General features: G+C 51.6%; 51 protein-coding genes and 4 pseudogenes (2 of these 55 running past the window's edge). 48 read left to right on the top strand and 7 right to left on the bottom strand.

Translation table 11 applies throughout. From position 1 onward, the window contains the following. The 18 genes from ACQKPA_RS19405 to spoVM form a co-directional block, all read left to right on the top strand. On the top strand, positions 1–2,232 hold the 3' portion of the coding sequence (locus ACQKPA_RS19405) for a calcium-translocating P-type ATPase, SERCA-type (RefSeq protein WP_427494161.1). Its footprint begins 564 nt before the window's first position; only the last 2,232 of its 2,796 coding nucleotides appear in the window; its start codon lies beyond the left edge, outside the window; its stop codon occupies positions 2,230–2,232. A 75-nt stretch (positions 2,233–2,307) separates the two neighbouring features. After that, the gene (gene dapF, locus ACQKPA_RS19410; protein WP_427494364.1) at positions 2,308–3,141 is read left to right on the top strand and encodes a diaminopimelate epimerase; all 834 of its coding nucleotides are present in this window, start codon (positions 2,308–2,310) and stop codon (positions 3,139–3,141) included. 185 nt (positions 3,142–3,326) lie between these two features. Further along, positions 3,327–5,198, top strand: a complete 1,872-nt coding sequence (locus ACQKPA_RS19415; protein ID WP_427494162.1) for a bifunctional homocysteine S-methyltransferase/methylenetetrahydrofolate reductase — start codon at positions 3,327–3,329, stop codon at positions 5,196–5,198. Between the two features lie 38 nt (positions 5,199–5,236). Continuing rightward, on the top strand, positions 5,237–6,124 hold the full coding sequence (locus ACQKPA_RS19420) for a YicC/YloC family endoribonuclease (RefSeq protein WP_194541748.1): 888 nt from the start codon (positions 5,237–5,239) through the stop codon (positions 6,122–6,124). Positions 6,125–6,177: 53 nt separating this feature from the next. Then, positions 6,178–6,438: an extracellular matrix/biofilm regulator RemA gene (gene remA / locus ACQKPA_RS19425; protein ID WP_006209218.1), complete on the top strand. Its 261-nt coding sequence runs from the start codon at positions 6,178–6,180 to the stop codon at positions 6,436–6,438. 13 nt (positions 6,439–6,451) lie between these two features. After that, entirely contained in the window at positions 6,452–7,024 is a 573-nt protein-coding gene (gmk, locus tag ACQKPA_RS19430) for a guanylate kinase (RefSeq protein ID WP_071223696.1), read from the top strand. Between the two features lie 58 nt (positions 7,025–7,082). Then, positions 7,083–7,283 (top strand): DNA-directed RNA polymerase subunit omega, encoded by a 201-nt coding sequence (gene rpoZ, locus ACQKPA_RS19435; RefSeq protein ID WP_076320729.1) that lies wholly within the window; start codon positions 7,083–7,085, stop codon positions 7,281–7,283. A 122-nt stretch (positions 7,284–7,405) separates the two neighbouring features. Then, a complete protein-coding gene (gene coaBC / locus ACQKPA_RS19440; protein ID WP_427494163.1) occupies positions 7,406–8,659 on the top strand; it encodes a bifunctional phosphopantothenoylcysteine decarboxylase/phosphopantothenate--cysteine ligase CoaBC in 1,254 nt (417 codons plus the stop codon). Continuing rightward, positions 8,659–11,187 (top strand): primosomal protein N', encoded by a 2,529-nt coding sequence (gene priA, locus ACQKPA_RS19445; protein ID WP_427494165.1) that lies wholly within the window; start codon positions 8,659–8,661, stop codon positions 11,185–11,187. The genes coaBC and priA overlap by 1 nt, the downstream gene beginning before the upstream one ends. Positions 11,188–11,230: 43 nt before the next feature. After that, positions 11,231–11,725 carry a peptide deformylase gene (gene def, locus ACQKPA_RS19450; protein ID WP_427494167.1) on the top strand — a complete coding sequence of 165 codons (495 nt, stop codon included), beginning with the start codon at positions 11,231–11,233 and terminating at the stop codon, positions 11,723–11,725. Beyond that, the gene (gene fmt, locus ACQKPA_RS19455; RefSeq protein ID WP_427494168.1) at positions 11,722–12,663 is read left to right on the top strand and encodes a methionyl-tRNA formyltransferase; all 942 of its coding nucleotides are present in this window, start codon (positions 11,722–11,724) and stop codon (positions 12,661–12,663) included. Before def ends, fmt begins: the two co-directional genes overlap by 4 nt. Positions 12,664–12,713: 50 nt before the next feature. After that, positions 12,714–14,042 carry a 16S rRNA (cytosine(967)-C(5))-methyltransferase RsmB gene (rsmB, locus tag ACQKPA_RS19460; RefSeq protein WP_427494366.1) on the top strand — a complete coding sequence of 443 codons (1,329 nt, stop codon included), beginning with the start codon at positions 12,714–12,716 and terminating at the stop codon, positions 14,040–14,042. A gap of 180 nt (positions 14,043–14,222) precedes the next feature. Next, positions 14,223–15,263, top strand: a complete 1,041-nt coding sequence (gene rlmN, locus ACQKPA_RS19465; RefSeq protein ID WP_427494169.1) for a 23S rRNA (adenine(2503)-C(2))-methyltransferase RlmN — start codon at positions 14,223–14,225, stop codon at positions 15,261–15,263. 6 nt (positions 15,264–15,269) lie between these two features. Beyond that, positions 15,270–16,046 (top strand): Stp1/IreP family PP2C-type Ser/Thr phosphatase, encoded by a 777-nt coding sequence (locus ACQKPA_RS19470; protein ID WP_071223703.1) that lies wholly within the window; start codon positions 15,270–15,272, stop codon positions 16,044–16,046. After that, entirely contained in the window at positions 16,043–18,178 is a 2,136-nt protein-coding gene (pknB, locus tag ACQKPA_RS19475) for a Stk1 family PASTA domain-containing Ser/Thr kinase (protein ID WP_427494170.1), read from the top strand. Before ACQKPA_RS19470 ends, pknB begins: the two co-directional genes overlap by 4 nt. A gap of 51 nt (positions 18,179–18,229) precedes the next feature. Then, the gene (gene rsgA / locus ACQKPA_RS19480) at positions 18,230–19,138 is read left to right on the top strand and encodes a ribosome small subunit-dependent GTPase A (protein ID WP_427494171.1); all 909 of its coding nucleotides are present in this window, start codon (positions 18,230–18,232) and stop codon (positions 19,136–19,138) included. Positions 19,139–19,141: 3 nt separating this feature from the next. Further along, complete coding sequence (gene rpe / locus ACQKPA_RS19485) at positions 19,142–19,801, top strand: ribulose-phosphate 3-epimerase (RefSeq protein WP_427494367.1); 660 nt, start codon at positions 19,142–19,144, stop codon at positions 19,799–19,801. A gap of 160 nt (positions 19,802–19,961) precedes the next feature. Continuing rightward, on the top strand, positions 19,962–20,042 hold the full coding sequence (spoVM, locus tag ACQKPA_RS19490; protein ID WP_034273235.1) for a stage V sporulation protein SpoVM: 81 nt from the start codon (positions 19,962–19,964) through the stop codon (positions 20,040–20,042). A gap of 443 nt (positions 20,043–20,485) precedes the next feature. Here the strand turns inward: spoVM and rpmB are convergent, their stop codons facing one another. Then, positions 20,486–20,674, bottom strand: a complete 189-nt coding sequence (gene rpmB / locus ACQKPA_RS19495) for a 50S ribosomal protein L28 (protein WP_006209230.1) — start codon at positions 20,672–20,674, stop codon at positions 20,486–20,488. Positions 20,675–21,039: 365 nt separating this feature from the next. On the opposite strand from rpmB, the gene ACQKPA_RS19500 reads away from it, so the two are divergent. From ACQKPA_RS19500 to ACQKPA_RS19515, 4 genes are all read left to right on the top strand, one after another. Next, positions 21,040–22,818 carry a DAK2 domain-containing protein gene (locus ACQKPA_RS19500; protein ID WP_427494172.1) on the top strand — a complete coding sequence of 593 codons (1,779 nt, stop codon included), beginning with the start codon at positions 21,040–21,042 and terminating at the stop codon, positions 22,816–22,818. Between the two features lie 49 nt (positions 22,819–22,867). Then, the gene (locus ACQKPA_RS19505; protein WP_071223707.1) at positions 22,868–23,725 is read left to right on the top strand and encodes a DegV family protein; all 858 of its coding nucleotides are present in this window, start codon (positions 22,868–22,870) and stop codon (positions 23,723–23,725) included. Between the two features lie 14 nt (positions 23,726–23,739). Next, positions 23,740–25,791: an ATP-dependent DNA helicase RecG gene (gene recG / locus ACQKPA_RS19510; RefSeq protein WP_113057117.1), complete on the top strand. Its 2,052-nt coding sequence runs from the start codon at positions 23,740–23,742 to the stop codon at positions 25,789–25,791. 86 nt (positions 25,792–25,877) lie between these two features. Next, complete coding sequence (locus ACQKPA_RS19515) at positions 25,878–26,165, top strand: stage VI sporulation protein F (protein ID WP_113057116.1); 288 nt, start codon at positions 25,878–25,880, stop codon at positions 26,163–26,165. A 224-nt stretch (positions 26,166–26,389) separates the two neighbouring features. Here the strand turns inward: ACQKPA_RS19515 and ACQKPA_RS19520 are convergent, their stop codons facing one another. Further along, positions 26,390–27,097, bottom strand: coding sequence for an SOS response-associated peptidase (locus tag ACQKPA_RS19520; protein ID WP_427494173.1), 708 nt, complete (start codon positions 27,095–27,097; stop codon positions 26,390–26,392). Between the two features lie 195 nt (positions 27,098–27,292). On the opposite strand from ACQKPA_RS19520, the gene ACQKPA_RS19525 reads away from it, so the two are divergent. After that, the gene (locus tag ACQKPA_RS19525; protein WP_071223711.1) at positions 27,293–28,594 is read left to right on the top strand and encodes an NCS2 family permease; all 1,302 of its coding nucleotides are present in this window, start codon (positions 27,293–27,295) and stop codon (positions 28,592–28,594) included. A gap of 242 nt (positions 28,595–28,836) precedes the next feature. Here ACQKPA_RS19525 and ACQKPA_RS19530 read toward each other — a convergent pair whose 3' ends face one another. After that, positions 28,837–29,457, bottom strand: coding sequence for a putative glycolipid-binding domain-containing protein (locus tag ACQKPA_RS19530; RefSeq protein WP_427494175.1), 621 nt, complete (start codon positions 29,455–29,457; stop codon positions 28,837–28,839). A gap of 229 nt (positions 29,458–29,686) precedes the next feature. Between ACQKPA_RS19530 and ACQKPA_RS19535 the strand changes: the two genes are divergently transcribed. The 4 genes from ACQKPA_RS19535 (at position 29,687) to arsC (ending at position 33,699) form a co-directional block, all read left to right on the top strand. Beyond that, positions 29,687–31,276 (top strand): sensor domain-containing diguanylate cyclase, encoded by a 1,590-nt coding sequence (locus ACQKPA_RS19535; protein WP_427494176.1) that lies wholly within the window; start codon positions 29,687–29,689, stop codon positions 31,274–31,276. A 215-nt stretch (positions 31,277–31,491) separates the two neighbouring features. Continuing rightward, entirely contained in the window at positions 31,492–31,815 is a 324-nt protein-coding gene (locus tag ACQKPA_RS19540) for an ArsR/SmtB family transcription factor (RefSeq protein WP_427494177.1), read from the top strand. A 144-nt stretch (positions 31,816–31,959) separates the two neighbouring features. Beyond that, positions 31,960–33,252, top strand: coding sequence for an arsenic transporter (locus ACQKPA_RS19545; protein ID WP_427494178.1), 1,293 nt, complete (start codon positions 31,960–31,962; stop codon positions 33,250–33,252). 27 nt (positions 33,253–33,279) lie between these two features. Next, a complete protein-coding gene (arsC, locus tag ACQKPA_RS19550; protein ID WP_427494180.1) occupies positions 33,280–33,699 on the top strand; it encodes an arsenate reductase (thioredoxin) in 420 nt (139 codons plus the stop codon). Positions 33,700–33,766: 67 nt separating this feature from the next. On the opposite strand, the pseudogene ACQKPA_RS19555 reads toward arsC, so the two are convergent. After that, positions 33,767–34,168, bottom strand: a pseudogene (locus ACQKPA_RS19555) (helix-turn-helix transcriptional regulator); the annotation flags it as partial. On the opposite strand from ACQKPA_RS19555, the pseudogene ACQKPA_RS19560 reads away from it, so the two are divergent. Further along, positions 34,162–34,401: pseudogene (locus tag ACQKPA_RS19560) on the top strand (EamA family transporter); the annotation flags it as partial. The pseudogenes ACQKPA_RS19555 and ACQKPA_RS19560 sit on opposite strands and share 7 nt — an antisense overlap. Before the next feature lie 4 nt (positions 34,402–34,405). Here ACQKPA_RS19560 and ACQKPA_RS19565 read toward each other — a convergent pair. Next, positions 34,406–35,842, bottom strand: coding sequence for a PLP-dependent aminotransferase family protein (locus ACQKPA_RS19565; RefSeq protein WP_427494181.1), 1,437 nt, complete (start codon positions 35,840–35,842; stop codon positions 34,406–34,408). 293 nt (positions 35,843–36,135) lie between these two features. Here ACQKPA_RS19565 and rpmG point away from each other — a divergent pair, with 293 nt between their 5' ends. From rpmG to ACQKPA_RS19665, 20 genes and pseudogenes are all read left to right on the top strand, one after another. Beyond that, positions 36,136–36,285 carry a 50S ribosomal protein L33 gene (gene rpmG / locus ACQKPA_RS19570; RefSeq protein WP_427494183.1) on the top strand — a complete coding sequence of 50 codons (150 nt, stop codon included), beginning with the start codon at positions 36,136–36,138 and terminating at the stop codon, positions 36,283–36,285. 112 nt (positions 36,286–36,397) lie between these two features. After that, positions 36,398–36,871, top strand: a complete 474-nt coding sequence (locus tag ACQKPA_RS19575; RefSeq protein WP_427494184.1) for a hypothetical protein — start codon at positions 36,398–36,400, stop codon at positions 36,869–36,871. 327 nt (positions 36,872–37,198) lie between these two features. Continuing rightward, positions 37,199–38,101 carry an alpha/beta hydrolase fold domain-containing protein gene (locus tag ACQKPA_RS19580; protein ID WP_427494185.1) on the top strand — a complete coding sequence of 301 codons (903 nt, stop codon included), beginning with the start codon at positions 37,199–37,201 and terminating at the stop codon, positions 38,099–38,101. A 187-nt stretch (positions 38,102–38,288) separates the two neighbouring features. Continuing rightward, positions 38,289–38,477 carry a hypothetical protein gene (locus ACQKPA_RS19585; RefSeq protein ID WP_427494368.1) on the top strand — a complete coding sequence of 63 codons (189 nt, stop codon included), beginning with the start codon at positions 38,289–38,291 and terminating at the stop codon, positions 38,475–38,477. A 177-nt stretch (positions 38,478–38,654) separates the two neighbouring features. After that, positions 38,655–39,149: pseudogene (locus tag ACQKPA_RS19590) on the top strand (response regulator transcription factor); the annotation flags it as partial. A gap of 44 nt (positions 39,150–39,193) precedes the next feature. Continuing rightward, positions 39,194–39,676 (top strand): hypothetical protein, encoded by a 483-nt coding sequence (locus ACQKPA_RS19595; protein ID WP_427494186.1) that lies wholly within the window; start codon positions 39,194–39,196, stop codon positions 39,674–39,676. A gap of 315 nt (positions 39,677–39,991) precedes the next feature. After that, the gene (locus ACQKPA_RS19600) at positions 39,992–40,819 is read left to right on the top strand and encodes a sensor histidine kinase (RefSeq protein ID WP_427494369.1); all 828 of its coding nucleotides are present in this window, start codon (positions 39,992–39,994) and stop codon (positions 40,817–40,819) included. Next, positions 40,785–40,904 (top strand): annotated as a pseudogene (locus tag ACQKPA_RS19605) (hypothetical protein); the annotation flags it as partial. The gene ACQKPA_RS19600 and the pseudogene ACQKPA_RS19605, both read left to right, overlap by 35 nt. Then, entirely contained in the window at positions 40,897–41,502 is a 606-nt protein-coding gene (locus tag ACQKPA_RS19610) for a hypothetical protein (protein ID WP_427494187.1), read from the top strand. The pseudogene ACQKPA_RS19605 and the gene ACQKPA_RS19610, both read left to right, overlap by 8 nt. Positions 41,503–41,802: 300 nt before the next feature. Continuing rightward, positions 41,803–42,777, top strand: coding sequence for a Gfo/Idh/MocA family protein (locus tag ACQKPA_RS19615; RefSeq protein WP_427494188.1), 975 nt, complete (start codon positions 41,803–41,805; stop codon positions 42,775–42,777). Positions 42,778–43,120: 343 nt separating this feature from the next. Then, entirely contained in the window at positions 43,121–46,795 is a 3,675-nt protein-coding gene (locus ACQKPA_RS19620) for a nitrate reductase subunit alpha (protein WP_427494189.1), read from the top strand. Next, positions 46,785–48,320, top strand: a complete 1,536-nt coding sequence (gene narH / locus ACQKPA_RS19625) for a nitrate reductase subunit beta (protein ID WP_427494190.1) — start codon at positions 46,785–46,787, stop codon at positions 48,318–48,320. Before ACQKPA_RS19620 ends, narH begins: the two co-directional genes overlap by 11 nt. Beyond that, positions 48,313–48,891, top strand: coding sequence for a nitrate reductase molybdenum cofactor assembly chaperone (gene narJ / locus ACQKPA_RS19630; protein WP_427494191.1), 579 nt, complete (start codon positions 48,313–48,315; stop codon positions 48,889–48,891). Before narH ends, narJ begins: the two co-directional genes overlap by 8 nt. Beyond that, positions 48,878–49,570, top strand: coding sequence for a respiratory nitrate reductase subunit gamma (gene narI / locus ACQKPA_RS19635; protein WP_194541777.1), 693 nt, complete (start codon positions 48,878–48,880; stop codon positions 49,568–49,570). The genes narJ and narI overlap by 14 nt, the downstream gene beginning before the upstream one ends. 51 nt (positions 49,571–49,621) lie before the next feature. Continuing rightward, positions 49,622–50,086, top strand: coding sequence for a GAF domain-containing protein (locus tag ACQKPA_RS19640; RefSeq protein ID WP_427494192.1), 465 nt, complete (start codon positions 49,622–49,624; stop codon positions 50,084–50,086). Then, positions 50,083–51,165 carry an ATP-binding protein gene (locus tag ACQKPA_RS19645; protein WP_427494193.1) on the top strand — a complete coding sequence of 361 codons (1,083 nt, stop codon included), beginning with the start codon at positions 50,083–50,085 and terminating at the stop codon, positions 51,163–51,165. The genes ACQKPA_RS19640 and ACQKPA_RS19645 overlap by 4 nt, the downstream gene beginning before the upstream one ends. Next, on the top strand, positions 51,162–51,809 hold the full coding sequence (locus ACQKPA_RS19650) for a response regulator transcription factor (RefSeq protein ID WP_427494194.1): 648 nt from the start codon (positions 51,162–51,164) through the stop codon (positions 51,807–51,809). The genes ACQKPA_RS19645 and ACQKPA_RS19650 overlap by 4 nt, the downstream gene beginning before the upstream one ends. Before the next feature lie 169 nt (positions 51,810–51,978). Continuing rightward, a complete protein-coding gene (locus tag ACQKPA_RS19655; protein ID WP_427494195.1) occupies positions 51,979–53,493 on the top strand; it encodes a nitrate/nitrite transporter in 1,515 nt (504 codons plus the stop codon). Positions 53,494–53,544: 51 nt separating this feature from the next. Continuing rightward, entirely contained in the window at positions 53,545–54,270 is a 726-nt protein-coding gene (locus tag ACQKPA_RS19660) for a YwiC-like family protein (protein WP_427494196.1), read from the top strand. 80 nt (positions 54,271–54,350) lie between these two features. Then, entirely contained in the window at positions 54,351–54,587 is a 237-nt protein-coding gene (locus ACQKPA_RS19665) for a DUF6953 family protein (RefSeq protein WP_076320777.1), read from the top strand. A gap of 108 nt (positions 54,588–54,695) precedes the next feature. On the opposite strand, the gene ACQKPA_RS19670 is transcribed toward ACQKPA_RS19665, so the two are convergent. Then, a complete protein-coding gene (locus ACQKPA_RS19670) occupies positions 54,696–57,185 on the bottom strand; it encodes a glycoside hydrolase (protein ID WP_427494197.1) in 2,490 nt (829 codons plus the stop codon). A 24-nt stretch (positions 57,186–57,209) separates the two neighbouring features. Beyond that, a protein-coding gene (locus tag ACQKPA_RS19675) for an ROK family protein (RefSeq protein ID WP_427494198.1) crosses the window boundary here: on the bottom strand, positions 57,210–57,671 show its 3' end. 543 nt of this gene lie beyond the right edge of the window; 462 of the gene's 1,005 nt are visible here — the last part of the coding sequence; the start codon falls outside the window, past its right edge — the gene reads right to left on this strand; it ends in the stop codon at positions 57,210–57,212.

Genomic DNA, 57,671 nt, shown 5'->3' on the forward strand with positions numbered 1-57,671 from the left:
CTGGGCGACCGCAAAAACATCGGCTTTATGGGCACGATGGTGGCTCGCGGTACGGGAAAAGGCGTTGTCATCCGAACCGGCATGGATACGGAGATGGGCAAGATCGCCGATTTGATCCAGAACACGGAGTCCCAGGAGACGCCGCTGCAGCATCGTCTGGAACAGCTGGGTAAAATCCTGATCGCCGTTTCACTGGGGCTTACGATTCTGGTTGTCGTAGCAGGCATTCTGCATGGACAGCCTGCCGCAGGCATGTTCCTCGCTGGAGTCAGCCTTGCGGTTGCGGCCATCCCTGAAGGGCTTCCGGCCATCGTTACGATTGCGCTCGCCCTCGGCGTGCAGCGCATGATTAAGCGCAAAGCGATCGTACGCAAGCTGCCTTCCGTGGAGACGCTGGGCTGTGCATCCGTAATCTGTTCGGACAAAACCGGAACGCTCACGCAGAATAAAATGACCGTAACCCAAGTTTGGCTGGGTGGTCGCTCATTGGAAGTGACCGGGCAGGGGTATGACCCGACGGGTCAGATCCTTCATAGGGGCAAACCCGTCGAGCTCCGGTCCGACCAGGGACTGCGCAGATTACTGCAAATCAGCGGGCTGTGTAACAATGCCGAAATCTATGAGAACGTGCAGGAAGAAACGCGCAGCAAGCGCAAGAGCAAGGAAGAACCGGCAGCTGCTGCCTGGGAACTAAAAGGGGACCCGACGGAAGGAGCGCTGCTGACGCTATCGTCCAAGATGGGATTGACAAAGGGTAGCCTGAACTCCATCTATCAGAGAGACAAGGAGTTTCCGTTTGATTCGGAGCGAAAGCTGATGTCCGTCATCGTCAGCCATCAGGGCGGGCGCTTGCTCTGCACAAAAGGCGCGCCGGATGTCCTGCTGGAAGCATGCACTTATGTGATGTGGGACGGAAACGTTGTGCCGCTTACCGCCACGCTCCGCCAGAAGGTGCTGGCCGCCAATGAAGGCATGGCTTCCGATGCGCTGCGCGTGCTTGGTTTGGCTTATCGGGATCTGCGTTCCTATGACAAGCCGGAAACGGAGAAAGAGGCCGAGAGCCAGCTTATCTTTGTCGGGCTGGCGGGGATGATCGATCCGCCGCGCCGTGAAGTGCGCGAAGCGATTGCAACATGCCGCCGCGCGGGCATCAAGACCGTCATGATCACGGGCGATCACCGGACGACGGCGGAAGCGATCGCCGCCCAGCTGGGCATCCTGCCAAGGAACGGTCTGTCGTTATCGGGCCAGGAGTTATCCCGGATGGATGACAAAGAGCTGGATGCGAGAGTGGATCAGACCTTTGTTTATGCCCGCGTATCACCTGAGCATAAGCTCCGCATCGTGAAGTCGCTTCAGCGTAAGGGGCATGTGGTTGCCATGACGGGGGATGGCGTGAACGACGCCCCAGCCATTAAAGCGGCGGATATCGGAATTGCCATGGGGATTACCGGTACAGACGTAACGAAGGAAGCTTCGTCGCTGGTGCTCAGTGACGATAACTTCTCCACGATTGTTTCGGCAATTGAGGAGGGGCGGAGCATCTATGAAAACATTCGCAAGTTTATCCGCTATTTGCTGGCTTCCAATGTCGGCGAAATTCTGACGATGTTTTTCGCGATGATGATGGGTTTGCCGCTCCCGCTCGTTCCGATCCAGATTCTGTGGGTGAACCTTGTTACGGATGGGCTCCCGGCCATGGCGCTCGGGGTGGATCAGCCGGAGAAGGATCTGATGGAGCACAAGCCGCGCGGAGCCAAGGAAAATATTTTTGCCAGACGTCTTGGCTGGAAAATCATCAGCCGCGGCATATTAATCGGCCTGTGTACACTTGGCGCATTTTGGATTACGCTTCGCATCGCACCGAATGATCCGGGCCAGCTGGCCAAGGCACAGTCCGTTGCTTTTGCCACACTCGTTATGGCGCAGCTGATCCATGTGTTTGACTGCCGCAGCTCGCGTTCGATTTTCCACCGCAATCCGCTTCAGAACAAAGCGTTGGTGCTTGCTGTGCTGTCCTCAGTATTGCTGATGCTCGGCGTCATGTATATCGAGGCGTTTCAGCCGATCTTTAAGACCGTTCCATTGGATTTGAAAGAATGGGCACTGACACTCGTGGCCGCCGGCATACCTACCTTCCTGATGGGAGCGGGGAGCGTGTGGGGAGGCAGACGGAACCGCAACCGGAACCGCCGCAACATGATGACGAAGAGTGCAAATATTTCGGCATAAATTGAATGGATAGCCCATCACCTCTGCGATATGCTAAGCACGAGCATAGCAATTGCAGAGGAGATGGGTTTTATGATGGAATTTACGAAAATGCATGGACTTGGCAACGACTTCGTTGTCGTATACGGCGAACAAGAACTTCCATCCAATGCATCCGAACGGGCCGTGAAGCTGTGCAATCGCTTTTTCGGCATCGGTGCAGACGGACTTGTATATATTTTGCCTTCCACGAAGGCTGACTTTATGATGCGCATCATGAACTCAGACGGTTCCGAAGCCGAACAATGCGGCAACGCCATTCGTTGTGTCGCGAAGTATGTGTATGATCACGGTCATATTGACCGAGAGGAGATTACCATTGAAACCATCGGCGCCGGAGTACAGCAAGTGCGCCTTACGGTACAGGACGGTCGAGTAAGCAGCGTGCGGGTCGATATGGGTGAACCGGTCCTGAATGGACTGAGCGTGCCTACATTGATCGATCTCCATCCGGTGGTGAATCATCCCATTGAAGTGGACGGGCGGGAATTCCGCTTCACCGGGGTATCCATGGGGAATCCGCACTGCGTCATTTATGTGGACGACGCCATTAACTTCGATCTCGGCGTATGGGGGCCCAAGCTTGAGGTGCATCCGCTCTTCCCGAGAAAGATTAACGTGGAGTTTGCGACGGTGAACTCACGGGGGCAAGTAGATATGCGGGTATGGGAGCGCGGTGCAGGGCCAACCTTGGCCTGCGGCACCGGCGCCTGCGCAACGTTGGTATCCTCGGTGCTGAACGGATTGACAGATCGCAGCGCAACCATCTCTCTTAAAGGCGGGGACTTGTTCATCGAGTGGGAGGAGTCCGACAATCATGTGTACATGACAGGGCCGGCCGAGGTCGTGTACGCAGGAACGCTCGCCTGATAGAAGATCCGCCAGCCATGGTAATCCCCACCCGCAAAAGAAAAAAACAGTATGTTGTAAAGTTTGTCCTGTAGGGGTGGACACGGTAGGGAGGCCTTCAGAAGGCCTCCCTTTTGTCTCTTTATCTTTAGAGAGGTTTTATGATACATTAGTTGAAAATAAACGTCGGGTGGAGGAGAAACGCGATGAAACCGAATCTTCGGCAGGCATGGGAGAATCAGGTACTGGTCGGTGACGGCGCGATGGGTACGTATTTATATCAAAAAGGATTTCCTGTGGGCATATCATATGAAGAACTGAATTTAACCTCCCCGGAGGTCATCGGGAACGTTCATCGCCAGTATGTTGAGGCTGGTGCGCAGGTTATTGAGACGAACACGTTCTCTGCCAATTATGACAAGCTGTCCAAATACGGCTTGGAGGCGAAGGTAGGAGAGATTAACCGCGCAGGCGTAAGAATTGCGCGTGAAGCCGCCGGCGATAAAGGATATGTAGTGGGTGCGGTAGGCTCCATTCGCGCGGGCAAAAGAAGCAACATTTCCACGAGCGAGCTCAAGCGGTATTTCGAAGAGCAGCTGTCGGTACTCATATCGGAAGGCGTTGACGGCATTCTGCTCGAAACGTTCTATGACGTGGATGAAATTCAATTGGCTTTGGCGCAGGCTCGGATGCTAAGCGACTTGCCGGTGATCTGCCAGTTTGCGGTGGAGGATATTGCCCGCACGCTGGACGGCTTCACGATGCCGGATGCTTACCGGATCCTGAGTCAAGAAGGCGCGGACGTGATCGGCTTTAACTGCCGGACAGGTCCAAACGGCATCATGCGCGCGCTGGAAACCTTGAACGGTATTATGAATCTTCCGGCTTCGGTTTATCCGAATGCAGGGATCGCCGACTATGTGGACGGGGAATACCGGTATGGCGCGAGTCCCGAGTATTTCGGAAAGACGGCACTGGAGTTTGCGGATCGTGGCGCCCGCATTATCGGCGGCTGCTGCGGAACGACGCCGGAGCATATTGCTGAAATTTCATCGGCGTTGTCCGGTTACGTGCCTGCGCCGCTTCCGATCGTCGAGGAGGCTGAAGTCAACCGGATTGTGATTCACGAGACGGCCCAAGAGCAATTTTACGAGCGCAGCGGGGAGCCGACGATTGTCGATATCGTGAAGGAACGTCATACCGTTATCGTTGAGCTGGATCCTCCAAGGGATCTGGATATCACCAAGTTCATGAAGGGTGCGGAAGCTTTGAAAAAAGCGGGAGCCGATGCGCTGACCCTTGCGGATAACTCGCTGGCCGTAACCCGTATGAGCAACATGGCGCTCGGCCATCTTGTACAAGCAAGGACCGGACTGCGGCCGTTGATCCACATCGCTTGCCGCGACCGAAACCTGATCGGCACGCAGTCGCATATGATGGGCTTTGATGCGCTCGGCATCGACCATGTCCTTGCGGTGACCGGGGATCCGGCACGCTTTGGGGATTTGCCGGACTCCAGCTCGGTTTACGACATGACCTCATTTGAAATCATCCGCATGATCAAACAGCTGAACGACGGCATTGCTTTTTCCGGAAAGCCGCTGAAGCAGAAGGCCAAATTCGTTGTCGGCGCAGCGTTCAATCCCAATGTAAGGCATCTGGACAAGGCGGTTGCCCGCTTGGAGAAGAAGATTGCCTCCGGTGCGGATTATGTGATGACGCAGCCCGTGTACGATCCCGAGTTAATGGTTAGGCTGAGGGAAGCGACGGCACATCTGGATATCCCGATCTTTATCGGCATCATGCCGCTGGCAAGCGGACGGAACGCGGAGTATCTGCATAACGAGGTGCCGGGCATTCAGCTCTCGGACGAAGTCCGCAGCCGCATGGCCGGGCTTGAAGGCGAAGCGGGCCGGGCAATGGGTGTCAAGATCGGCAAGGAGCTGTTGGATGTTGCAACAGAGCATTTTAACGGCATATATTTGATGACGCCGTTTATGTTCTATGAAATGAGCGTACAATTAATGGAGTATGTCTGGGAGAAATCGGGCCGCCGATTGACCCCCTTGTTTCATTAATAATTATCAATTACAATAGTGTAATGGATGTGATTCCGATGTCATTGAGCATGACCGGATATGGGCAATCCGTTGTCGATTTTCAAGGTTACAGTATCTCTTTCGAAGTGAAGTCGGTCAATCATCGGTATTGTGAAATCGTCTTTCGTATGCCCCGTGAATGGGCCTGCTTCGAGGATTCACTTCGACGGACGGTACAGAGCCGGATCGGACGCGGACGGATTGATGTTTATATTAACAAGGAAAACAACGGCGAGTCCCAGGGTGCCGTGCTGAACCACACCATGGTTCAGGCGTATTTACAGGCAGCCGAGGATTTGAAGTCATATGGAATCAAGGGAGATCTGGCGGTGCGGGATATTTTGTCGCTGCCAGATGTTCTTGTTAGTCCGAGCGGACTTCCCATGGATGAAGCGCAGCAGAAGTTATGGAATGATGCGCTTCTTCAAGGTCTCGAACAAGCGCTGGAGGGTCTGATCCAGATGCGCAGCAGGGAAGGTTCTTTTCTCGTGAAGGATATCGAGCAGAGGCTTGACCGATTACAGCTGCTTCACCGAGAAATGACCGAACTTGCTCCTGAAGTTCCGGAAGAGTACCGGAAGCGTCTGAGGCAGCGCATAGAATCTCTTGATGACGGGTCGCTAGCTGTTGATGAACATATATTCGGAATGGAAGTTGCTCTGTTTGCTGAACGTTCCAATGTGGACGAGGAGTTGATTCGTCTTCACAGTCATTTGGAACAATGCAGAGAGCTGCTTCATCAGAAAAGCCCTGTAGGCCGTAAACTGGATTTTCTGATTCAGGAAATGAACAGAGAAGTCAATACGATTGGATCGAAAGCCAATCATCTGACTCTGGTAAACCGTGTTGTCGAAATGAAAGCGGAACTGGAGAAGATTCGTGAACAAGCCGCTAATGTGGAATGACCGCAGCTTCATCGGCAAGTAAGAGTCAAATGTATAGGGGGAGCAACCGCACTATGGCAATCAAACTTATTAATATTGGCTTCGGAAACATCGTATCGGCCAATCGGATCATCTCAATCGTGAGTCCTGAATCGGCTCCGATTAAGAGGATCATTCAAGAAGCACGGGACCGTCATATGCTGATTGATGCTACATATGGCCGAAGGACACGGGCTGTTATCATTACGGATAGCGATCACGTGATTTTATCGGCTGTGCAGCCAGAAACGGTGGCTCACCGTCTGTCCAGCAAAGATGACGACAACGACGAATAAGATGAGGAGTACTATGTCTAGAGGATTATTGATTGTATTGTCCGGTCCTTCCGGGGTGGGTAAGGGAACCGTCTGTACGGCACTTCGCAGTCGGGTTCCGGAGCTGGTGTATTCGGTGTCGGCTACGACGCGTTCGCCACGGCTCGGTGAGGTACATGGTGTGAACTATTTTTTCAAAAGTCGGGAACAATTCATGGATATGATTGAGAACGACCAGCTTCTCGAATATGCGGAATACGTCGGGAACTATTATGGAACCCCGCGTGATTTTGTGGAAGAAACTTTAGCCTCCGGTAAGGATATTATACTGGAGATCGAAGTGCAGGGCGCATTGAAGGTCAAGGAGAAGTTTCCGGAGGGTATCTTTGTGTTTCTGATGCCGCCGTCGCTGGATGAACTGAAGGATCGGATCCAGGGCCGGGGAACAGAGAGTCAAGCGACCATCGACCACCGCATGTCCGTAGCGGTTGACGAAATCAATTTACTGCAGCATTATGATTATGCGGTAGTGAACGATGAAATCAATCTCGCTTGTGAGAGAATACAATCTATCATTATTGCCGAACATTGTAAGGTGAGAAAGTAAGCTGTCTTTTCATAGACGGTGCTAACTTTCAAGTAAAAGAAGAAGAGGTGCTTCGACCGTGTTATATCCATCCATTGATGAAATGATGAATAAAGTAGACAGTAAATATTCTCTTGTGGTTGCGGCTTCCCGCCGTGCACGCCAATTGCGTGAAGGCGGAGTCAGCGAGTTGAAAAATCCGAAATCCCATAAGTTTGTCGGTGTCGCTCTGGAAGAAATCTATGGCGATTACGTGAAAATCGAGCGGGGACAGGACTAAGTCTTTTTTCAATATTTGAATAACATGCGTTAGCGCGCGAAAATGTGACAACCGAAAGGTTGTTATTTTTTTGAGAAGATATGAGAATGTAGCCTTTACACAATGGAAAGCGGGGGATTGTCATGTTGAACGGAAAAGTCATTGTGCTTGGCGTTACAGGTGGCATTGCCGCGTATAAAGCAGCGACTTTATGCAGCAGGCTTGTCCAGAGGGGAGCGGATGTGCATGTCATTATGACGGAATCCGCGAAGCAGTTCATTCCGGAATTAACGCTTCAAACGCTTACCAAAAACCCGGTTTATAGCGATACCTTTGATGAACGGGAACCCTCGGTCGTCTCGCATATCCACTTGGCCGATCTGGCCGATTTGGTATTGATCGCTCCGGCCACAGCCAATGTTATCGGCAAGATGGCACATGGCCTGGCGGATGACATGCTGACCACGACGCTGCTCGCGACGACGGCACCCGTCATGATCTCGCCGGCAATGAACGTGCATATGTACACGCACCCGGCCGTCATGGCCAATATGGAGACGCTGGTCTCCCGCGGGGTGTCCATGATTGAACCCGGAGAGGGGCTTCTGGCTTGCGGATATGTCGGTAAGGGACGGATGGAAGAGCCTGATACGATTGTTGACGTGGTTGAACGGTTTTTCCGAGATCGCGGGGCACAACCTGTGGCGTTGAATGAGGATAAAGCGAGCAGCTCCACAGGCATATTGCACGGCAAAAAGGTGGTTGTCACGGCCGGCGGCACCATTGAGCGCATTGATCCGGTTCGGTATATAACGAATGATTCTTCCGGGAAAATGGGGTTTGCGATCGCAAAAGCGGCCAAGCAGCTGGGAGCGGATGTTCACCTCATTGCCGCTCATACCGATGAAGCTCCACCTGAGGGAATCCAGGTGGAAAGAGTGGAATCGGCCCAAGATATGTACGACGCGGTGCAACGCGTATTCGAGCATAGTGATATCGTGGTCAAGGCGGCCGCTGTTGCCGATTATCGCCCAGCTGAGGTAGCGACATCAAAGATCAAAAAGCGCGGGGAGACCATGACGCTGGATCTTGTCAAAACAACCGACATTCTGGAGAGCCTGGGACGCCAAAAAACCTCCCAGTTCTTAATCGGATTTGCCGCTGAGACCGATACAGTGGAGCAGTTCGCCAGAGAAAAGCTGAAACGCAAAAATTGCGATCTGATCGTTGCTAACGATGTTACACAGGCAGGAGCGGGCTTCGGCACGGATACGAACAGCGTTCATATCTTTGATGCAGAAGGGCTGGTTCTGCAGCTTCCAGTGATGTCCAAGGAGGAAGTGGCCCAGAGGCTGTTAACGCTGGCGGCTGATCGGTTATACGGGAGGACATCCTGATGGAAATGGCACGAGTGATTGTGGACGTTCCGTCCAAGGATACGGACCGGCCTTTTGATTATTTGATTCCTGAGGAACTTCGGCCCTGGGTCGAGGTAGGCAGCCGGGTCGGCGTGCCATTCGGGCACCGTACGCTCCAGGGATTCGTGGTCTCTCTGCATCCCCGGCCCGAGATGGATGCGGCCAAAATGAAGCCAATTCAGGAAGTCCTTGATGTGATGCCGCCGCTTTCGCCTGAGCTGATTGAGCTTGGCGAATGGATGAAGGAGCGTTACGCATGCCGATATATATCGGTTCTGCAGTCGATGCTGCCTACGGCGCTGAAAGGGAAGGCGGAGCGGTACATTTCCATTGGCGATTCAGACACGTTCCAAACGGATCAAACCGACGGATTATTTGCGCTCCTGCCCGAAAGTGAGTCGGAGCAGGAGATCATCCGCTTTGTCAGTCAGAAAGGCGAGGTTTCGCTCCAGCAGTTAACGCGGGCATTTCCGGATGGAGCTGCTACTATTAAAGCGCTGATCAGCCGAGGACGGCTTAGCGAATACCAGCAAATCAAGGATAAACTACAGAAAAAAACGATAAAAGCAGTAGAGCTTGCCGTATCGAGTGAGGAAGCACATCAGGCGCTGGCTTCTTTTCCGGCCAAGGCTCAGCGTCAGAAGGAAGTGCTCCAGTATATATTGGAGATGGAAGCATTTCTGCCGATATCGCAGAAGGATCTGCTGCAGACGCTGGGTGTTACCGCAGGCACCGTGAAGGGACTGGCTGACAAAGGGCTGATTACCCTTGAGGATATAGAAGTGTTCCGCGATCCGTATCGAGGGCGGCATTTCACGCCTAGCACTCCATTGGCGCTCACACCGGAGCAGCAAGCGGTGTACCGCAGCATCGTGCACAAGCTGGATGAACGCAAGCATGGCGTGTTTCTCCTGCACGGAGTGACGGGCAGCGGTAAGACCGAAATCTACCTGCAGACGATTCAGCGATGCCTCGAACAGGAGCGTCAGGCGATTGTGCTGGTGCCCGAAATATCGTTGACACCGCAAATGGTGGAACGGTTCAAGGCCCGTTTTGGCGATCGTGTGGCTGTTATGCACAGCCGGCTTTCAGATGGAGAGCGTTACGATGAATGGCGGAAAATAAGAGAAGGACGGGCGTCCGTTGTCGTGGGCGCACGATCGGCGGTATTTGCGCCGTTTAACCGTCTGGGATTGATCATTATGGATGAAGAGCATGAAGGCTCTTATAAGCAGGAAGAAACACCGAAGTACCATGCCCGGGATGTTGCGATTCACCGTGCTCAGCTGACCGGTGCAGCCGTTATTTTGGGTTCGGCAACGCCCTCGCTGGAGAGTTACCATGCGGCGAGATCGCAAGCTCAGGATGATTTTGCGCCTCATCTGCTGGAGATGCCGAGCCGTGCGCTGGGCAACAAGCTGCCCGAGGTCCAGGTCGTGGATATGCGGGAGGAGCTTCGTGAAGGAAATCGCTCCATGTTCAGCCGCTCTCTGCATGCCGCGATTTCGGCAAGGCTGGAACGCGGGGAACAGACGGTGCTGCTGCTGAATCGGCGGGGCTACTCCACGTTTGTCATGTGCCGGAGCTGCGGATACGTGGCAGGCTGTCCGGAATGCGACATTTCGCTGACCTATCATCAGAAATCGAATAATTTGCGCTGCCACTATTGCGGTTATGCCGCACAGGCGCCGGAGGTTTGCCCGGATTGCGGAAGCGAGCATATACGTTATTTCGGCACAGGCACACAGCGTGTCGAGGAAGAGTTGGCCAAGCTGTTTCCCGGCATTCGCGTCATTCGAATGGACGTTGATACCACGACCGAAAAGGGCTCTCATGAGAAGCTGCTGAAGCAGTTTCGGGATAAAAAAGGGGATGTGCTGCTAGGCACCCAGATGGTCGCCAAAGGCCTGGATTTCCCCGATGTCACCTTGGTCGGTGTCATTACGGCCGATTCGGCGCTGAACCTGCCCGATTTCCGGGCGGCCGAGAAGACGTTTCAGCTGCTCACTCAGGTTGCCGGAAGAGCAGGCCGCCATCACCTGCCGGGCGAAGTGGTTATTCAATCCTATACGCCTGAGCATTATTCGATTATCCATGCAAGCAGCCATGATTATTTATCCTTCGTTAAGGACGAGCTGAAGCACCGCAAAGCGCTCCATTATCCGCCGTATTGCAGGCTGATCCTGGTGACGCTGTCGCATGAACAGCTGCCGCTGCTGGTAAGAATGGCGGAGAATTTTGCCGCGACCATCAAAAGCGAATCCGACCGTCGGGGATGGTTTGGAAGCCTGGACCGATTCGACGCCAGCGCGCTCGATATATTGGGGCCAGTAGCCTCTCCCATTCCACGGTTGAAAAATAGATACAGATTTCAATGTATGATAAAATGGCGGGGAGCGATGGATGCTGTCTCGCTGGTGCGTTCGGTTGCCGAGAAGCTTCAGGATTCGGCACGGGACAGCAAGCTCCAGATCAGTATTGACGTTGATCCGCAAATGTTAATGTAATACAGCATATAATGATGAAAAGCACAAGGATGGTGTCATAGACATGGCGATTCGTATTATCGTTAAAGAACCGGATGAGGTTCTTCATAAAAAGGCAAAAGAAGTTACCAAAATTACGCCGAACGTTCAAAAGCTCCTGGACGATATGGCCGATACTATGTACGATGCGGAAGGCGTCGGATTGGCTGCGCCGCAGGTCGGCATTTTGAAGCGACTGATCGTGATCGATGCCGGTGACGAGCATGGCTTGATCAAGATGATCAATCCGGAGATCATGGAGAGCGAAGGAGAGCAATTCGGGCCGGAAGGCTGCCTGAGCATTCCAGGATGGAACGGGGATGTGCGCCGTGCGGAGAAAGTGACCGTTAAGGGGCTTGACCGCGAAGGCAAAGAACTTGTCATTACGGGTACCGGGCTGCTTGCGAGAGCGTTTCAGCATGAAATCGATCATCTGAACGGGGTGCTCTTTACGGAAATCGCTGACCGTGTGTATGAGTATGTTCCGGAACAGCCGAGAAAAGAGCTGGAGAATCGATGAATATCGTATTTATGGGCACCCCGGCCTTTGCAGTACCCAGCCTGGAAATGTTGATTGCCGAAGGTTATTCCATAGCTGCCGTTGTCACTCAGCCTGACCGTCCGCAAGGTCGTAAAAAAGTGCTGACCCCAACGCCGGTTAAGGAAGCCGCTCTTCGTCACGGCATCCCTGTTCTGCAGCCGCAGCGCCTGCGGAATCCGGAAGCCGTGGCCGAGCTGGCCGAATATAAGCCTGACTTGATCGTCACGGCCGCCTATGGCCAAATCCTGCCGAAATCGGTGCTGGAGATGCCGGCACTGGGCTGTCTCAATGTCCACGGCTCGCTGCTCCCTGCTTATCGGGGAGGAGCTCCGATTCAGCGCAGCATCATCAACGGAGAATCCGTAACAGGCATCACGCTGATGTATATGGCGGAGGGGCTCGACACGGGTGACATGATCGCCAAGGCCGAGGTTCCGATTGAAGATGACGATACGGCCGGAACCATGTTCGAGAAGCTGAGCCAAGCAGGCGCGGAGCTGCTCTTGCGGGAGCTGCCGCGGCTCGTGAAGGGCAAGGTGGAAGCCGAGCCTCAGGATGAAACGAAAGCAACGTATGCTCCCAATCTGACCCGGGATGACGAGAAGATCGACTGGAATCGCACTTCCCGCGAGATTTACAATCAAATTCGCGGTCTGGTTCCTTATTCCGGCGGATTTACGCTGTGGAACGGAGATGTGTTTAAAGTATGGGCAGCGGCTAAGCCGGACAGCGCTCAGAAGCCGTCTGGCGATGCACAGCCAGGAACCGTGCTAGAGCTCCATGAGAAGGGGATTGTTGTCAAAACAGGCGATGGCACGCTAACGCTGTTAACCGTCCAGCCCAGCGGCAAAAAGGCAATGGATGCAGCGCAATTCGTTCGCGGGACGAGCCTGACGGTCGGGACGGTGTTGACGTGAGCGGGAACCGCAGGCCGAAGGGACGCCTGGACTCTCCTCGGGAGCTGGCGATGGATGTATTGACTCAGGTTGAGCAGGAGGGAGCGTACAGCAATCTCCTGCTCAACGCCGCTCTGCAGAAGTCCTCGCTTGCGAAGAGCGACGCGGGACTTGCCACAGAGCTGATCTATGGCACGATCTCAAGGCTCAACACGCTCGACTATTTTTTGGACAAGTTTGTCAACAAAGGGGTACAGAAGCTTCAGCCGTGGGTAAGAGCACTGCTTCGCATCAGTCTGTATCAGGTCGTATATCTGGATCGGATTCCGGATCACGCGGTTGTCAGCGAGGCCGTTAATCTGGCGAAGCGCCGCGGGCATCAAGGGATCTCCGGCATGGTGAACGGGGTGCTTCGGAATATTTTGCGCCAGAAGGAAAGCTTGGCGATCCCTGAGAATATGCCGCCGGCCCAGCGCATTTCCCTGCAGCATTCCCATCCGTTGTGGCTGGTGGAGCGCTGGATATCCCAATACGGGATCGAGACGGCAGAGGCGATCTGTGCCGCAAACAACGAACCGCCGGCTGTCAGCGTGAGAGTGAACACCACGATGACCAGCCGTGACGACATGCTGAAATTAATGAGCAGCCAAGGTCTCGAAGCTGCCTCATCGCCCCTTAGTCCCTACGGGATTGTCGTAAGGGGAGCGGGCAATATGGCCTTGACCGATTGGTACCGGGATGGAATGATCTCGATCCAGGATGAAAGCTCCATGCTGGTCGCTGAGGCTGTTATGCCTGAGCCGGGAATGCGGGTGCTGGATTGCTGCGCAGCCCCTGGCGGGAAAAGTGCCCACATGGGCGAACTAATGAAGGATGAGGGCAGCATTGTCGCCAACGACATTCATGCTCATAAAGGCAAGCTGATATCGGATCAGGCCGGCCGCTTGGGACTGGACAGCATTTCGATCGTGACCGGGGACGCGCTGGATTTGGTTGACCGCTTCGAGCCTGCGTCTTTTGATCGAATTTTGCTGGATGCTCCGTGCTCGGGCCTTGGCGTCATCCGCCGCAAGCCCGATCTGAAGTGGGGCAAGTCACAGGAGGACATCCATGAAATAGCGGCGCTGCAGCTGAGGCTGCTGGAGTCGGTCTCCACGTTGCTGCGTCCCGGAGGACTCTTGGTGTACAGCACGTGCACGATTGAGCCGCTGGAGAATGAAGGGGTTGTATCTGCTTTTCTGGATAGCCATTCGGGGTTTGAAATCGCGGAAGATGGTCTGGGAGACTTAAGCCGGCTGGAAGGGAAATCCCTTCAGCGGGGAGGCGGGATTCAAATTCTGCCCCAGCACTATCATAGTGACGGCTTTTACATTGCAAGACTCGGCAGACGTCCCTCCTAAGGGCTCCGCCGCCATGACTATAGTCGTATCCCGCCAATGCCGGCGGGTTTTCCTCTTTTACCGTCTCTTTTATTTATGTTAGAATAGGAAGAATGAAAAAAGAGATGCATATGAATGTAATAGGGAGCGTTCGGAAGAATACGGGCTGGACATCCTCTAAATTAGACAGGTGTGGTGAGAATGAAACCTTTTATATATGATTATTCACTGGAAGAGCTTCAAGCATGGGCTCAAGAGAATGGGGAGCCCGCGTTTCGGGGAACTCAGATTTATGACTGGCTGTACGTGAAGCGGGTGAACGACTTCGCGGAAATGACAAATCTGTCCAAGGAGCTTCGGGCCAAGCTGGAGCAGGAATTCAGTTTCGTTACCTTGACGGAAATCACCAAGCTGGAGTCGAAGGACGGAACGGTCAAGTTTCTGTTCGGCCTGCATGATGACCATGCGATCGAGACCGTCATCATGAGGCACAATTACGGCAACAGCATCTGCGTTACAACGCAGGTTGGCTGCCGTATCGGATGTACGTTTTGCGCATCCACACTGGGTGGCCTGAAGCGGAATCTGACCTCCGGCGAAATTGTTGCCCAAGTGGTTCAGGCGCAGAAGATTCTCGATAAGACGGGAGAACGTGTTAGCAGCATCGTGATCATGGGCTCAGGCGAACCGTTTGAGAATTATGAAGCGACCATGAAGTTCCTGCGCACGATGATCCATGAAAAAGGATTGAATATCGGCCAGCGCCACATTACCGTTTCGACGAGTGGCATCGTGCCTAACATCTATAAATTCACGGAAGAGGATACCCAGATTAATCTGGCCATCTCCATTCATGCACCGAACGATAAGCTGCGCTCCAAGCTAATGCCTGTTAACCGCCGGTTCCCGTTTGACGATGTGATTGAGTCGCTTCGTCATTATCAAGCAAAAACCGGACGCCGCATTACGTTTGAATACGCCTTGATCGGCGGCGTAAATGATCAGGTTGAGCATGCCGAAGAGCTTGCGGATGTCATTAAGGATATGAACTGCTTCGTCAATCTGATTCCGGTTAACCATGTGCCGGAACGGAAATATGTTCGCACATCGCGTAACGATATTTTCAAATTTCAACGTGCGTTAGCAGACAAGGGGGTCAATGTGACCATCCGTCGTGAACAAGGCCATGATATCGCTGCCGCTTGCGGTCAGCTGCGGGCCAAGCATATGGAGTTGAGGTGAGAAGATTTGATCAAGACGGTTCATGTAAGCCATGTGGGACGCGTTCGTCCTGTTAATGAAGATTCGGTATTTGTTAGCACACTGGAGCATGGCTATACCTTGGGTGTGGTTGCTGACGGTATGGGAGGTCACCTTGCGGGTGACACCGCCAGCAGGCTTGCGGTAGATACCGTGGCCGAGGATTTGTCCTCTTTGGAGGAGGACATGTCCATGGAAAGTATTCGGGCTGCGCTTGGTGATGCCATATTGCATGCCAATGCAGTTATCTATCGGGAAGCCTCGGCTGATGAGCGGCTTCACAATATGGGCACGACGATTGTAGCGGTGCTGCTGCGAGGTTCCGAAGGTTATATCGGACATATCGGGGACAGCAGGGCTTACAAAGTCGTTCCCGGACAAGTGATTCGACTCACAGATGATCACACATTGGTTAATGAGCTTTTTAAGAGTGGTCAGATTACGGAAGATCAACTGGAAACCCATCCCCGGAAAAACGTATTAAGCCGGGCGCTTGGAACGGATGTGGATGTGACGGTTGAGCTCACACCGGTTACGATCGGAGAAGGCGAAGTGCTGCTGCTCTGCAGCGACGGGCTCAGCAACCGGGTCAGCCGCGAGCTGATCGGACAAATTTCCGGTTCACTTGACCTTCCTCTGGAAGAAAGAGCGGATCGCCTGCTTCAACTGGCACTTCTTGCTGGCGGTGAGGACAACATCACGGTCGCAATGTTTGAACATCAAGAAGAAGTTGTCGGGCAACGTATAAAGGGGTGGGATTCATGATCGGACATGAATTGGCTGGTCGTTATAAAATTATAGAACGCATCGGTGGCGGTGGCATGGCGCTGGTCTACAAGGCTCAGGATATTTTGCTGAACCGGAATGTAGCAATCAAAGTGCTGCGCCAGCAGTTTGTGCACGACGAGGAATTTATCCGCCGTTTCCGGCGTGAGGCACAATCAGCGGCTTCGTTGTCGCATTCCAACGTGGTCAGCATCTATGATGTGGGCCAAGAGGAAGATGTGCATTACATCGTCATGGAATATATCGAAGGTCAGAACCTGAATGAAATCATAAAAGAACGGGCACCGCTGCAGGTGGAAGAAGCTGTGCGGATTGCTACCCAGATTTGCGATGCGCTGGGACACGCTCATCATAACCAGATCATTCACCGGGATATTAAACCGCATAATATTCTGATTGGCCGTAATGGGAGGGTCAAAGTAACGGACTTTGGCATTGCCAGGGCGGTCACGTCGACAACCATTACGCAGACAGGCTCCGTTGTGGGCTCTGTGCATTATTTTTCCCCGGAGCACGCCAAGGGCGTCGTTACGGGCGAAAAATCGGATTTATACTCCCTTGGTATTGTGTTATATCAAATGCTCACGGCCCGTCTTCCTTTTCTGGGCGAGAGCCCGATTAGTGTTGCTCTGAAGCATCTCCAGGAGGAATTTGATGAGCCTAGAGAAGTGAACCCGCTCATTCCTCAAAGCGTGGAGAACATCATCCTGAAGTCCATGCGCAAAAACCCGGAGGAGCGTTATCAGTCCGCGGAAGAGATGATGGACGATCTTGAGACGTGCTTGATGCCGATGCGACTCAACGAACCGAAGATGGAGTTCGAGGACGATGCCGATTCTACACTGGTCATGCCGGCCCTCAAAACGATGCAGCGCAGCAGTCAGCATCATGACGATGACGACGACTCGGATGACGATGATTTTGAGGAGAAGCCGACCGGTAAACCGAAGAAAAAATGGGTCAAGCCGACCATCATCATCGGTTCGGTGCTCCTGTTCCTCGGCATCATGTTCGGTGTCGTCATGTATGTGAACAACATGCTGGAGGTACCAGAGGTTAAGGTGCCCCAAGTTGTAGGTATGACGGAAGAGGAAGCGATCCGCGAGCTTGAGGCCAAAGGCTTGACGGTGAATGAGGAAGTCATTCGTGAATATAAACCGAATGTGGATGAAGGCATTGTGTTTGCCCAGGACAAGGAACCAGAGAGCATGCTGAGGGAGGGGGCTCCGGTTCAATTGTCGGTTGGGGATGCGAAGCCGCTTCCGGAAATGCCGGACCTTAATGGAAAGACGTTTGATGAGGCTGTTGCTGCATTAAAAGAAATTGGCGTTAAGGAAACCTCCATTAAACGATCGTCCGAAAAAAATGATGAAGTTCCTCAAGGCAAGATTTTTAAACAAAGTCCAGAAGCCACTACAAAAATCGATCCGGAAACGGAAGTAATCAGCGTAACGGTAAGCGAGGGCAAGAATTTTGTCCCTATGCCGGGCGTGGTTGGCTTAGAGCAGGAGAATGCTGTCAATATATTGGAGTCCAATGGCTTTAAGGTTGAGGCAATCAAAGAGAGATCCAGTTATGAAGTGAAGAAGGGCATCGTAGTAGAGCAGTGGCCGCATGAGGCCAATGAACAGGTTGCTCCAGGCTCCAAAATCACGCTGTTCGTCAGCTCCGGCTATCCTTCGGACGCGCTTGAGTATAATTACAGCGTACCTGTGTCGCCGAGCGTCGAAGGCCAAGAAAGCAAAATCCGGGTCGTTTTCACGGACGCGCTGGGAGAAAACCAGGAAGCCGTGAATAAGACCATTACGACCTCGGAAATGGTACCTGTTAAGCTGCTGCTGGCTCCCGACAAGCATGCAACGGTCATGATCTTTCGTGACGGTCGTCAGGTGGATACGTACAGTGTAAGTTACAGCGATGTCAAGAACGGTACTGTGCCGCAGCCGACCTTTGAACAACCGCCCGTTGAACCTGATGTACCGGTGGACACTAATCCGGATGAAGGAAATGGCGAGGAAGGTTCGAATGAGGAAGATGATGCTGCTTACCACTGGGACTCCGGGAACAATGGAAACGGCAAGGGCAATGGCAAAGGTAATGATAACGATTAGAAACAAGTCGTGAGAATACTAAATTTCAACAAGAAAGGTGAGGCCTATTATATGCTAGAGGGACTGATCGTGAAGGCACTAAGCGGATATTATTATGTCAAACCAATGCAGGATGGCAACATTATATCCGGGGAGGACCCAGCGGTTCAATGCAGAGCCCGCGGCATTTTCAAAAAGAAAGGCATCTCTCCGCTCGTTGGAGATCACGTTATGTATTCATTGACTGAAAATGGGGAAGGGACCGTGGACGAAATTCTTCCACGGTCTTCCCAATTAATTCGCCCGCCTGTCGCGAACGTCGACTTGGCGGTGCTGTTGTTTTCGGTCAAAGAACCGGATCTGAGCCTGCATCTGCTGGACAAGTTTCTGGTACATATAGAGCATGAGGGCCTTGAGGCATTGATCTGTCTGACAAAGCAGGATCTTGTGGACGCCTCCGACGATGTGCTGGAGCAGGTGAAGCGTCAGTATGAAGAGATTGGTTACGAAGTGCTGATTACCAGCTCTCTGCAAGGGATCGGGACCGAAGAGGTGAAGAAACGGCTGGCTGGTCGAATCAGTGTCTTCTCCGGTCAATCCGGTGTCGGGAAATCATCCCTGCTGAATGCGTTAATGCCAGGCCTCTCGCTGGAGACGAGCGAAATCAGCCTGCGCCTTGGCCGCGGTCGGCATACGACACGCCATGTAGAGCTGATTGAGCTTGATAACGGGGGGTATGTCGCCGATACCCCCGGTTTTAGCCAGCTGGATTTTCTGGAGCTGGGTGTCGAGGAGTTATCGACCTGTTTCAGAGAATTTGCTCCTTATGCTGCCGAATGCAAATTCAGAGGCTGCAGTCATCTGCATGAGCCGGGCTGCCGGGTGATCCATGCCAAAGAGGATGGAATCATCCTGGCTAGCCGTTATGAGCATTATGTGGAGTTTTATACGGAGATGAAAGACAAGAAACGGAGGTACTGAATGATGATGAAAATTGCCCCATCTATATTGTCAGCGGATTTTGCGAAGCTGGGACAAGAAATTAAGGAAGCCGAGGCCGGCGGAGCCGATTGGATTCATGTGGACGTCATGGACGGACACTTTGTACCTAATATTACGCTGGGCCCGCCGATCGTCCAAGCCATCAGACCTCATACGAGCCTGACGCTTGACGTGCATCTGATGATTGAACAGCCGGAGCTGTATATTGCGGATTTCGTCAAGGCAGGAGCCGACCTGATCACCGTTCATGCCGAGACCTGCCCGCATCTTCATCGGGTTATCCATCTGATCAAAGAGTTTGGCGTGAAGGCCGGCGTCGCGATCAATCCGGCTACGCCGGCCCATGTCCTTCAGGAAGTGCTCCCCGACTTGGACTTGGTGCTGGTAATGACCGTGAACCCGGGATTTGGCGGACAGGCTTTCATCGAGCGGACCATAAACAAGATCTCGCAGCTGCGTGAATGGATTTCAAACTCTGACAACCCGAACATCCATATTGAAGTGGATGGCGGCATTACAGCGGAGACAGCGCCGCTTGTGGTGGAAGCGGGAGCGGATGTCCTGGTTGCGGGCAGCGCCGTATTCGGCAAGCCGGATCGCGCGGCAGCCATTGCAAAAATCCGCGACAGCGTAACATCTTGACCAGAACGTGAACAACGGGATGCATAGGGCGCGGGTTTCCCGCATAAATATGGTTACATGAGCTGGGTTCTCATGTAGCCTTTTTTGTCTGTGTTCACATCTAAGGGCTTGGTGCATAACATAATCTAGGAAGGCATGAGAATGATGGGGAGGGTGAGACATGAAATTCTATACGTTCAAGCTGCCGAAGTTTTTGGGAGGTTTTGTGAAGGCCATCTTAAATACGTTTCACAAGAGCTGACAGCTTGTCCCGGCGTAACAAAACCTCCGCCTGGGACTGACGCCGCCTAGCCGGTTCTGGGGAAAGAGGCAAGAACACTCCGATAGAGCGCATGGAGGACATACCGCAGCTGCATGCGGAGGTTTTTCTTGCGGTATAAGAAAGCCAAAAATGCGTGATAGTTCTCCTTCGCTTTCTTATATCAAAAGAAGAGTGTCTAGCGACGTACTTATCGAGGACAGACCGCGTTCGACCGGAAGTTTTTCTTGCGATATAAGAAAGCGGAAGTTGTGCTCTTTCATCTTTCTTATATCTAAATAAAAAAAGCACCTGCTAACTGCTCAGGGTGCTTTTTGTTTAGAAGGAGAATATGTATCTAAACGCAAGAAAAACTTCCTTGTCCCGGATCGCCCACAAATGGTGCCTGGAGATTAAGAAGTTTTTCTTCATATAACACAAGATGATTATACGCGAGTCACTTTACCGGATTTCAAAGCGCGAGTGCTGACGTATACACGTTTTGGCTTGCCATCCACCAAAATGCGAACCTTTTGAACGTTGACACCCCAAGAACGCTTGTTGTGATTGTTAGCGTGAGAAACATGGTTACCACTGCTTGGTTTCTTGCCAGTTACATAACATTTGCGAGCCATTCATTACACCTCCTTGTTCCTAACCCTGCATGAAACAATACTTAAATATAATATCACAGTAAAAATTGCTCCGTCAACTGTCCTAAAAACATTTATTTCTCTTTGCCATTATAGTACAATGTTGATTAGTCCATAATATTTCCGAAGAAATAGTTCGTGGGCTGGTCGGCATGGCTCTCAAGAAGCTTGGGAACCGCGCAAAGCGTAGAGGACGAGAGGATAGCCCATCATAGATTTATGATCCATTAATCATGGTAAGTCTTTTATTTAGTGCTTGGGCATTTCGTCAGCTATAGGCTATGAAATAGATATGAAATTTACGACAAGAAGTGTTATGGGTATCAAGCCAGGAAGGGGAATTCTCATTGAGTAAGCGTTCTTTGAATGGAACAGAATTTACCGCGATGGTCCTAGCCGGAGCGGAGCAGCTGCAGCAGCATGCAGAACACGTCAATTCCCTGAATGTGTTCCCGGTGCCAGACGGCGATACGGGGACCAATATGAATTTGACGATGACTGCAGGTGTGGCAGAACTGAAGAGTAAGTACTCGGAGTCCGTCGGGCATAGTGCCGGTGTGCTATCCAAGGGGCTTCTGATGGGAGCCAGAGGGAACTCGGGGGTTATTCTGTCCCAGCTGTTCCGCGGTTTCAGCCGATATGCGGCACCTTATACAGAACTAAATTCTCATCAATTCGCCGCAGCACTGCAGACAGGCGTAGAAGCTGCGTATAAAGCTGTTGTGAAGCCTGTTGAAGGCACCATCCTTACCGTAGCTAAAGAAGCAGCCAAGCATGCGGTCTATTTCTCCCGCCGCAACAACGATATCGTGGAATTGATGGAGCAGGTGTTGGCCAAAGCCAAAGAAACACTTTCCCAGACGCCTGATATGCTCCCTGTTCTGAAGCAGGTTGGCGTCGTGGACTCGGGTGGCCAGGGCCTGGTTTACATTTATGAGGGTTTCTTGCAGGCGCTAAGAAAAGACGCTCCGTCCGGATCGTTTGCTGTTGCGGAAGGACAAGCTGAACAGAGCAACAAGGCACCGGCCTTCCAAGCGGTTCCTGATTTCTCGGCGGTTCAAGCTCCGGCTTCAGCCCAGTCCAGACTGTCCACAGAGGACATTGAATTTTTATATGACATGGAATTCTTTATTAATAGGCAGCTCGGAGAAGGAACGGGCTCAGACTTTGATGAAGATAAGTTCCGGAAAGCGCTTGCAGTGAATGGTGATTCCATCATTGTTATCGCCGATGACGAGACCATCAAAGTTCATGTGCATTCCAAGGCTCCGGGCGAAGTGTTGAACCTGGCACTAATGTATGGAGAAATCACCCAGATTCATATATTGAATATGCGCGAGCAGCACCGTGATTTGCTGACAACGGGAATGGACATCGCACCGATGCCCGAGTTGTTTGCGGATATTCCGGCAGAGACCGTAACACCGGAAGCTCCGGCTGTTCCTCCGGCAGACGAGATCGCACCGTACGGTTTCATTGCAGTATCGTCAGGGGAAGGCATCTCTGACATATTCAAAAGTCTGGGCGTTGACGTCGTTCTCTCGGGAGGACAGACGATGAATCCGAGCACCGAGGATTTTGTTAATGCGATTTCTTCGATCTCGGCTCAGCAGATTTACATTCTGCCGAACAACTCCAACATCGTGCTGGCTGCCCAGCAGGCGAGAGAGCTTCTCGAAGGCGAGCGCAGCGTAACGGTCATTCCGAGCAAGACGATTCCCCAGGGGATCGCGGCAGCATTTGCTTTCCAGGAAGATGAGAATGCGGATATGAATACCGACAACATGCTGGATGCGATCACTCGTGTGCAATCGGGTCAGGTAACCTATGCCGTTCGGGACACAACGATTGATGATCTGGAGATCAAGGCCGGTCAATTCATCGGCATTCGCAATTCCAATATCGTTGCAGCGAACGAGGATTTGATTACGACCTCCCAGGATTTGCTGGGTAAAATGCTGGAGTCCGGCGATGAAATCGTGACTCTGCTTACCGGGGCGGACGCAAGCGAAGAATCGACCAACGCGCTCACGGAGTGGCTTGGCGAGCAGTACCCTAACGCAGAGGTTGAGGTGCATTACGGCGGACAGCCGATCTATTCCTATCTGTTCTCCGTTGAGTCTTGATAAACAACGCTTTGACATTAAGCAAGGTACATTTTTAGGAGGGGTTCCGGTGAATAAGACCGTTATTGTGACAGACAGCACAGCGGATATTCCGGCAGACCTGGCGAAGCAACACAACATTCATATTGTGCCGCTGAGACTTATGTTCGGGGAAGATACGTATTTGGACGGAGTCGAAATCACGCCGGGAGAGTTCTACAAAAAGCTGGTGCAGTCGCCCCAGCTTCCAACGACCTCCCAGCCTTCACCCGCAGATTTTGTAGCTGTGTATGAGTCCATTCTGGAACAGCACCCAGGCTGCTCCATTGTGTCCATTCACATCTCATCCGGCTTGAGCGGAACGTATCAGTCCGCATTGCTTGCAACCTCTCTAATCGAAGGAGAAGCGGATATCACCGTATGGGATTCCAAATCGGCGTCCTACGGTTTCGGACTATTCGTGGTTCATGCGGCGAAGCTCGCACAAGCAGGTGCGGCTGTTCCAGATATTATTTCGTCGCTTGAGGATCTTCGCTCCAAGCGCCGTCTCTACTTCCTGGTAGACACGCTGGAGTATTTGCAGAAGGGCGGGCGGATTGGCAAGGCTTCGGCCGTGCTTGGAACCCTGCTTAACATTAAGCCGATCCTGTCCATTGACGGCGAAGGGATTATCTTTCCGGTAGACAAGGTCCGCGGTCGCAAGAAAGCGACGGCCAAAATCATTGAGCTGTTTCAACAGGATCTATCCGGTGTGAAAAATATTAAAGTGGCTGTGGGTCATACAGCTGACCCTGCTCAGGTTGAGGATTTTCTGCAGCAGCTGTCCGCAGTGTTTACGATCGAGGAAACGGTGTTCTCCGAGATCGGTCCGGTTATCGGCACGCACGTTGGACCGGGAACCATTGCAGCATATATATGGCCTGCTTAAGTGAGGTAGATGATATGAGTCTCAAACTCGATCAAATATCCGTCAGACAGATCAACGGCGTGAGCGCCCTGAAAGAGGGGGAGCTTCACGCCTTTGGCGTCTCTACGGTCAAGGATCTTTTGGAGTATTACCCCTTCCGGTATGAGGATTACCGGCTCCGTTCCCTGAGTGAAGTCAAGGACGGGGACAAAATTACCATTCAAGCCAAGATCGCCAGCGTGCCGGTACTGCAGCGCTACGGGCGCAAATCCCGTCTCACCTGCAAAATGCTGGCTGAAAACTGGATGTTCACCGCGACCTGGTTTAACCGGCATTTTCTGAAAGACCAGCTTACGGCCGGTCGGGAGATCGTGCTGACGGGCAAGTGGGATCAGCGCAGAATGCAGCTTACGGTGTCCGAATCCGAGTTCCCGGATAAGGGAGCCTTTCGCAGCGGAACGCTGCAGCCGGTGTATTCCATCGGCGGGAAGATCACACAATCCTGGATCCGAAAAACGATGGGGCAGGCTTTGGAGCAATACGGGGAGATGATTCCCGAGATTTTGCCTCAATCCTTGCTCAGGAAATATGATCTGATGCCGCGTAAAGCGGCGATCATGACGATCCATCAGCCTGTTGACTCCCGGGAAGGTCAGGAAGGGCGGCGCCGGATGGTGTACGAGGAGCTCTTCTTGTTCCAATTGAAAATGCAGGCGTTCCGCGCGCTGAACCGAAGTCGGATGGACGGTGTTGTACATACGGCTGACAATGCAACGATCCGGGAGTTCGTGCGCAGCTTCCCGTTTGAGCTAACCGATGCGCAGAAGAAGGTGGAACTGGAGATTTTGCATGATATGCGTTCCCCTTACTGCATGAACCGCTTGCTTCAAGGGGACGTCGGTTCGGGAAAAACGATTGTTGCCGCCATCGCTCTGTTCACAACAGTTCGCTCGGGCTTTCAAGGAGCCTTGATGGTGCCGACGGAGATTCTTGCCGAACAGCATATGCGTTCCCTTCAGAAGCTGTTTGAGCCCTTTGGCATTACCGTGGGCCTGTTGACAGGCAGCGTAACGGGGAAGAAGCGTAAAGATCTGTTGGCTTCCTTACAGATGGGACTGACGGACGTTGTCGTGGGCACCCATGCTCTCATCCAGGATGATGTGTACTTCCGGGAGCTGGGACTCGTCGTAACGGACGAGCAGCACCGTTTTGGCGTGAATCAGCGAAGCGTACTTCGCCGTAAAGGCTATAACCCGGATGTGCTCACGATGACGGCGACGCCGATTCCACGGACGCTGGCAATTACCGCCTTTGGCGATATGGATGTATCCACGCTGTCAGAGCGTCCGAAAGGACGTATTCCCATTACGACCTATTGGGTCAAACATGAACTTATGGACCGTGTGCTCGGATTTATTTCCCGGGAAGTAAATCAAGGGCGCCAGGCATATCTGATTGCTCCTTTGATTGAAGAATCGGACAAGCTGGACGTTCAGAATGCGATCGATTTGCATGTCCAGATGCAGCAGGCCTTTCCTACATATGCTGTGGGGCTGCTGCACGGCCGTATGACGCCTGCCGAGAAGGATGAGGTCATGCGCCAATTCTACAGCAATGAGGTCCAGCTGTTGATTTCCACGACGGTCGTTGAGGTTGGCGTCGATGTGCCGAACGCAACCCTGATGATTATTATGGATGCCGATCGCTTCGGTCTGTCCCAGCTGCACCAGCTTCGGGGCCGCGTCGGCCGTGGGCAGCATGCATCCTACTGCGTACTTGTGGCCGATCCGAAATCGGAAGTGGGTCAGGAGCGGATGCAGGTTATGACCGAAACCGAGGACGGCTTCGAAGTATCCCGGCGGGATTTGGAGCTTAGGGGCCCTGGCGACTTCTTCGGTACAAAGCAGAGCGGGCTGCCGGAGTTCCGGCTGGCCGACATGGTCGCCGACTTCAAAGTAGTGGAGGAGGCCAGGGGCGATGCAGCGGCTCTTGTCAGCGACAGTTCCTTCTGGACGTCTCCTGAATATGAGCCATTGCGCGACTTTTTGCAGCAGGAGAAGATCTTCCAGGGCGATATCATGGATTAATAACATGAATCTGTTGGCACAATGGACAGACCCTCGTCATATACTCAAAAAAGGTAGCAGCATTTATGACTGGAGGTGCTTCAACATTGAGTTATCAGCAGTACGGGATTAGTCCGCAGCTGGTAGAACGAATCAAGCTAAAAATGAAAAACCCGGCAGTCAAGGAAAGAATCAAAGGGCTGACTCAGGGTTTGACCAAGGCAGATCTTCAAAATAGCGCAAAAGTGCATCAATTGATCCGGACAGCCAGCGGGATCTTGAATGAAAAGCTGAGCTCTACGCAGGAGCAGCAAATGGTTCAATTCGTGCTTGCACAGCGCATCGATCCGAACAACACCTTCCATTTGATCAAGCTGTGGGGGATGTTTCGATAACAATTGGATGACATCAAGGATTGACTTTGCATAGAAGAAGCCCCTCTCGGGAGTGTTTTCTCCTAATGAGCAGGGGCTTTTGATTTGGGATATGCAGGGATAAAACGTTCCTGACGTTCTTCCGCAAATGGAGTTTTTGATTTATGATCCATCCGCTAGAAAACAAACCGGCAAGTTGAGAAAAAGCGGAATATGAAGAGGCATCCCGAACCTTTCCGAAGGATTTAGCTGCCCGTAATGGAGCGGATGCAATCCTCCGTGTCATTTTTAACGGAGTTCACGGTTGTGCTGACCGGTACGGCCTGCATTTCTTCCGCGGGGTATGGCCTCAGAAGCTCTTTGAGGGATTGCAGGAAGGAAGGGCTGCTGTCATTGGTATGGGAAGAAGTCTGTCGTTCAAGCCATAGCGCTTCGTCTGCGGGTCTCAGAATGACCGGCATCCGGCTGTGGATCGGCTCCATGAGTTGATTGGGTGCGGTGGTGATGACGGTGCAGGTGCTGAGCCTATCTCCGCTTGGAGTGATCCAGGTATCGTACAGACCGGCCATGCTGAATATTTCGCCGTTCCTCAAGCCGATGCGAAAGGGCTGCTTGCCATTGTCGTTTTTTTGCCATTCGTAAAAGCCGTCTGCAGGAATCAGGCATCTTTTCCGATAAAAGGGCATCCTAAAGGCAGGCTTGTCTTCCAGCGTTTCACTGCGCGCATTGATCATTTTGGCTCCGGCCGAGGAATCCTTGGCCCAGGATGGGACAAGCCCCCATTGCAGCTGACCGATTCGGTTGGTGCTGCCGTCGTTAATAATCGCCGTGACCATCTGCGTAGGAGCGATGTTGTACCGGGGAATGTGAAAGGGAGATACCGATTCGGGATCAATGAGATACCTGGTCATCAGTTCTTCCCAAGTGACCGTGAGTGTAAAGCGTCCGCACATCGTTTCAAGCCTCCTGTCATTTGCTGTCCCTTAAGATTTGAATAGATTGTCTAATCAAGATTTTTATCGAGTTCAGGACGAAATGCTATGTAGAGATTTACAATACATTTGTGTTTGAGTATATCAAATATTGCGTAACTTACCAAAAGGGGCTGGCGCGTAGCCAGGCCAAGCATCATGAATGGAGGATTTTTCGTGTTTGATTTAAAAGCTAACGGTACCTCGGTTAAGACAGAAGTTGTTGCCGGGGCCACGACGTTTTTCACGATGGCGTATGTGACCGTTGTGAATCCGCTGATTCTATCGCAAGCGGGTGTGCCTTTTGAGCAGAGCTTCACGGCTACGATTATTGCCGCTGTGATTGGTACACTGCTGATGGGGCTTGTAGCCCGCTACCCGATCGCTGTGGCGCCGGGGATGGGCTTGAATGCCTACTTCACCTATTCCGTTGTTCAAGGACATGCCGGACTTGGGTATATTGAAGCTTTCTCGGCCGTCTTTATAGCCGGTATTCTGTTTCTGGTGTTATCGATGACTTCCCTGCGGCGCAGGCTGATTGAGATGATCCCGGCGAATCTGAAGCATGCGATCACGGTCGGTATCGGCCTGTTTATTGCTTTTATCGGTTTGCGGATGAGCGGCATTATTACAGCGCATCCGGACAATCTGGTAGCGCTCGGCGATCTACACCAGCCATCGGTTGTGCTCGCCTTGGTAGGACTAGCGGTTACGCTTGTGCTGCTGGCCCGCGACGTGAAGGGTGCCTTGTTTATCGGTATGATTATTACCGGCATTATTGCTTATTTTGCCGATATGCTGTCCTTTTCGGGCGGAATTATGTCGGTTCCTACGCTGCCGGAAGGCATTCTGGTATGGAACCCGATTACCGCTGCCTCGGATGTGATCAGGCATGGGCTCTATGCTGTTGTGTTCTCGTTCCTTCTTGTGACGCTGTTCGATACGACAGGTACGGTAGTTGGTGTGGCGGAGCAGGCGGGGCTGATGAAGGATAACAAGCTGCCTCGAGCAGAACGTGCCATGTTCTCCGATTCGGTGGCAACCGTAGCCGGATCCATGGTCGGTACAAGCCCGACCACCGCTTATGTTGAATCTGCAGCCGGTGTTGGGGCAGGCGGTCGGACAGGATTGACGGCGGTCGTCGTTGCCGCGTTGTTCGTGGTTGCCGCCTTCTTCAGTCCGCTGATCGGCGCGGTTGCCGGGTTATCCGCCATTACGGCACCTTCGCTTATCGTAGTGGGCTGCCTGATGCTGAGCAGCGTTCAGCACATCCGGTGGAATGATTTTGATGAAGCGTTCCCCGCGTTTCTCGTAATTCTGACCATGCCGCTTACGTCCAGCATCGCGACCGGGATCGCGCTCGGTTTTATTTCATACCCGCTGATGAAAATCGTCAAGGGCAAGTGGAAGGCGGTTCACCCGCTGATGTATATTTTTGCCGTGCTGTTTGTACTGCAGCTTGTCTTTGTCCCTCATTGATTCAGGAGCATTAGGCGCATGAAAATCCCCTGCAAGGTCTAAGCAGACCCGGCAGGGGATTTTTGGCATGCCGATAAAGTATTGTAGCCGATCACCGAATTCTCGCCGATGGATACTTTCTCCGAAAATGAGCGTGAGGCTTGCTTGTAACGGTCGAGATGATGCTGCAATGAACGGTTCCGGGTTGTTGTTTTCGTCCGGTTACAGGGATCCTCCTTCTGGTGGACATGGACGCACAGGGCTCAGCGAGCTCGGCTCCATACGTCGGCGTACCTCGTGACGAGGCCGTGTTCGTCAACCTCCAAATCCGCTTGATAGGCACCATGGTTACTCTCATAACGGTAGGTATACTCGCCCGTACGCGTATATTGCTGGGGAAGGGGGGCAATGGTTAGACTCGGGAACTGAATCCAGACGGCCGTCATGGACGTGCTCTCTCCAGGCTTCAGCTTCAAGCGTCGGATCGGCAGGGTGTTGGTTGAAGGGGTAATCCCGAGATCAATGTCGGTCAGGCCGGCAAATGCGGTGAGCTCGGTATCGCCGTTCCACCAGCGGCCGTCATCATCCCGCTCCAGGTGAAGGGACTGAACTTCCGTGCCGCTTGAGAGCTTAATCTTTACCTTCCGGGTTTGCCAACTGCGGGTGGTTTCAACCTCATAGGAGCAATGGAGCTGCCGGCCATCCAGTCCGGCTACGACCATTCCGGTGAGCGTGAACCCGGTATGGTGGCGATAGAGCCGGCCATGCTCCAGAGAGGGGAGATCGTGCCTGTTCCAGAGCATCGACTGCAGAAGCTGGCCAGGGCTGGTGGTTTTTTGTCCGAGGAGCTCGTTGTCTGCCTCTGTATGTATATTGTCGTTCAAAGTGAGATCACGTCCTTATCAAAAATGGAGACTGTTCCTCTACATTATATAACGAACGTATGTTTGTTATAAAGCGATAAATAGAGTCCGTGTTACTGGATGACGAGTCGCAGCCTTTAACATAAACACTTATTCCATATATGGACGCATAAACGATTGTGAAGTAATATGTAAAGATCGTACAATAATCCGGCAATATTTTTTCATCAAGAGTAGGGGTGCAGCCGCCGTGAACATACCTAAACAACGCATCAAAATCAGTCTAGCCATGGTCATGCCTGCGCTGGTTTCATTATCCATTCTCATGACGATGTCGATTATGTTCTATATCCAGTATAAAAACGAGAAACGATCCTTATACAACAACACCATGTCGCTTAATTTATCTTCCGCACAAAAAATGGCGGTTACCATTGAAGCGCTTTTCTCAGGGATGCGCCAAAGTCTTCGCGCCTCTGCCAACAATCCGGCTATTGAGGCCAGCGCGGCATCCGATCAGAAGGAGCTGCAGGTCATTTTTGATCTGATGCTTCAGAGCAGCCCTTACTTCAACTCCGTATTTTGGGCCGATCAAGCCGGTACCATTCGCGTGGTTTCTCCTGTGGGGAATAATTTGAATCAGGCCCGACTAAAAACGGAGGGGACTACGGAGGCGCTACTGGAGAGAAAGTTCTATATTTCTGCACCGTATAGAACCCCTGCCGGACGCTGGATTGTTCTTGCGAGCGAGCCGATTTTTGACAGCTCCGGCAAGTATCACGGTATGATTGCCGGCACAATCTACTTGGAAGAAAACAATATATTGCATCGGATCTTCGGTTCCGGTGCGGGGAATGAGAAAGAATCCTACTCCTACATCGTGGATTCCGGCGGGAGGCTGCTCTATCATCTGGATAAAAGCCGGGTAGGAGAGGATGTCAGTTCTAATGTCGTGGTGAAGCGGCTCATGGGCGGGGAGAGCGGCATGCAACGTGTCGTGAATACGCATGGTGACGATTATTTGGCCGGTTATGCCAGCGTTACGATGAATGGCTGGGGGATTGTCATGCAGACGTCGGTAAGTTCCATCCTGGCCGATGTCAATCGCAACTTGGAAGACCAACTGAGAAGCATGCTTTTTCCGATTGTGCTTATGCTGCTCATAGCCGCCTATACGGCTGCAAGAATTGCCGCTCCGTTTACCCGGCTGTATAAATTAACGAAATCGGTAGCAGCGGGTCAAACGGTGCCTTCCGAGGAATTCCGGCCGCATTGGAATCGAGAAGCGGATCAATTAAACCAGATTATGCGGGCTGCTGCCGAATCGCTGGTCAAGCAGACCCTTTCGTTACAGCAGGAAGCCATCACGGATCCATTGACAGGGCTGTCCAATCGACGAGAGCTGGAACGCTGCCTTGATTCATGGGAAGCGCTCAAGGATCCATATGCCGTTTTAATGCTTGACATTGACCATTTTAAAAGCGTAAACGATACATATGGCCATCAAACCGGCGACCAAGTCCTGAAGCTGGTGGCGGCGGTCATGAGCGATTGCGTTCCAGAGGGTGCGGTCTGCTCTCGTTTCGGCGGGGAGGAGTTTGTCATTCTTCTTCGGAAGCATAGTATGGATGAAGCCTATCGTTTGGCTGAGCGAATTCGCAATGCGATTCTGAATTCCAAAACGCCTTATTCACTAACACTTACCGTATCGATCGGCGTCTCCATGTATCCTGAACATGGAAGGAGCCGCGAGGATGTATTCCAGGCAGCGGATATGGCGTTATACCGTGCGAAGGGCGAAGGACGTAACCGGACGATTGCGGGAGTGATATCGGCATAATGTACAAGCCATCGGCATGGCAGGTCCCTCCGGGTTCAAGCCGCCGATGGGATGACCCCTTCATCAGGGGTCATCTTTATTGTGATTTGGAGCTGAGTCCGGCAGATATGTCTGCACACTTGTAATTTGGAACACTTTATATTAGTATATAAGCATTAAATTATATTGATGCGGTATGGTGAATATTATTTTTCTCAGTAAAGGGATGAACCTTAATGGAGCATATGAACGAAATAGCCGAGAAACTCAAATTGCTTGGGGATAAAACAAGGCTTACCATGTTGACGCTACTTAAGGAAAGAGAATGGTGCGTTTGCGAGTTTGTAGATATTTTTGATATGTCACAGCCTGCAATCAGCCAGCACTTAAGAAAGCTTAAGTCTCAAGGGATCGTAAATGAAGCCAGACGAGGCCAATGGGTTTATTATTCATTGCATGTTGCGGATAAGCCATATATCCAGGCGGTATTGAATGAGATGCCAAGTTCTCAAGAAATATTGTCATCGCTAAATAAGAGCATAAACTGTTCCTGCGATTAACCGGCAATCAGACCGTATTAGCAAGGGCTCTCAGGTTGCTGAGTATGATCGCTGTTTATTATATAAGTATATAGATATATATTAATTAATAGAGGGAAAGCATAACTATATTCTAGTTCAACACATCATTGGAGGGTTTGTACATTGGTTTCTGTTTTGGCTAGCATCATTTTTCTTGTTACATTGGTTTTTGTTATTTGGCAGCCTAAAAATCTGTCCATTGGATGGTCGGCTTGCGGAGGTGCTGTGCTGGCACTGCTCGTTGGAGTTGTCGACTTTCAGGATGTGTGGGATGTCACCCAGATTGTATGGAATGCTACGCTTGCCTTTGTCGCAATTATTATCATTTCATTGATTCTGGATAAAATCGGTTTATTCGAATGGGCGGCGTTGCATATGGCGAATGCCGCTCGAGGAAATGGTATCCGAATGTTTGTGTATGTATCCGTACTTGGAGCGGTTGTCGCTGCTTTTTTCGCAAATGACGGTGCGGCTCTGATCTTAACCCCGATTGTGCTTGCTATGGTACGAGCGCTGAATTTCGACGAAAAGAAGGTATTCCCCTTTATCATCGCAAGCGGCTTTATTGCGGACACAACCTCACTTCCGCTAGTGGTCAGCAACCTGGTGAATATCGTATCGGCCGATTTCTTTGGCATCACGTTTACCGAATACGTCAGCCGAATGTTGGTTCCCAATCTGTTCTCTTTAGCAGCGAGTGTCCTGGTGCTTTACTTGTTTTTCCGCAAAAGCATCCCGCGGAAGTTTGATGGCACACAGCTCAAGCAGCCATCAACGGCGATTCAAGACCCTGCGATGTTCCGTTTATCATGGATCGTGTTGAGTGTGCTTCTTATCGGTTACTTTGTGTGTGAATTTGTCGGTATCCCGGTATCGATCGTAGCTGGGGTTATCGCAATTTTCTTCCTGCTGATGGCGCGGAAAAGTCCGGCTGTGCAAACCAAGGAAGTCCTCCAAGGTGCTCCGTGGGCAATCGTATTTTTCTCCATTGGCATGTATGTGGTTGTATATGGCTTGCGTAACGCGGGTCTTACGGATCTACTGGCAAGTCTCATACAGAGCATCGCGGATCAAGGACTGCTTGCGGCAACCATGGGGATGGGATTTATCGCAGCGATTATTTCTTCCATTATGAACAATATGCCGACCGTCATGATTGATGCGCTGGCGATTGATGCGACAAGCACATCGGCTCCCGTTCGAGAGGCATTAATTTATGCCAATGTCATCGGTTCCGATTTAGGTCCCAAGATCACGCCGATTGGCTCGCTGGCAACCTTGCTATGGCTGCATGTCCTTTCGAACAAAGGCGTGAAGATTAGCTGGGGGACATACTTTAAGACAGGGATTATATTGACCATCCCAACGTTATTTATAACCCTCTTAGGATTATATATATGGCTATCCATACTTTAATTTAAGCGATAAGGGAGAGAAACGCTGATGGAAAAAAAGACACTTTACTTCTTGTGCACAGGCAACTCTTGCCGCAGCCAAATGGCAGAGGGATGGGCCAAAAAACATCTGGATGATGATTGGAAAGTCTACAGCGCCGGCATCGAAGCTCATGGCCTGAACCCTAATGCCGTCAAAGCGATGAATGAGGTTGGCATTGATATATCGGAACAAACTTCCGATATCATTGATCCGGAGTTGTTAAATCAATCCGACCTGGTGGTCACCTTGTGCGGCGATGCAGCCGATCGTTGTCCGATGACGCCTCCGCATGTTCGCCGTGAGCATTGGGGATTTGACGATCCGGCGAAGGCACAGGGGACCGACGAAGAAAAATGGGCTGTTTTCCAGCGCGTTCGCGATCAAATCGGCGAGCGCATTCAACAATTCGCGGAAACCGGCGAATAATATAAATGGTTGAGCCGGGAGCCTTCCCGGCTTTTTTCATGGGGCTGTATGCATTAGTTAGCATGCATTATGAATGACGAATAACAGGTTTTTGATGAGTTACTTGGTTCTTGTACGTTAAAGGCGTCATGTTCATGGAATGTCGAAACTTTTCTATAAAATAGCTTGTGCTGTTAAAGCCGACTCGATAACTGACATCTGTCACATTCGATTCAGGATCGTGAAGCAGCACCAGACTTAGTTTGATCCGATATTCAATGACATATTGCATCGGCGATGTATTTAGTATTTGCTTGAAATAACGGCACGTTTCGGAGCGACTCAAGTTCCCCGCTTTTGCAATATCCTCTAATTTGATGTTCTCCGCATAATGCATATGGATCCAGTTCAGCATTTCCTTCATGCGCTGGTTCCTTCTTATTTCGGTCCGATTGTATTCCAGCTGAATTCCATTAAGCGTGAAAGGCTTATTTATATTTAGTCTTTGTGATCGTATTCGGTACGATGATTGCATTTTGGTTCTACATCGAAAGTTTGCAAAGTCTTTCAGCGAAAGAAACGAGTTTACTGGGAAGTCTCGAACCGCTGGCGGCTGTACTAACAACCGTTTTTTGGTTAAAAGAGTCTTTCGGAGTTTATCAGTGGGTTGGGACGGCCTGTATTATCGGAATGGGGGGGAGCACCCTGATCCTGTTTCATTAATGCCCTATTGAATTGCGGCGTGCAGAGCTTGAGCGAACTTGGATATTCCCGTTGGGATATCCTCGGCTCTAGCACGGGCATAAGTGAACCGCACATATCCGGAAGCTGAACCGTATACGCTTCCCGGTGCAAAAATAACGCCTTTTTGAATGGCGGCCTCCAGCAATTTGCTGTCATTCACTTCCGGGACGATTTTGCACCAGAGATGCAGGCCGCCCTCGGGCAAATGGAAATGGACCAGGCCTTGCAGTTCTTTCTGAAGGGCCTCGATCAGTAAATCCCGCTTGTACAACAGGCTTGCTCTTAGTCTGTCCAGGTGCGGAGCAAAATAGGAAGAATTGAGGAACTGTCCAGCCAAGCTTTGAGGCACCACGCTCAATCCGAAATCCATCTGCTGCCTGGCGTCCGCAAGCCGCTCCACCACGGAATTCGGGGCGACCATCCAGCCTACGCGGAGGCCGGAGGCGGCTATTTTTGAGAAAGACCCGATGTACAACACCGAGCCGACGGAATCCACCGATTTCAAGGGGGCAGGCGGAGAACACTGATAGGCCGTTAAACTGAAGGGATCATCCTCCACGATCGGTAGCCCCAGCTCACTAGCCGTATCAAGCAGCTGGGACCTTCTCTCATGGTCCATAATGGTGCCTGTGGGATTCTGAAAATTCGGATTAATGAATATCATTTTGATCCGGTGTTTCTTGTACAGGGAGCGGATGTCGTCCGGTTGTACCCCTCGTTCATCGACCGGAAGCCTGAACAATCGGAGCCCTGCGGATTGAAACATCGGCAGCGAATAACAATAGGATGGATCTTCGATGGCCACAGCGTCACCAGGTGACAGCAAGCACTGCGTAATGAGATACAGCGATTGCTGGGATCCTGACGTAATCAGTATGGACGATTCGGTAGTATGAATCCCGCGATATTTATTGAGATATGTAACCAATGCTTGTCTGAGTGGACCATATCCTTGCGGATTGTCATAACCGAAATAGGACAGATTGGGTTTCTGGCTCATCAATGTATTCATCTCTTGGATTGGCGCCAAATCGCCGGCGAGCTCTCCGCTGGCAAAATCAATCAAAGAAGGATCGTGCGCCAACGCTTCCCGAATCCGGCGGAGAAAAGGGGGGTTAGGCAGAAAATTTCCTCCTTCAGCGTAACGGCGCCAGTTCGGCGTATGCTTCGGCGTGGCTCCCCACTTGGAACTGCTGACCCGCGTGCCGCTCCCGGAACGGCTCTCTATGATTCCAAGCGCCCGAAGCTCGGAGTAAGCCAGAACCACGGTGCTTCGATTAACTCCGATTTGCTCCGCCAGTTTTCGTTCGGAGGGGAGTAAGCTGCCTGGCGGAAACTCACCGTAAGATATTCTTTGCTCCAGAGCATCAGCAATTTGCTGATATAGAGGTTGTGTGCTGTTGCGATCCGGCTTCCACACCTTCCTCATCCTTTCATGAACATATTCAGCTGTTTCTGTCTGTAATGTTAATCATATCACTATGCGTAAATGAAGGGTTTTCATAATTTCATCATTACGATGACAAATATCCGGCAATCCGGTAGAACATGGAGGCTGTATCGATTGTAAATTGGATGGGTCACCATAACCCTACCGGGATAGGGCTGTCAATCGCTACAGTTTCTTGACAAAACGTAAAAACAGGAATAAAGTATGATTTAGTTAATCGTAATAATTACGATTATGAAAACGCAAAAAAGGAGGTGTTGAATATGCGAGTGACGGTAACTTTGGCATGTACGGAAACCGGCGACCGTAACTATACAACGACCAAAAATAAAAGAAATCAGCCGGAGCGAATGGAATTGCGCAAATATTGTCCGCGTTTGAAGCGGGTGACGCTTCACCGGGAAACCCGTTAAACGAAAACGAATCATAAGCCGGATCTATCATCCGGCTTATTTGACTTCAAACGAAATGGGATTACACTAAAAGTAACAGAATGCAGCCATGTCAATGAGGGGGATGGATAGGATGAATCAGGAACGACATGATTCCAGTGGAGAACTGCTCCTGAGCACACATACCCCGGAACAGTGGAGGCGGAGAAGGCAGGAGCTAAACGAGTGGATCAACAGACTCAAAGTACGCAAACAGCCCAAACGGACGCGGTTATTCGGCAATACCCCTGTGGATGAGCAGATATATCCGATATTAATCCGGCTGCAGCAGGCGGGATTGGAGACCGAGTTTTCCTGCGCAGGCGTAAGCCCGCTGGATGAACCCGTTGATCATTCCCTGTATGCCTACCTGACGTTTTTCGCGAGCGGTCCTGCGGAGAAGTTCGCGAACATTCTGATGGGAAACATGAGGCATCGAGCGCTGATTACCTATGAGCCTGCCCGCCAACGCTATGACGTGTCATCGTTTTTTATCGGACATAACCGTTCCTTTTGCCTACTTCTCCAGCACAGTGCGGATCGGTTACTAAGAGATTCGGCCCAGTAGAATACGGGGATTTTACATAGAGGTTCATTGTTTTTGCCGGCTCAGAGTTTTGAGCAGCTTAGCTTCGAACAACCCTATGAGGTGAAATAAGGAGTCGTGTTCGAATGACGGAACGGAGAATTGCCTGGCATTCAGGCCAATGGACAACCGCACCGGTATCGGAAAAGAGACTTCACCCATCATTTCGTGATCGGTGAGGTCTCTTTTTATATGTTGCCAGCTCTGTATCAATTGCCACAGCGGGCATGCTGCGTGTAGTGATATATTGAGGGTGGACACACTAACCTGCGATATATTGATCACGTCCAGCAAAGGGGATAAAACCATATGCCTAGCAAAGAAAGTGTTGCTATCAAAGAACTGCTGACCGCAGAGGGATTTCATCATAAATGGGAAAATGCCGGAACGATTCGGCAATATATCGAAACCTTGCCTCCGTATCCTGCACTTTCAGAGGAACAGGAAGGATTGGAAACCCGTTATTTTCACAGCGGATCCGGCTTGAGTATGAACTATTATATATCGCATGGCGCGATGGAACAGGGGACCATCGTTTATGTGCACGGCGGAGCTTATATCGAAGAGATTTTGCCGCCCCATTTCGCTTTTGCCAAACAGTGGACGAAGCGAACCGGATTCACCGTAATCATACCGAATTACCCCACCGTCCCGGCTATAGATGCGAAGAAGCTGACGGGGTTGATGCGCGAATTTTACAAGTACATCTGCGCCCAGGCGGGGAGTCCGGTATTTCTAATGGGCGATTCGGCGGGTGGCGCGCTGGCTCTCGATATGGCCCAGTCGGTAAAAGGAACTCCGCTTGCGCAAAAGGGGTTAATCCTGCTCTCGCCATGGGTGGATGCAGCCACGGACAATCCGCAGATTGCCGCGCTCGGTATACCTCAGCGCGACGTCTTTCTCCAGCCGGTCGGTCTCGGTGAGGTCGGAAGGATGTATGCAGGAAGCCTTTCGATGGACGACCCGTCTGTCAGTCCTTTGTTTGGCGAGATGAGAAGCCTTCCCCGCACGGTCATTCTCGTCGGAACCGATGATTCCTTCCTGCCGGACGCCCGTCTGCTGCGCGATAAACTGGTCCGAGAAGGCGTTGATACCGAGTATTGGGAGTACGAGAATATGATGCATGTGTGGCCTCTGTTTCCGATGCCTGAAGCCGAAGAAGCACTGGAGCGGCTGCATCAATGGGTGGCGTACGATGGAGGAGAGCCCTAATGGAGGGTGAAGGACCATCCAATTGGATGGTCAAACTGTGACGCAATTGGATGGTGTGCATTAGTCGATTGTTCATTATAATGAGGCAGAAATACAAAGCATGATAATTACGGTTGATCCTGATGCCTCAGGTTCTATAATAGATTGTATATAATGAATAATCGAATGGGGTTGTTTGTGGTTGGTTATGTATATTATCGTCATCGCGCTGGCATTAATTGGAGGAGTTTCCACGCTTCTTGTAGGATTATCTCAGGAGAATAAGAAGGCAAACCCGAACTATGAGCGGAAAACAAAAACCAATCTCACGAAGCTGCTCATCATTTATATTGTTTCGTTAATTGCGTTTATTGTGATATGGATGATTTTTAGATAACTGTAAAGGTCGTAACCCGGAACGATGATCGGGGAGCGGCCTTTTTTATTCCGATAAAGGAATTGCGGGTGTCCGATGATCATCTCGTGATAGGAGCTTCTAAAGTTCAAACCGAGTACACACGATGTACACAGCACTTCTCTATACTAGGTCTTGAACTTAGAGACGAAAGGTGTGGAGGAGTGCCGGCGCATTCGCGAGAAGTCGGATGTGCCGATCATCATGATTACGGCAAGGGCTGAGGACGATGATCACATGATGGGGTTCGAGCTGGGGGCCGATGAATACGTGACAAAGCCGTTAAGCCCGAGACTACTGGTAGCCCGTGCCGCTGCTTTAATGAAGAGAAAGGAAGGCACGGTTGGACGTGAGGGGGATCGTCTGGTCTACGGCGATTTATACGTGAACAGAACGGCGCATACCGTCTCGGTTGCGGGCAATAAAGTAAATCTGTCCCCGAAGGAGTATGACCTGCTCCTCTTTCTGATCAAGCATTACGGGAAAGTCCTGTCCCGTGATTATATTTTGGATGCGGTATGGGGTTACGATTATGTGGGCGATCTGCGTACCGTTGACACGCATATCAAAAAGCTGAGAGCCAAGCTCGGGGATGAAGGCCGCTATATAGGCACGGTCATCCGTTCAGGATACAAATTCGAGATGGAATCATGAGAAGCAGCAGCGTTGTTTTTAAATTGTTTATGGTGACGTCTGTTATGATATTGATCGTTTTTTCACTGGTGATGGTAGCGGAAGGACTATTTTTCGAGCGGTTCTACCGGACTTCCAAAATCCATGCATTACAGCGGAATATGAATCAATTCGCATTGCAGCTTAAAGAGAATGAGGCAGGAGAAAGACAGACCGCACGGCTGCTCGGTCATTTCATGAATGAGAATGATGCCAGCATCTCGATGCTGAACGAACGGTTTGCGCGCCTGCATATCAATCCATACTTTCTGGAGATGCAGGCAGACGACAAGATGATAACGATTCCTCTTCCAATGGAAGGCATGACCCTAGAGGATATCCCGCAGGGAATCAAGGTGGGGGATATGCTGGTGGTCGATGGCATCTTTATGGACGAGGAAGACACGATTATGCAGCCTGTGGTCTTACAGCAAACGGATTCAGAAACGGAAGAGGGATTGGTACGGGTTAGAGGGACGGTTACGGACCTGATGCTTCCGGAGAAGTGATCGTATAACCCGTTATATCAGGATGCGCTCATAGACGATGCGCTTCTGGATTGGATGCGGGAAGCCGAACAGGATCATACTCGCTTGCAAAAGGGTTCGCCGGTTCAGATGTCATGGACCGACAAGTGGAGCGGGGTCGAATATGTGGTGCTGGTTCGCTTGCTTTCAGAAGAGGGGCAGAGGGATCGTTATTTGTTTGTCATGACCTCGATGCAGCCGGTCGGGGAAGCCGTTGGAACACTTAAGCAGTATTTTATCTATATGACGCCGATTATAGTGGTGCTTGTCATCATCCTGTCCTTGATCTATTCCCGAATGGTCTCACGCCCGTTGGTGCAGTTAAACCGTTCGGCGGCGCGTCTGGCCAAGCTGGATTTTTCAACGCAGGCGGAAATCCGTTCCAAGGATGAATTCGGGGAGCTGTCACGCAGCATGATTGTTTTGTCGAAGAATTTGGATGAAGCTCTGAAGGAGCTTACCCGCGCGAATATCAAGCTGCAGGAAGACGTAGAGGAGAAGCTGAGGTCCGAACAGCTCCGCAAAGAGCTGATCGCGAACATTTCCCACGAATTAAAGACCCCGCTGGGGATTGTCAAGGGATTTGCGGAAGGGCTGCAGGATGGCGTGGCTGACGATAAAAGAGAACGGTACCTTGCCTTCATCGTCAATGAAACGGATCGAATGAATGCGCTGATTATGGATATGCTGGAGCTTTCCAAATTCGAAGTGAAGGCTATAAGGCTGCAGCCCCGAAGTTTTTCGCTCACGGATCTTATCCAACAGGCGGCGGATTCGTTTACCCGGCAGTTGGAGGACAAACGTCTCCAGCTTAGCATCCATCAAGGTCTAGATGAAGAGGCCATCGTTCAGGCGGATTCGAGGCGGATTGAACAGGTTATTCTCAATTTACTGAGCAATGCCATCCGGCATGCCGAGGAGAACAGCGTCGTTACCATAAGGTTACTGCGGATGTCCCCAGGGAAGGTCACCACGATCATTGAAAATGCAGGCAAGCCCATTTCGAAAGCGGATATGAGGCGGATATGGGGACCAATTCTACCGAGCCGAGCGTTCCCGGGATCGCAAATCCGGAGGTACCGGCCTTGGACTCGCGATTGTCAAGCATATTCTGGTCCTTCATGAAAGCAACTATGGCGTGATGAATACGGATCGAGGCGTGGCCTTTTATTTTACATTGAACGAAAGCAGAGGGGAAATTCATGAATAATAAAAAATATATCTATCTTATTTCGACACTGCTCGTGCTGCTTCTGACCAGCGCGTGCGGCACACCATCGGACACGAAGTCTCCGGAAACCCAAGCTGGCTCGCCGGTTGAAACGGATCAAGGTAACGCGGTCGATCCTGAAACGCCGGCCACCAGTAAGGACGGGACCGATGCTTCAGCGGATCCCGAATCGAACCAAGGAGACTCGGAAGCAACCAAAGATCCTGATCAGGAAAAACAAAATGAAATTCAGGATCCAGCGGCGGAGGGGGATCAGCAGATCCTTATTGTGATCGATCAGACCCCCAAGCCGATAACGGGAAACAGCTTCGACTTTAGCGTGACCAAACTTCCGGAGGGTTACTCCTTGAGTGAAATGGAGTGGAAATCGGACAAAACGGAGATCAAGAGCACGTTTCAAGAAGCGATTGAACACGGGCAGAACGGGGAAGACGGATTTTATATCAGTGGAAATGGACAATTTTCCGGGTTTATCTATCCTGACGAGATGAAGGGCGAGGAGGGCCAGGTCTTGTTCCGTTTTATTGATGAGCAGGGGCATGAGTTAACCTGGGAGAAGAAATTAACTTTGAAATAGAAATGTAACGTGTTACAAGACAGAAGAGGCAGCCGATTGCGGCTGCCTCATTGTTTTTTCCATACCTACCGGTATGCTTCTTCAGCAAAGTTCGCTGATTCCATTTATAATCGAAGTAGGATCAACGATTATTATTGGAACCAGGGTCCATTTGATGTATTCTGGAGACATCAGCTCTACTGAAATCGTTATCATTGCTTACATCCTGATGCTGGTCGTGTTCGCTGCAGGATTTGTTTATCCATGGGTTGAGAAGAAAAGGACAGCGTCTCTAAATGGAAAGGGAGGTTTTAGGTTCAGATGGCATTAAACATAGGAATTATCGGTACAGGCTGGTTTAGCAGAGTTCATGCAGATATTCTGTCCAACATGGACGGAGTGAATGTTGCGGCATTTGTCGGGACGAGTCAGGAGAAAGCGGAACAAGCGGTGCGGGGCTATGCCGCGGCGAAGGCGTATAGCAACGTTGAGCAAATGCTGGATGCAACCAAGCCTGATGCGGTTTATATCTGCGTTCCTCCGTTTGCGCATGGAGAGATCGAATCTCAGCTCGTGCAGAGGGACATTTCTTTTTTGGTCGAGAAGCCGCTGGGCACGAACCTGGATACGCCAAGGCAGATTCTGCATGAGGTGAAGAAGGTCGGTTTAATTACGTCTGCAGGGTACCATTTCCGTTATACGGATGCAGCCATGAAGGCTGCCGAGCTGCTGGAAGGCCGGAAGATCGGGATGGCACTTGGCTACTGGATGGGAGACATGCCGCAGGTGTACTGGTGGAGACAGCAGGAAGGCTCCGGAGGGCAATTCATCGAGCAAACCACTCATATGGTTGACCTGCTTCGCTGCCTGTTGGGAGAAGTGGATGAAGTGTATGCGGCGTTCGCCCATAGAGCCATACAGGACATTCATGAGGGAGTAACGGTACACGACGTGGGTACCGCTACGATGAAATTAAAGTCTGGCGCCGTGGCAACGATCTCCAATACCTGCATGCTGCCGGAGTCGGATAAGGCTGGTTTGGATATCTATACGGAGCGGGGGGTTATCGGCATTCAATCCGATAAACTCATCGTCAAGGAAAAAGGAAAAATAACGGAAATCCGCAATGCAGCTAATCCTTATCTTCGAGAGAGTGAAGCTTTCATCCATGCTCTGCGCACAGGCGATGCTTCCGGAATCTTATCGACCTATGAGGATGCCGTCAAAACCATGGAAATTACCTACGCGGCTTTGCGGTCGGCCGAAACGGGGGTACCGGTGAAGGTCGGGGAATGATCATCAACCTTTCACCGCGGTCTGTCTTCTGAGAAAGTATGTCGATCGACGTTTTTCTTATGTTTGTCAACCAGATTCATAATGATTGCCTTAGGGATGTCCCATTTAGATCTTCAGGTCTTATGGGACATCCCTTTTTTTGTTCAAAAAGCGCACCGTGCACGAATCGCTCCTTTCTATGGGGTTTTCCGGGCGACAAGCCATCAACAAGGGAATTCTCTTAGGAATATAGGTGTTTCCCTAATAGGAACCGGGGAAGAAGCCACCCATAATAAAGCTATACGAGGACGGCACATTGATTCCCCAATCATTGTCATTCAAGCAGAAGGAGTTGAACTGTCCTATGAAACGAAAGTCGGGGCTGAAGTTCTTCAAGAGGATGGAAAGCTATTCTGACAATTGGTCCGTTCTGGAGGAGAAAAGCAGGGAATGGGAGGATATGTACCGCAAGCGCTGGTCGCATGACAAAGTGGTGCGGACGACGCATGGCGTGAACTGCACAGGCTCCTGCAGCTGGAAGGTTTTTGTGAAGAACGGGATCATCACTTGGGAAAACCAGCAGATAGATTATCCCTCCTGCGGGCCGGATATGCCGGAATTCGAACCGCGCGGATGCCCGCGTGGAGCTTCATTTTCCTGGTATGAATACAGTCCGCTGCGAGTGAAATACCCTTATATGCGCGGCCGGCTATGGCATATGTGGAAAGAGGCCTTAAGCCAACACAGCGATCCGATCGCCGCTTGGGCCAGCATCGTTGAAGATCCGGAGAAATCCAAGTTCTATAAACAAGCACGGGGTAAAGGCGGTCATGTCCGTGTGTCCTGGCAGGAAGCCACGAAGCTGATCTCCGCTCAGCTCATTTATACGATCCGCAAATACGGGCCGGACCGCATTGCCGGTTTCACCCCGATTCCGGCCATGTCGATGATCAGCTATGCTTCAGGGGCCAGATTCATTTCCCTGCTCGGCGGCGAAATGCTCAGCTTCTATGACTGGTATGCGGACTTGCCGCCGGCATCTCCACAAATCTGGGGAGAGCAGACCGACGTGCCGGAATCCAGCGATTGGTACAATGCCGGTTACCTTATCATGTGGGGTTCGAACGTACCGTTAACGCGGACGCCGGATGCCCACTTCATGACAGAAGTGCGATATAAAGGCACCAAGGTTGTGTCGGTCGCGCCGGACTATGCCGAGAACGTCAAATTTGCCGATAACTGGCTGGCTCCGAATCCCGGAACGGATGCGGCAATTGCACAGGCCATGACGCATGTCATTTTAAAAGAATTCTATCATGAGCGTCAGGAGCCGATGTTCCTGAATTATGCGAAACAATATACGGATATGCCTTTCCTGATTCTATTGGATCAGTTTGAGGGGGGCTACAAGGCGGGACGCTTCCTGCGGGCAAGCGATCTGGGCGATGCCTCTCAGCATGCCGAGTGGAAGCCGGTGATTATCGACGAGAACACCAATGAAATCACGGTTCCGAACGGCACGATGGGACAGCGCTGGGAGCAGGACAAGAAATGGAACCTGATCCTGGAGCGGGAGGACGGCTCGGTCATTGCGCCGGCGCTATCCGTGGAGCCTCAGGGTGGGGAGCGGCAGTCGATTTCCTTCCCGTTCTTTGACAACAACGCCAACGGTACCTTCAAACGCCATATTCCGGCGAAGACAATTCAGCTGGCGGACGGGACGGAGCGTCTGGTGGTAACGGTATACGATCTGATGCTGAGCCAATATGGGATTGGACAGGCAGACAGCGGGCTCGATGCAGACGGATACAACGATGCGGACTCCTTCTATACTCCGGCCTGGCAGGAAAAAATCACCGGTGTGAAACCATCGGTAGTGGTCCAGATTGCCCGGGAGTTTGCACAGAATTCGCTGGAAACCGGCGGACGCTCGATGATCATCATGGGCGCCGGGATTAACCACTGGTTTAACAGTGACACGATCTACCGTTCCATTTTGAACCTGGTCATTCTAACGGCGTCTCAAGGCGTAAACGGCGGCGGCTGGGCGCATTACGTCGGCCAGGAGAAATGCCGCCCGATCGAGGGCTGGTCCACGGTTGCCTTCGCCAAAGATTGGCAGGGACCGCCGCGTCAGCAAAACGCGACATCGTTCTTTTATTTTGCAACCGACCAATGGAAGTACGAAGAAACGGGGGCCGATTCTCTGAAATCGCCAACGGGCGGGGAAATCCGTTACCAGCATCCGGCGGATTACAACGTGCTTGCCGCGAGACTTGGGTGGCTTCCATCTTACCCGCAGTTCAACAAAAACAGCTTGAAGTTTGCGGAGGAGGCAGCGCAGCTGGGGAAGACCACCCATGAGGAAATTGTGAAGCATACGCTTGCGCAAATCGTCTCTAGAGATACCAAGTTTGCGGCCGAAGATCCCGATGCGCCTGAAAACTTCCCAAGATCCTTGTTCGTATGGCGCTCGAATCTGATCTCAAGCTCGGCCAAGGGTCAGGAATATTTCATGAAGCATTTATTGGGCGCTTCGGACAGCCTGCTCTCGACGCCGAATGAAGAGGATAAACCGGAAGAAATGGTGTGGCGCGTAGAAGTCGAAGGCAAGCTGGACCTGCTTGTTGCCCTGGACTTCCGGATGACATCAACTCCAATGTACGCAGATGTAGTCCTTCCTGCAGCGACCTGGTATGAAAAAACGGACTTGTCTTCAACCGATATGCATCCTTTCGTGCATCCGTTTAACCCGGCAGTAGATCCGCTCTGGGAATCACGGTCGGACTGGGATATATACAGAACGATTGCCGAGGTCTTCTCCGACATGGCAAAGACCCATCTTCCGGGAATATATAAGGACCTGGTCACCACTCCGCTCTCTCATGACTCCATAAGTGAGATCGCCCAGCCATACGGTGAGGTGAAGGATTGGCGCAAGGGTGAAATTGAGGCCGTACCTGGCAAAACAATGCCCAATCTGACGGTGGTTGAGCGGGACTATACGAAAATTCACGACAAATACATTACGCTCGGTCCGAACCTGGCTACAGGCAAAGTCGGAGCACACGGCGTCAGCTTCTCGGTCGCCGAGGAGTATGAAGAGCTGAAGCGTTTGAACGGAACGTATTACGACGACACCATCAAAAACGGCCTGCCCAAACTTCATACGGCAAGAAATGCGGCGGACGCCATTTTGAATCTGTCTTCGGCCACGAATGGCAAGGTATCGCAGCGAGCCTGGGAATCGGCGGAGCAGGACACCGGCGTGCAGCTGAAAGACATTTCCGCAGACCGCGCGGCAGAGCGCATTACGTTCCAGAGCATTACGGCCCAGCCGCGGGAAGTCATTCCGACGCCGGTATTCAGCGGATCGAACAAAATGGGAAGACGATACTCCCCGTTCACGACGAATATTGAACGGCTCGTACCTTTCCGCACGCTGACCGGCAGACAGCATTTTTATATCGATCACGAAATTTTCCTGCAGTTCGGCGAAGCGCTGCCGGTGTATAAACCGACCCTTCCGCCAATGGTATTCGGGCCGCGCGACAAACAGATTACCGGGGGGAAGGATACACTCGTGCTCCGATATCTGACGCCGCATGGCAAATGGAACATTCACAGCACCTATCAGGATAATCTGCACATGCTGACGCTGTTCCGCGGAGGCCCGACGGTATGGATTAACAACGATGACGCAGTGGCGAGCGACATTCAGGACAACGATTGGCTGGAAGTATACAACCGCAACGGCGTTGTCACCGCCCGCGCCGTCGTCAGCCACCGGATGCCGAAAGGCACGATGTACATGTATCACGCGCAGGATAAACACATCAACGTGCCGGGCTCGGAGATTACGAAGGATCGCGGCGGCAGCCATAACGCCCCGACGAGAATCCATGTAAAGCCGACCCAGATGGTCGGGGGCTATGCCCAGCTCAGCTATGGTTTTAACTACTACGGACCGATCGGCAACCAGCGGGATGTGTACGTGGCTGTCCGCAAAATGAAAGAGGTGGATTGGCTTGAAGATTAAAGCGCAAGTCGCCATGGTCATGAATTTGGATAAATGCATTGGCTGCCATACGTGCAGCGTCACCTGCAAGAGCACCTGGACCAACCGTCCGGGTGCGGAATACATGTGGTTCAACAACGTGGAAACGAAGCCGGGCATAGGCTATCCGATCCGCTGGGAAGACCAGGAGAAATACAAGGGAGGATGGACGCTGAAAAAAGGCAAGCTGCAGCTGAAATCCGGCAGCAAGCTGTCCAAAATCGCGCTCGGCAAAATTTTCTACAATCCGGATATGCCGGAAATGAAAGATTACTATGAGCCGTGGACGTATAACTATGAGCATCTGACGAATGCCGGGGAGAAGAAGCATCAGCCGGTGGCCCGTCCGAAATCGGCGGTAACCGGCGAGACGATGAATCTGGAATGGGGTCCGAACTGGGAAGACGATCTGGCGGGAGCCCATGTCACCGGCCCGAAGGATCCGAATATCGAAAAAATCGAGGAAGAGATTAAATTCAACTTCGAGCAGGCGTTCATGATGTATTTGCCCCGCCTGTGCGAGCATTGCTTGAACCCGAGCTGCGTAGCGTCCTGTCCTTCCGGTGCGATGTACAAGCGGGATGAAGATGGCATCGTATTGGTGGACCAGGAAGCCTGCCGCGGCTGGCGGTACTGCATGACAGGCTGTCCGTACAAAAAGGTATATTTCAATTGGAAAACGAACAAGGCCGAGAAATGCACCTTCTGTTTCCCAAGAATTGAAGCCGGTCTGCCTACGGTATGCTCCGAAACCTGTACAGGACGTATCCGGTATTTGGGCGTGCTGCTGTACGATGCCGACAAGGTACAGGAGGCAGCTTCCACACCGGATGAGAAGGATCTTTATCAGGCCCAGTGCGATCTGTTCCTGAATCCGCATGATCCGGCAGTGATCGAGCAGGCGCGGAAGGACGGCTTAACTGAAGAATGGATCGAAGCTGCCCAAAATTCGCCTGTCTATAAACTAGCCATTGAATACAAGCTGGCCTTTCCGCTCCATCCGGAGTACCGGACGCTGCCGATGGTTTGGTACGTACCGCCGCTTAGTCCAATCATGAACTACTTTGAAGGCAGAGATTCGATCGAGAATCCGGACATGATTTTCCCTGCAATTGAGGAGATGCGAACACCGATTCAATATCTCGCGAATCTGCTCACAGCAGGGGACACGGTGACGGTGAAGGATGCCCTGCAAAAAATGGCGATGATGCGTTCTTATATGCGCGCGCAATCGTCGGGGGCTGAGTTTGATGAGACACGGATAGCACGGGTGGGCTTGACCGCCTACCAAATGAAGCAGATGTACCGTCTGCTTGCCATCGCGAAATACGATGACCGGTTTGTTGTCCCGACTTCGCATAAAGAAAGCCATATGGATGTTTACCGTTCGCAGGGTTCCGAAGGTTTTAGCGCAAGCTGCGGCGGTTGCGGACCGGAAGGACTGCAGGGCAAAACGGGCAAAGAGCTGTACGAAGAAAACTTTTATGGGGGGATCTGGCGTGATTAATCTCGGAAAGCTGCATGATTATAAACATGTTTTCGGTTTTTTCGCTCAGCAGCTCACGTACCCGGAAAAGCTGGATTTCCACCCGTCGGTTATGGAGGAGTCGCTTGACTCCTCTGACCCGGCCTATGAATCCGTCAGAACGTACTGGACGACCATGCATGAATACAGCATGGAAGAGATTGAAGAGCTGTACGTCCAGACCTTCGACTTTCAGTCGAAATCTACATTGTATATGACCTTTTATAAATTTGAGGATGGCAGGGAACGTGGTCAGATGCTCGCCAAACTTAAAGAGACGTATGAAATGTTTGGTCTGGGCATCGCGGGCTCGGAACTATCGGATTATCTCCCGCTGATGTGCGAGTTTCTATATGCAGCGAATTGGCAGGGGCGCGAGAAGGAAGCTGGAGAGAGCCTGGGTTTAATGCTGGCTGTCATGGAGGACGGCACCTATCATCTGCTTAAAGCTTTGGAGAAATATAAGAGTCCGTATCTTTATCTCATTCAAGGTCTTCGCGAGACGTTTAAAGCATGTTTCAATCAGGAGGAGGCGGCTCATGAGCATGATTAATCAGTTTCTGTGGGTCATTTTCCCCTATATCTGCCTAGCCGTGTTTATTGTCGGTCATATTTACCGTTACCGTACGGACCAGTTTAACTGGACGGCAAAATCCAGCGAGTTTATCGAGAAGAAACATCTCAAGCTGGGCAGTCTCATGTTTCATTTAGGTATCATTCCGGTTATCGGAGGGCATGTAGCAGGCTTAGCTATCCCTCAATCCTGGATGGAGTCGCTGGGGATCAGCGATCATATGTATCATATCGGAGCGGTGTACATCGGAAGCGCATTTGGCTTTCTAACGCTGGGAGGTATGGTATTGTTAACGGCCAGGCGGTTCACCATTCGTAATGTCCGAAAACTCAGCACCGCTTCCGATATGCTGGTTAATGTCCTCCTGCTGTTTATCGTATTTATGGGGATGTACAGCACGCTGGTTACAAACGCGGTACAGCCGGAATTCAATTATCGGGAAACGGTCTCCGTGTGGTTCCGTGGATTGTTTATGCTTCGTCCGGATGCTTCGTTGATGGTGAACGTGCCGCTGTCGTTTAAAATTCACATTCTGGCTGGATTCGGCATTTTTGGCTTATGGCCTTTTACCCGATTGGTGCATGTGTGGAGTGTTCCGTTGAATTATGTGGGGAGAAGATATATTCTGTATAGAAAGCACCGTAAATTTGAATCGTAGAGCGGAAGAAGGCTGTGTGGCCTTCTTTTCTACGTCAGAGGAGTAATGGAAATGAAGAATCAGCCGATCTTTAATTACCAAAGTGAAATGGATAAGCTTCGAGCCCGGTTTCAATTCGATTTCGTGTCCATGGCGTTGGTGCAGCCGGCTGAAGACCGATTTGTATTGACCTGGCAGTATGCCTCGGGAAATATAAATGAGAGGTACAAGCGTATCGTTTTACATTCCGGCAAAGGCATCGCGGGCATGGTATTTAAGACCGGAAAACCGATGCTGATTCAAAACGTGAATGCCGATATTGAATCAAGGGACTTGTATAATTATCCGATAATCGTTGCAGAGCAGTTGAAAAGCCTTGGCGCAGTACCGCTGTGGGAAGGCTCTCGCGTCAAGGGGGTTTTGCTTGTGGGATATCGCAGGGAAAACGTGCTCGATCCAAGGTCCTTTGAGTCGTTTCAGGAAGGAATAGGAACGGAATTTGGTGCTTTTTACGCCAAGGAGGTATCACAGCCTTGATTCAGATGACGGATGAGCATTTAAGCGAATTGCTTAGAAGCATGTATCAGAATAGCATGGAGGCCATTTTTTTTATCGACGAAAAGGGCAGCGTGGTGGCTATGAATCCGGCTGCGGAGAACATCCTTGACATTGATGTGATTGAGAGGATGCAGTCCGGTGCGGATGGTTCCTTCTGCCAGACCTGCAAAGGCTATACCGATGAACAGGATCTCATAACCTGCTCCACATGCTATTTAGATTATCCGCATGGGGAGTTTTCATCGTTCCAGGTCTATCTTAAGACGCGCGGCGAAGGCATCGTTCCCTATGCGGCCAGTTACCATATCATCGATGAAGCCCGCGGCATCCGGGTGATGATGCTCCTTGACCTGACGAAGCAGCAGAAAACACAGGAAATGCTGCAGCGGACGAATATGCTGAAATATGTCATCAAGGCACAGGAGGACGAGCGTAAGCGGATATCCCGCGAACTGCATGATAGCGTGGCTCAAGAGCTGCTCAGCTCACTGGTCGACCTGCGTGTCGTTAAATATATGAATGTAGGCGAGGATGTGCTCAAGAAGCTGCATCAGACCGAGGTGTCTTTAACCAGGCTTCTGGATGATATCCGGCATTTATCCGTTGAACTCAGACCTGCTTCATTAGATGATTTGGGGCTTGAGGCTGCGTTCCGCTCCCATTTTAAATGGATCGGGAAGAATTACGGAGTGCTTGTTGAATTCTCTGCGGAGCTAGCGGCAGCCCGCTACGGCAGCGAGATTGAAACGGTTGTGTACCGGGTATGCCAGGAAGCGGTGCTGAATGCCATGAAATATTCAGGAACGGACGAGGTGCATGTACGATTATGCGAAGTGAATGGCTATCTTCAGTTAACCGTCCGGGACCGTGGAGTCGGGTTTAACATGGTCATTGATGAAGCTAAGGGAACCGGGCTGGGGCTGTACGGGATGCGGGAACGCGCAGAGCTCGTCGGTGGTCAGTTTGTTTTGCTATCCGCTCCCGGCGAGGGTACGACGATTCAGCTCAACATTCCGCTTACGAATGGTGACGACAAGCCGGAGGTGATGGTTACATGAAAATTGTGATCGCGGATGATCATGCCGTGGTCCGCAGCGGATTTTCCATGATTCTGAATTACCAGGAAGATATGGAGGTCGTCGCGACGGCGGCAGACGGGATGGAGGCTTATGCCATGGTGGCGAAGCACCGGCCGAATGTGCTGTTGATGGATTTAAGCATGCCCCCCGGCGAAAGCGGACTGATTGCGACCGGCAAGATCAGCAGCGAATTTCCGGACACGAAAATTCTGATTCTAACCATGTATGATGATGACGATTACCTGTTTCATGTTTTAAAAAACGGGGCTTCAGGTTATGTGCTCAAAAATGCGCCGGATGATGAATTGATCTCCGCCATCCGTATGGTGCATAAGGGAGGGACCTATATCCATCCCCAGATGGCGACTTCCCTGGTTCGGGAGTTTATTAAGAAAGATAGTGAGAGCGCGGAGCAGGATCCGTTCAACAGTTTGTCCAAAAGGGAGATTGAGATCCTGCCTCTGATTGCCAAGGGCTATGGCAATAAGGAGATTGCGGAAAAACTTTTCGTATCGGTCAAGACGGTGGAGGCGCACAAAGCCAAAATTATGGAAAAGCTGAATTTGAAAAGCCGCCCGGAGTTAGTGGAATATGCATTGAAGAAAAAATTGCTGGATTTCTAGTCCTTACACATATATACAAGGGCGCAATAAAGGGTCCTTGCTTAAAGGAATAGGGAAGTTCCCCGGAGAGATTCAGGGAACTTCCCTATTAGCATTGTGAATAGGTGCACGTACAATAGGAGCTGGGGATCAATATGCCATTCATTACGCTTTAGAAAAGGTGATGGAAATGATCAAAAAGGTGCAGCTTCCGCTGCAAACAATGAATCTGGTGCTTGGCTTTATGGTATGGGTCATCATCTCCGCGCTCCTGCCGTTTATTCGGGAGGATATCTCCATTACGGCCGACCGCCTCGCTATTCTGACGGCTATTCCGGTGGTGCTGGGTTCGGTCCTCCGGATTCCGCTCGGCTATTACGCCAATGTGGTGGGAGCACGAATTGTTTTTATCGCCAGCTTTATCCTGCTGCTGTTTCCGGTCTATTTTATCAGCTCGGCTACATCCTTTACGCATTTGGTAATCGGCGGCTTGTTCCTGGGGATCGGGGGGGCCGTGTTCTCGGTCGGCGTGACCTCATTGCCTAAATATTATGCGAAAGAGAAGCTCGGGCTCGTAAATGGAATTTACGGGATGGGCAACATCGGTACCGCCATTACCACGTTTGCTGCACCGGTCATCGCAACTCAGATCGGATGGTCCAAAACCGTCCAGCTGTATTTGGTTCTGCTGCTGATTTTTGCCTTGCTAAATATACTCTTAGGCGACCGTAAAGAAATCAAGGTGAAAACACCGGTTATGGAACAGATCAAGGGTGTATATAAAAATGAAAAACTGTGGTTTTTCTCTCTTTTTTATTTTATTACATTCGGCTCGTTCGTAGCCTTTACGGTGTACTTGCCGAACTTCCTGGTTACCCATTTCGAGCTTGCGAAGGTGGACGCCGGGATGCGGACGGCAGGGTTCATTTTGGTAGCAACTTTATTACGTCCTGTGGGCGGCTGGCTTGCAGATAAATTTAAACCGCTGTTCTTATTAATGGGCGTATTTATAGGGCTCACCGCTGCGGCCATTCTGTTGGCATTCTCTCCGTCCATTGGCTTGTATACGGCCGGCTGCTTAACCATAGCCGTTGGTGCCGGGCTCGGAAACGGGGTTATTTTTAAACTCGTGCCCCTTTATTTCAACAAGCAGGCCGGCATTGTGAACGGTATCGTGTCCATGATGGGCGGCCTTGGCGGATTCTTCCCGCCACTGATGCTTTCCTTTATCCATTCGGCTACGGGGCAATATTCCATTGGATTCATGGCCTTATCGCAGGTTGCGCTTGCCAGCTTCGTTATTGTGGTATGGATGTACTATCAGGACAAACTTTCCGTACAATCCGAGGTGTTTAACTCCACCGGCCAGGGGATTTTGGTTACGGATCCAAGCGGAAAGATTAATGCCGTCAATCCGGCATTCACGAAGTTAACCGGATATTCGGAGGAGGAAGTACTCGGCAAGAACCCGAGCGTATTGAAATCCGGAAGACAATCACCGGCATTTTATCAGGCGATGTGGTCTGAAATCATGGAACACGGGAGCTGGCAGGGGGAGATTTGGAACCGCAGGAAGAATGGGGAAGAGTATTTGGAGCTGCTAACGATTAACGCGGTAAAGGACGAATCGGGTGACATCGTTCAGTATGTGGGTACCTTCAGCGATATTACTTATCATCCGCCTGGCCGTTGTTCGAATGGCTGAAGACATGAATCGTGACGGGTATGAGTTTATGGATTGGAGAGGGAGAGACACATGAAAAAGACGAGGTTTGTCATCCCCCGGGAGCATGGTGGCTGGGCCATGGTCAGCGTGCCCTATATCCTAGGAATGGCGGCAGCCAAGCCGGTCCTTCTGCACATTCCGCTATTTTTGGCGTGGTTAGGTTTATACATGGCATCCTATCCGTTTCTGCAATCCTTAAAGAAAACATCCCAACGTAAGACATGGATATCCTGGGGGATCGTTTATTCTCTTATCTCCGTTGCGTTCTTGATTCCGGTGCTTATCTTCAAACCGTTGATGCTCTGGTTTGCACCTGTGCTGCTCATACTGATCATGGTGAATGTTTGGCATGTCCTTCAGAAAGCGGAGCGTGCGCTGTTAAATGATATTTGCGCGATTCTGCTGTTCTGTACCGGAGGCGCCGCTGCTTATATGCTGGGGGGCGGTGGTTTCGATCCGAAACTTGCCGCCGTCATCGGCTATAATTTCCTTTATTTCACGGGTACCGTGTTTTTTGTCAAATCGGTCTTCCGCGAACGCAAAAACAAGCGCTGGACCCTATACGCAAGATTGTATCATGCTGTGATGTTGGTTCTGCCGATCATCTTCGGGAATCCATGGATGTGTCTGCCATTCCTATTTCCGTTTATTAAGACGTTACTGTATTCCGGAAAAGTAATGAAACCGATGAAGGTCGGAATCATCGAGATTGTAGGTTCTATCCAGTTTTTATTGCTGACAATGATCTTGATGTAGTCTGCCATCTTCATAAAAATCGATTCTATCGTCCATTCTGTTATAATAAGTGAAGGTATACAGAAGGGAACGATGTTAATATGACATACACAGCCCAGCAGGTGGCCGAATGGATGGTGGAGGAAATCCGTTTTACGGGTAACTTGTATCAGACGGAGGCCATCCGCTATGTACGCGAGAACTTCGGGGAAGAATTTGTTTTCGTTAACGAAAACGGAAATGCCTCGCTGTCCAAGGAAGTGAAGAAGGCATTCCGCAAACTGCATGGCGGCCGGATCGCTTGGGATCGTGACGGGTTCATGTGGGCATGGACGTAGTCTTGCTGAAAAAAATAATAAGGGCGGAGAAACCGGCTTAACGGCCATCCTGCCTTTCATAATGAGAACAGCTGCCTTGAAACCAGGGCAGCTGTTTTTCATCCTGACTTATTTAATTCGGTGAACCGTAAATTGTCCGGTTGAAGCGTGCAGGGTCTTCGCAGCCTGCTCCGGATCCAGCTGGCAATGCCGCTCTACCGCATAACGGAACTCGTAGAAGCCGCCAAGCGTCGCTTTGAAGTTGGTTTCCCAGTAGTTGGTCAATATCCAGGCATACGTGGAAGGACGGCTGTCCGCCGGCTGCATGGCGTGGAGCTGACGAGGCGCGTGCTCCAGTGTTCCCAGCTGTACGAGCGGCGTGTCCGTCATGGACAGGGCTAACGCTTCCCGGTCTTTGGCCGAGTGCCAGAATATTCCCTCTTGCACACTGGTGTAATCCAGACAGCTTCCGGGAATCTGATCCTTCCAAGGCCGGAGATGACAACCGGCTTTTTCCACGTATAGCTCGGCTTCAGTGCCCATGGAGAACGGCAAAGCCACATAGACATTTTCCGGCAGCCAGACGCTATCCTTGTGGAACCGGACGGACACCTCGACCCGAGGCTGGTTGGCAAACATCTTGATGTGGAGGGCATAGTAGCTGAGTCCCTTCACGTCGAACACGAGTTCGACCAGAGCAAATAGCGGTCCGTTGTCCAGCACGGTGACTCGGGTCAAGCGTCCGGTATCCCGCTGGACGTTCGTGCCCTTCCGGTTGCGTCCCATGCGGCGGCGGGTTGAGCATATTTCGGAAGGATTATGCTCATCCTGTGCCGGCGTTACCTCGTAGATAGGGGTGAATGCCCCATGCTCGCGTGCGCCGTCCAGCAGATCCGCCGAGCGTGCCTTATCGATCCAGGCTGTAATCCCTTCATTCATCTCCCATTCAATCCGGAAGGATTCGGATTCGATCGAACGCTTGCCCACCACGATCGGAAAAGGAGTTATGTGCTGGTTCTGGATGTCGGCGATTCCTTCGCACGCAATCGGTTCGGTGTTGCGCGCGGTCACGATGTTCCCGGAAGCGGAGAGTGCATCTGGTGTTTCGCGCGGATGGATGTACAGGATCCGGGACTCATCCGGTTCAAGTGAGAGCTGCGTGACAAGCGCTCCCGTATGTGCCAATTGGTATGGTAGAGGCTGCCCTGTCGTTTCGTCGATGAGCTCGAACTTTTTCTTCAGGAGCACGTGTTCCCAGCCATCCAGCGGAATGGCTACCTGCAGTGTCGCCGCGGCCGGTTCCGTATTGACCACCTCGTAGCGCAGGGGACGATGGGGAGCGAGCAGCGCACCCTGACGGGCTACGAGCGCTTTATCCAGTGCCCGGCAAGCCAGCTTGCTGGCTTCCGCCGCATAGGCCTGCTTCCGCACCTCGAGCATTTGCACCTGCGGATGCCATGGCTCATACACGGAGGAATGATAGCCCCATGTATGCTCGGCGTACATGGTCAGCGCCTGCGAGGCATCCTCGATCTCGGCGAGGCTTGCCGCTTCATGGCCCGGATCGAGCCGTTTGACTTTGCGAAGCGTGCGCTGGGCATCCCGGTAAATCTGGGTATGCATCGCTGTTGAAGCGACCCCATCAGTCCACCAGTCCGGCCAATCCCCGCGGTGTACCGGAAGCGCGGATAGGTCCTCCTGTTTCAATGCCGCAAAAAATTCGGACAGCGTAGCCATCTTAATGGTGATTTGGTCGCCGTATTGTTCATTCCATTTCGTAATCCACTCCGCGATATCCGCATTCGGGGATGCATTGTCCGTGCCCAGACCGGAGACCATGACCGGAACGAAGGAATACGGATAGGACTCCTGCTCGAGATTCCATAAATACCGGTTAATCCTTAAAGCAGCGATCTCGTTATGACGCTGCTCAGGCTCCATCAGGTTATGCTGAAGCTCGTCCTTGATGATGTATTTGCCCAGTGCATCAGGGCAGAACCCGAGCTCGTTGCCGAACATATAATGTTCGCCGTTCCAGACAAGCAGCCTGCCGCCATTCGGACTTTCCCACCAGAACGGGGTTTGTTTGCGGCCCAGCGGATACATGCCGTGATGCGTATGGATGCAGGAAAACAGATGCTCGATGTTATTTTGCAGCAGGCTTTCGGCATACCCCCAGCTGTATCCGTTAATGTCGGCGGTCATGGCGCTGTCGATCCGATGTCCGAAGGACTCCGCGAACCTTTGCGCCTTGCCGTGATTCCGCTGAAGGAGGTCGAAATCCGGGAGCTCGGTCATGTTGAGATAGGTTCCGGACAGTTCGATGTCGCCACGCTTTACCGCTTGTTGAAAAGCTGCTTTTTCTGCAGGAGTCGCTGCTTCGAGAAATTTCTCTACGGCCCAGAAAGTCTCGCAAGTCCAGCGGAACGTTTCCCATTCCGGGCGCTCCCCGCGTTGTGCTGCTTCCGTGATGCTTAGTGCCTGGCGGATAAAGTCAACATGGTACTGCTCAATTCTCTCTTGGCGCTCGGTGTAGCCGATATCCGTGTGGGAATGATGGATGACATAGATCGTCCAGGGTTGGGCGGGTCGATGACCGCCTTGGGTGGATAGGTTCATATATTGGTGACCTCCTATATAGATTTAATTGGGATCGAATGCAAGATGTATCGTATCTTCGAATAGCTTCTCAATGCCGTTAAACACAGCCGCCGTCCCGTCTGCGAGAGCGTGAACGGGAACGGCGTGTCTGCCCAATGCCAGCTGGATATCCTTTTCCCATAAGGGCAAGCTGCCCGAGATTTGCCCGCCCAGCACTAGGCGGCTGGGTTTGAACTCGGATAAATAAGGCAGAAGCATCTCTCCCAGCTTGCTGCCATATTCCCGGAATACGTCCTGAGCTTGCGCGTTACCGCTCCTGGCAACTTCAGCGAGGTCGGCTACGTCGATCCCGTCAGCCAGGAGTCCCCGCTCCGATGCCATGTTCAGAATGCCCCTTCTTCCGAAATAGCTGTCCACGATGTGATCCCGGTAAGGCTCCGCAAACAGCATTCCGCTGCTTGGGACACCGTGAATGCCGGCTACGATTTGACCATTCTCCACAAA

The organism is Paenibacillus sp. NPDC093718 (assembly GCF_050279985.1).
GTDB lineage: Bacteria > Bacillota > Bacilli > Paenibacillales > Paenibacillaceae > Paenibacillus_AQ.

Excerpts from the sequence above, each read along its gene's own strand:
- dapF (WP_427494364.1), top strand. The coding sequence starts at position 2,308 with ATGGAATTTACGAAAATGCATGGACTTGGCAACGACTTCGTTGTCGTA.
- ACQKPA_RS19415 (WP_427494162.1), top strand. The coding sequence starts at position 3,327 with ATGAAACCGAATCTTCGGCAGGCATGGGAGAATCAGGTACTGGTCGGT.
- ACQKPA_RS19420 (WP_194541748.1), top strand. The coding sequence starts at position 5,237 with ATGTCATTGAGCATGACCGGATATGGGCAATCCGTTGTCGATTTTCAA.
- remA (WP_006209218.1), top strand. The coding sequence starts at position 6,178 with ATGGCAATCAAACTTATTAATATTGGCTTCGGAAACATCGTATCGGCC.
- gmk (WP_071223696.1), top strand. The coding sequence starts at position 6,452 with ATGTCTAGAGGATTATTGATTGTATTGTCCGGTCCTTCCGGGGTGGGT.
- coaBC (WP_427494163.1), top strand. The coding sequence starts at position 7,406 with ATGTTGAACGGAAAAGTCATTGTGCTTGGCGTTACAGGTGGCATTGCC.
- priA (WP_427494165.1), top strand. The coding sequence starts at position 8,659 with ATGGAAATGGCACGAGTGATTGTGGACGTTCCGTCCAAGGATACGGAC.
- def (WP_427494167.1), top strand. The coding sequence starts at position 11,231 with ATGGCGATTCGTATTATCGTTAAAGAACCGGATGAGGTTCTTCATAAA.
- fmt (WP_427494168.1), top strand. The coding sequence starts at position 11,722 with ATGAATATCGTATTTATGGGCACCCCGGCCTTTGCAGTACCCAGCCTG.
- rsmB (WP_427494366.1), top strand. The coding sequence starts at position 12,714 with ATGGATGTATTGACTCAGGTTGAGCAGGAGGGAGCGTACAGCAATCTC.
- rlmN (WP_427494169.1), top strand. The coding sequence starts at position 14,223 with ATGAAACCTTTTATATATGATTATTCACTGGAAGAGCTTCAAGCATGG.
- pknB (WP_427494170.1), top strand. The coding sequence starts at position 16,043 with ATGATCGGACATGAATTGGCTGGTCGTTATAAAATTATAGAACGCATC.
- rsgA (WP_427494171.1), top strand. The coding sequence starts at position 18,230 with ATGCTAGAGGGACTGATCGTGAAGGCACTAAGCGGATATTATTATGTC.
- rpe (WP_427494367.1), top strand. The coding sequence starts at position 19,142 with ATGATGAAAATTGCCCCATCTATATTGTCAGCGGATTTTGCGAAGCTG.
- spoVM (WP_034273235.1), top strand. The coding sequence starts at position 19,962 with ATGAAATTCTATACGTTCAAGCTGCCGAAGTTTTTGGGAGGTTTTGTG.
- rpmB (WP_006209230.1), bottom strand. The coding sequence starts at position 20,674 with ATGGCTCGCAAATGTTATGTAACTGGCAAGAAACCAAGCAGTGGTAAC.
- recG (WP_113057117.1), top strand. The coding sequence starts at position 23,740 with ATGAGTCTCAAACTCGATCAAATATCCGTCAGACAGATCAACGGCGTG.
- ACQKPA_RS19520 (WP_427494173.1), bottom strand. The coding sequence starts at position 27,097 with ATGTGCGGACGCTTTACACTCACGGTCACTTGGGAAGAACTGATGACC.
- ACQKPA_RS19540 (WP_427494177.1), top strand. The coding sequence starts at position 31,492 with ATGGAGCATATGAACGAAATAGCCGAGAAACTCAAATTGCTTGGGGAT.
- arsC (WP_427494180.1), top strand. The coding sequence starts at position 33,280 with ATGGAAAAAAAGACACTTTACTTCTTGTGCACAGGCAACTCTTGCCGC.
- rpmG (WP_427494183.1), top strand. The coding sequence starts at position 36,136 with ATGCGAGTGACGGTAACTTTGGCATGTACGGAAACCGGCGACCGTAAC.
- ACQKPA_RS19575 (WP_427494184.1), top strand. The coding sequence starts at position 36,398 with ATGAATCAGGAACGACATGATTCCAGTGGAGAACTGCTCCTGAGCACA.
- ACQKPA_RS19580 (WP_427494185.1), top strand. The coding sequence starts at position 37,199 with ATGCCTAGCAAAGAAAGTGTTGCTATCAAAGAACTGCTGACCGCAGAG.
- ACQKPA_RS19585 (WP_427494368.1), top strand. The coding sequence starts at position 38,289 with ATGTATATTATCGTCATCGCGCTGGCATTAATTGGAGGAGTTTCCACG.
- ACQKPA_RS19595 (WP_427494186.1), top strand. The coding sequence starts at position 39,194 with ATGATATTGATCGTTTTTTCACTGGTGATGGTAGCGGAAGGACTATTT.
- ACQKPA_RS19600 (WP_427494369.1), top strand. The coding sequence starts at position 39,992 with ATGGTCTCACGCCCGTTGGTGCAGTTAAACCGTTCGGCGGCGCGTCTG.
- ACQKPA_RS19610 (WP_427494187.1), top strand. The coding sequence starts at position 40,897 with ATGAATAATAAAAAATATATCTATCTTATTTCGACACTGCTCGTGCTG.
- ACQKPA_RS19615 (WP_427494188.1), top strand. The coding sequence starts at position 41,803 with ATGGCATTAAACATAGGAATTATCGGTACAGGCTGGTTTAGCAGAGTT.
- ACQKPA_RS19620 (WP_427494189.1), top strand. The coding sequence starts at position 43,121 with ATGAAACGAAAGTCGGGGCTGAAGTTCTTCAAGAGGATGGAAAGCTAT.
- narI (WP_194541777.1), top strand. The coding sequence starts at position 48,878 with ATGAGCATGATTAATCAGTTTCTGTGGGTCATTTTCCCCTATATCTGC.
- ACQKPA_RS19640 (WP_427494192.1), top strand. The coding sequence starts at position 49,622 with ATGAAGAATCAGCCGATCTTTAATTACCAAAGTGAAATGGATAAGCTT.
- ACQKPA_RS19650 (WP_427494194.1), top strand. The coding sequence starts at position 51,162 with ATGAAAATTGTGATCGCGGATGATCATGCCGTGGTCCGCAGCGGATTT.
- ACQKPA_RS19655 (WP_427494195.1), top strand. The coding sequence starts at position 51,979 with ATGATCAAAAAGGTGCAGCTTCCGCTGCAAACAATGAATCTGGTGCTT.
- ACQKPA_RS19660 (WP_427494196.1), top strand. The coding sequence starts at position 53,545 with ATGAAAAAGACGAGGTTTGTCATCCCCCGGGAGCATGGTGGCTGGGCC.
- ACQKPA_RS19665 (WP_076320777.1), top strand. The coding sequence starts at position 54,351 with ATGACATACACAGCCCAGCAGGTGGCCGAATGGATGGTGGAGGAAATC.
- ACQKPA_RS19670 (WP_427494197.1), bottom strand. The coding sequence starts at position 57,185 with ATGAACCTATCCACCCAAGGCGGTCATCGACCCGCCCAACCCTGGACG.